Source organism: Deltaproteobacteria bacterium (assembly GCA_016235345.1).
In the GTDB taxonomy this organism is placed as follows: Bacteria; Desulfobacterota; Desulfobacteria; order Desulfobacterales; family Desulfatibacillaceae; genus JACRLG01.
Window position 1 is genome coordinate 7480 of sequence record JACRLG010000026.1, and the last position, 41465, is coordinate 48944.

Genomic DNA, 41465 nt, shown 5'->3' on the forward strand with positions numbered 1-41465 from the left:
CGCTTAAAATCACCATCCCGGTGCACGGCCCCGTCAACGCAACCCATTATCTCGATCCGCAGACCGGCATAATAAACGTCCACCTGCCCGGCATCACCGTCAACCACAGCCCCGCCATCATGGAGCTTGTGGAAGGCAACGTGAAATCCATCCGCACCGAGGTTGATGAGACCTTAAATCTCACCAAGGTGCAGATAATAATGCGGGAGCGCACCACGGGTTACCCGATTCATCAGGTGAAACTCAATCCCACCGGGGCCGTGGTGGACGTGGGCCTTAAAAGAAGCCCGGACGCTGACCCGGAGGAACTGCCCACGCCGCATCCCGCGCCCGACATGCTTAACCTTGCTGAAATTTACAGGCCCGTAAACGGCGAGAGCTACATAAGCCGCTCCGCCATAACCGTTGAGGTTGGTACGGCGCTTTCTGCGCAGTTCGAGCTTCTTATTAATGGCGTTGTGGTGGAAAAAGACAGGATAGGCAAGAAAACCTACGACACCAGAAGCCAGCGTGCCCGTTACGAGTACGTGGGCGTTCCGCTCGAAAAGGGCAAAAACACCTTAAGGTTCGAGACTGTCATACCCGGAAACGGCAAAACGGCATTTTCCGAAATCACGGTTTTCCGTGCAGACGATCCCAAGGAAATGACCGTTTCCATGGACCCGGAAAATCTCATGGCAGACGCCCGCACCGAGCCCACTCTGCGGATTTCCCTTCTTGATGAAAATAAAATCCCCACCGCAGTCGGCGCGGTAATAACTGCGTCCGTTGACCGGGGCGACATCCTTACTCCCGATTTACGGCCCATGGAGCCGGGAGTCCAGGTGACCATTCGGGACGGGGCAGCCCTATTGAGGCTTTCCGCCGCATCCGTCGCGGAAATCCGCACGGTCACCATAAAGGCAGGTGATTTCGAACGTCAGGTGAAGGTCCAGTACAAGCCATTCCTGCGCGACTGGATAGTTACGGGCGTGGCGTCCGGCGTGGTTTCGGGCTCGGAATCCAAGGAGAGCGACGCCGACGGCGGAGCCGAGGACAGCGACACCGAATTTGCAGGGCGCACGGCGGTTTTCGTAAAGGGCAAGCTGCCCGCCGATGTCTCCCTCACGGCGGCCTACGATTCCGAAAAGGACCGCGACACCACGGCGGCCTTCCAGGAAAAGGACCCCATGCGCTACTACCCGGTTTTCGGCGACGAATCCAGGCCCCAGTATGAAGCAAGGAGCCGGGACAAGCTTTTCGTCAAACTGGAGCGCAATACCTCCTACGCCATGTACGGCGACTATCGCACCGAGCTGGACAAGACCGATCTTCTTGCCTACGACCGGGCGCTCACCGGCGCGAAACTCCACGTTGAAAGCTCATATGTTGACATTCACGGATTTTTCGCCAGAAACGATCAGGCCCAGGTAAAGGCCGAAATACCAGGCGATGGCACCAGCGGCTACTATCACCTGCCGAACGCGGGCCTTATCGAAAACACTGAACAGATCGTAATTGAAACCCGTGACCGGGATTTTCCCGACACGATAGTCTCCACCCAAAGCCTTACAAGGTACACCGACTACACCATTGATTACGAGCGAGGCAGGCTTCTTTTCAAAAAGCCTGTGGCGAGCTTCGATGACGATTTCAACCCGGTTTATATAGTCATCCGGTACGAGGTGGATTCGCGGGAGAACAAGGACTTCAACACCTACGGCGGGCGGGCGGCCATTCACACCAGGGGGCGGCGTCTCGAAGCGGGCGCAAGCTTCATAAGGGACGAAGGCTCCCCGGCGGACCACACCATTGAGGGCGTGGACGCCACCATCCAGATTTTTCCCAAGGTGGTTTTAAGGGGTGAATACGCCGAATCGGAAGACCGCGACGGCCTAAAGGACAACGCCCAACTGGTGGAACTGAAAAGCACCCTGGATTGGGCCGAGTTCACCTTATATTATAAATATGTGGGGCTCGATTTCGACAATCCCAACCTTTCGGGCGTAACCGCAGGCCGAACCACAATGGGCTTAAAAGGCACGTTCAAGCTGGGAGAGCGCCTTAAGATCAAGGACGAGTTCTACACCGAAGACGACGACAACGACGACAGCCGCCGGGACGTCTATCTGCACGACTTCATATATCAGTACAGGCAGACGGAGCTTTTGCTGGGCGGCGGCTACGTTACCGAGGAAACCTGGGACACCGCCAACAAGGCCGAGGAGTTCGCCGACTCTGTGGTGGCGCGCGCGGGTGCCGGGTTCGACGTCACCCGCAAGCTCAGGGTAACCCTTTTACACCAGCACGCCTTCGGGGAGTATACATCCATCCAGTCAACCCACAGCCAGTTGAAGGCCACCTATGCGGTTGACGATGCCACCAAATATACGGTTGGGGTTGAAGGGCGGAAGGCCGAGGACGGCGATTATGACGCCAACGTGGTCGCGGGCGTGGAGAGCACCTTCAGCGAAAGCCTTTCGGGTTTCGCCCGCTACACCCTGGAGGATTCAACGGACGGGCCAAGGGGCAGGGCTGGGGTGGGCCTTGACCTTCATCACAAGATAAGCCCCACCACCAGGATTCTGGCCACCGGTGAAATATCCCAGACCGTCCATTCCAGGGGCGAAGAGGAAGAGCCGCATACCTGGGCGGGAACCTGCGGGTTCGAGTACAGGCCCAGGGACGAAAAGTCGGTTTCCTCCGGCAGGTTTGAAGTTAAGGACGACGAGAACTCAACCACCTATCTTGGCGAGCTTTCGGGGGCCGTGAAGGTGAGCCTGGATCACACCCTGTTTGCGCGGAACACCGTGCAGTATTACGACAAGGACGAAGATGCCGACGGCTGGATAGCGGACGTCCTGATGGGGTGGGCGTTTCGCCCGGTGCGCGCCGACCGGCTGAACGTGATAAGCGATATCGAGTTCAAGTACGAGGACAACATAGAGGCCACCGAGGGCACGCGCTTAAACCGCCTCATGTTTTCCATGGAGGCCCATTACCAGCCGGTGCGCAAGGTTATGCTGGAATCCAAGTACGCCTGCCGACAGGTGCTTTCCGGTTACTCGGAAAACACCTTCACCGATGTAAAGGCCGCAAGGTTGCGCTTTAACGCCACGGACAGGCTTTTTTTCACCACCGGCGGGCGCTGGCTCTCCCAGTATGACACCGCTACCCATGACATAGGCTATGGGGTGGGGGTTGGATTCAACATATTCGAGGATATCCAGCTTCAGGCGGGATACAATTTCGCGGGATTTGAGGACGAGGACTTTTCAAGGGCCGAGCACTGGGAAAAGGGCTGGTACACCGGCATTCACTGGAAATTCGACGAGAGCCTGTTCGGCGTTCTGCGCCGCATGGAAAGACCCAAAAAGACCGCTTCCGGGTCGGGCGGATAGGTGGGCATGAGAAAATACGTCATCATAACCCTTGTTGCGTTTCTGCTCCTTTTGGCCGGAGCGGCCCACGCAAGCCCCGTTATAAACGAGGTGGTCTTCGACCCGTCGGGAACCGAGCTTGACGGCGAATGTGTGGAGATTTACAACGACTCCGCCGCAGCCATCGTGATGACCAACTACGCGCTAACCAACCAGGGGGCGCTTTCATACACTTTTCCTGTCTTTACACTTGCTGCCGGGGATTACGTGGTCGTCCACATGGGCGCGGGGGTTAATACCGCCACCAATCTTTATGCAAATCAGGCTTTGGCGCGGCTTGACAACACCGGCGACGACCTCGTTCTTCAAAACGCGGGCGGAACAGCCATTGACTATATCGCTTATGGTTCGGGAGGGGCAATCCAGGCCTGTCCGGGGCCACTTAGTTGGACCGGCGACATTTCCATAGCCGGGTATGCGGAGGGCGACTCCACGGCGCTCTATCCCAACGGGGCGGATGAAAACAGCGGCACATGGTGGATAAGGCGCACCGGCGGCCAAATAAGCCAGGGAGCGGGCAACGGCGTGCAGCCCGATCCCACCGTCGCCTTCACAAATCTCAATCCAACGTCAACAGCCGCATGCCAGGACATAAGGGCGGACGTGCGCATAACCAACAACGACTCTGCGTTTGCCCTATACGACACGGACGTCGTGGTCAGCCTGCCCGCAGATTACTACTACATCTCATCCAGCCCGGCGGGAACCTATAACGCCGGCGCGCATACGGTGACATGGGCCGTTGGAACCCTTGCGGCTTCAGGAATACAGAACTTTGAGCTACATGTGAGGCCCGCGTGCTCAGCAGCTTCCGGCTCCCATCTTTCCGCAAGGGCCGATTACAGGCGTTTTCCAAGCGAGCCCAACCCGAAGCATTCAACCTCTGCAGTCAACTCCGGCAACATCACCCTTTCAAGCCCTACGCTCGATCTGGTCCTTGGCGAATTCACCAGCGGGGCCACGGTGATCTGGGAGGAATCCGGCCAGACCGTCGAATACAAGATGACGGTGCTCAACACCGGAACAAGCGGAACCGTAACCGGCGTTCCCGTAACCTTCGCCTACGGCGCGGGCCTGACCCTGGTGGCCATTAAAAACGACACCTCGGTGGGAACCAGCGTAATATACACCGACGCAGGAAACGTGGCGTCCTGGACAACAGACGTCATCGCGGCGGGCGGCCAAGAGGTCTTCTACATCCGCTGCTCCACCACGGCCTGCGCGGACCTTGCCGCAACCGCCGGGGCAACCTGGGGCTGCGCCGACGACGGCGGGGCCCCCTCGTGCAGCCTTGCGGATTCGGCCCTTGTCACGGTTCGCTGCCCGCTCACCTTCACCATAGTTGAAACCCTGCCCGAAGGCGGCGGAACATACGTCAATTCCTGCCAGGAGTTCACGGAAACCGTCACCCTCACCAATAACGATGAAAACCAGTTGGATTCGGTTCAGGCGGTGGTCACCATTCCGGTGGACTACTACTACGTTTCGAGCGTCCCAGCCGGGACCTACAATTCAGGCGCGCACACCGTAACTTTCAACGTGGGCTCCATCGCCGGTTTCGGAACCCAGGCCCTGGTGATGACCCTGCGCACAAGCTGCAACGCAATATCCATGCAGCAGGTAATGGCCTCCGTCACCTACGAAACCCCGTCCCAAAACGTGATAACCCCTATTGGCGAGCACATCGTGGTCCGCCACCCGGTGGTGAACATCACGATGGAGGATGACGCAAATCCCGGAGCCACAACCATTCTGGCGGCAAGGGGCGACACGGCTGTTTTCAGGCTCAACGTCGTCAACACGGGAGACGGCTCCCTAAAAAACGGCGCGGATGTTTCCTTCACCGCAGGGACCGGTTTTTCCAACATTTTATTTTATGATTCAAGCGACGTGCTTCTTGCTCCCCAGCCCACCCTGTCAGGCGGCGTCTATACCTGGAACTCCGGCGAGGTCGCAGCCGGAACCACGAAATATTTCAAGATACGCCTTCTGATTTCCGACTGCGTCAATCTTACCAATCAGGCTTCCTACACCTGGGGCTGCGCGGACGACGGAGGCGCGCCGTCCTGCACGGAAACCAATCTCTCCAATTCATCCATCACCATATTATTAAAGACGCCGCTTGTTTCAGTGTCGGTCCCGGCCATTTCGGTTGCCTGGTGCACTGGAACCACTGTAACCATACCTGTCACCAACAACGGCACGGGGCCTGCCAGAAACGTACAGGTCAACATCACTGGCCTCGACTACACAAATCTGGATATAGTAACCACCGGGGCCAGCAATTTCTCCTATGTTCAAAATGGTGCTGTAACCGAGTTTCATCTGACTTCGGGAGCCGACACCGACTCGGACGGAACCAGTGACGACATAGCCGCAAGCGGCTCGTACAACATAGTTTTCACCTACTCGGTGAAAACCGGAGGAGCCGGGTGCGCGGCAGGCGGCGCGGGCGGCGGCCTTATAGTGCAGCCGGAATATGTGGACGACTGCGATAATGTTTTCACCGCAGGGACTGCGCTTGGGGCCTTCGCGGTGGCGGCCCGGCCCAGGGTCACCATCGTAAAAAACGGTCCCATCTTCGCAAGCGTGGGTGGAACCCTCGGCTGGAGCTTCACCGTCACCAATTATTATACTTCGCCACTTACGGTGGAAGTCGTTGATGAATACCCGGACGCAGGTGATACGGCCAACGGGTGGGGCAACTTCGTGTGCACCAATCCGGACGGAGGCACCAACAACGGCGATACCGTCACTTTCACAGTGGCCAACGGCAACGCCATAACGATTCCGGCGGGCGGCAGCGTCACCAAGACTCTTGCTTTCAATGCTCCCACCGAAACCTGCGCGGGAGGCCAGACCTACGGCAACACTGCAACCATGACCTTCACGGCCAACGACTGCAACGGCTGCGTGATTCTGGGCAACGGCTCCATTGCGGGTGCTTCGGTCTACATTAACAACACGAGCGAAGAGGTCATAGAGGACCAGACCAGAATAATCACCTATACCAATTATAATAGTAACCACCGGCTGGTGGCCGCCGCTTCGGGAGAAACCTGCGCGGTCACCGAGGACGGCTCAGGTAACGTTTTGATAAACGGCGGCGTGAACGTATCAGCCTCCATAGACTTCAACAACGCGGTCACCGTTCCGAACACCTGGGACAATACCGACGGCAGCGGCAACAACATAAGCTTCACCGAGCACCTGGACGGCGGGTTCCAGATTCCGGCGGCGGTGAACATGGGCGATTCCCTGGCAACAAGGCTCAATCTCGTCATTACTTATAATGGCAACAACATCACAAGCCAGGTCACGGTAACCGACAACGGAGGAAGCTTCACCCTGGATTTCGGCGGGGTCAATGAGGCCACCTACGGAACACCCAGGGACGGCTATGTACTTGCAATCAGCTACACCCTTTATGCCCCTGCCGGTGCTGCGGGCTCCTTCATCAATCATCACACCATAACGGTGCCCAATTCCGGCGGCGGGTGCGTGAGCGCACTGCCCGAAGATTACGACTGGGGCGCGATAGCCGCCATCGTTCCTTCAGGCGCGACTGTTGGTGTTTCAAAGCGCACCGGCAACGCCAGTTTCGTTGATAAATGCGAAACCGCCACCTTCCGCATAACGGTTGGAAACGGCACCCCCTGGACCACCTACGACGCCCGTGTGGAACTCAACCTCAATACGCTTGGGGCGGGAGCACAGTACACTTGGACCAGCGGCAGCACGGTGACTTTTTCCGGGTTCACCGACGAAACCGGGGCCGCAGTGGCGGCCTTTGACCCCACGGTGGTGGGCGACGTTTTGCGCTGGGACTTCGGTGATCTCAATTCGGTTGGCTACATCGAAGTGGAGCTTACCAAGAAGTGCTCCCTGCCCGGAACTTCGCTTGCAGCAACGGTTTACACCAACACCAACTGCACCAATGTAACCGACGGGTCGAGCTACGGGGCGAACGCATCCAGCGGCGCTTACGCTGCTGCGGTGTTCAGGTCCGCAAACATGGAGGTGGTGCTGACGCCTGAGATTTATTTCATCAAAGACGGCTACCCCACAATGAGGTTCTACGTCTTAAACTCCGGCAACGGCACCCTTTACAACGCGGTGGTTCCCCTGGTCTTCGGAACGGACCTTGATTACTACTCCCATACCCAGACGCTTCCCGTTGGAACGAACATGGTGTCGAACGTGATTGACGACCAGCACGTCACGTTCACCTTTGATCAGATAACGCCAGGCCAGCAGGCCTATGTTGATTTCACAATGCGCGCCCAAGGCTGCACCAACAAAAGCGTTGAAATCGTTGACGCCACGTGGGGCTGCGCGGGCCAGACCACCCAGTGCCAGGCGAGCCTGCCCCTGGATGAAGTGGCGGACGTGCGCGTGGCAGACAGCCGCATCATAGTCACCGAACACTCGGCGGTTCCATCCTTTCTGGACTATTGCGGCTCAATCGCAACCTTCACCATAAGAATTTCCGATTCCGGGATTTCCGAGGTTTACGAGGCCATCGCCCGCGAGACCCTTCCCCCCGGTCTCGTGCTGTACGGAACCCCCCAGTACAGGATAGACCAGAACGGTGACGGAACCTGGGACGCGCCCCTGGCCAATTTCCCAAGGCCGGGAGGCTATACATCCTATAATGCAGGAACGCGGGTCATAACCTGGAATTTCATGGACCCCAACAATGACAATTCCGAAGCCGATTCCATAATAACCACCACCGACGGCCACGAGGCCGACGCCGACGGCCTGCGGCACATGGTTTTGAAGCCGGGAGCACAGATAGAGATTCAGTTTGAGGCCAACATCCCCGACTGCGCCGAAGCCACCAATTACTATAACGGCAGCCGGCAGGCCCAGGCCGAGGTCTTTTTCGACAAGCCCTGCGATCACGCCAACATGGGTGATCCGCTTTCGTCTTCATCTTTGAACATGGTGACAGAGCTTCCCTCGGACGCCAACGTGGATGTCCTGGTCCAAAGCAGGAACCCGACCGGAGCGCCATGGAACGGAGCATGGACCAATTCCATCGTACGGGGCGAAAACGGCCAGACCCTTGAATGGAAGGTGACTCTTACCAGCAACGGCGACGGATCGGCCCCGGTTGTGACCCTTAAGGATATTTTGCCCGCAAACGTGACCTATGTCGGTTGGGCCAACGTGGGTGCGGAATCCTCTGCGGGCGTTTCCATGAATTTCGTGTCAGGAAACGGCACTGCGGGAAACCCCCTTACCCTTCTTCTGAATAACACCAACAAAACCGACGACCCCGGAACCACGGTGGATGAAACCACCTACCTGGACGACGGTCAGCAGGTCACCGTGCTTATCACGGCCACGGTCAACTCGTGTTCTCCGGTGCTCACCACCAACGCGGCAACGGCTGAATGGGGCTGCTGCACGGTGGGCGGGCCTCCGGGGTCGAACGGCAACAACTCGGCGGCGGTTGACCTGCGCACCACGCCGGACGGGGTTCCAACCATTTCCGTGGTGGAGCTTCCGGGCGGCGAGTTCACAGGCTGCCTGGGCGCGCTTCGCATGACGGTCACCAACCCCAACCCGGATTACACCCTTTACGGGTTCAACGTGAACCTTCCGGTTCCCGCCGGGTATCTTTACGACAGCAGCACTGCAACCCTGGGTTCGACATTCTCATACGCAGGTAACGCAGGGCGCGCAGCCATCACCCTTACCGAGGCGGAAGAAGAGCCCAATGTGGTGGGGGCTACAGTTTACTGGCGGGGCGTGGCCGATACCGGCAACATCCCGGACGCCAAAGCGGTGATCCTGCCTGGCGAAACGGTCACCATCGTAGCCCGGTACCGCACGGACGGGGCCACCATCTGCGACACCGGCTCCGCCAACGACCCCGTGAACCCTTACGACATGGGGGCGCTTGCCGATTTTTCAGCCGCCGGAAACGGCAGCTTCGACGACTCCTGCGGGACCGTGGTTGTCTCGCCGTCGGCATCGGTGTCCGTGAACCCGGAGCAGGCGGACGTGGACGTCTCCGCGCTTTCGGTGAATTCCACCCTGGCCAAGGGCGGGGACACGATTCAGTGGACCTTCACCCTCACCAACCGGGGCGACGCCACGGCCAGTAACCTTGCCTTCAACCTGAATCTTGGCGACGGTTACAACCTCATGACCAGGGTTTCCGGCACGGCGGAGAACACCCTTGCCGGAAACACCGCCACCTGGAACCGGGGAACCGTCAGCCTGGCCCCCGGCGCGAGCCAGACCTGGGTGTATTCAGCCCAGGTGCTCGCGGCGGGCGGAGACTTGCGCGCAACCGTGACGGTGAACGGCTACTGCGTTGACCTTAACGGAAGCGACGTCTGCCAGTACACCAACGATCAGAGCATCGGCTACCTTGCCGGAGCCGAGGTTTTAAAAACCATAGCGTCTGTGAACACCCCGGCTTCCATAACAAACGCCCCAACCAACACCACGGCCAACGCAACCCACGGAAACGCCATAACCTACACCATAGAGGCAAGGTTCACGGACGACGGGCCGTACACTTCGGTGGCCCTCACCGACACACTTCCAGCCAACATGACCTATGTGTCGGCTGTCCCCGCGCCGGATTCTGTGGTGGGACAGGTGCTCACATGGAACCTGGGCGGCGGGACCATTAACAGCGCGCAGACGATTTCAATTTCAGTAATCGCGCGGGTGGCCAACGCCACCAACCGTGGCGACGTGCTCACAAACACGGCGGCGCTTTCCTTCGTGCATCACGCGACAACTTTCAATTCCACCACCCATCCGGTCAACCTTGCCGAAACCAACTCGGTGACGGTGATTGCATCCCGGTTCCGTACTGTTGACCTGCAGAAAACAGCGGTGCCGGTAGGAACCCCCACGCCGGGTAGCCTCGTCAAGGGTGGTGATACCATAGATTATACGGTGAGCGCGCGCAATTCAGGCAACAGCCCGGCTTACGAATCGGTTTTCGTTGACGTTCTTCCCGTGGGGCTTCGCACGGCAGGCCTCACCAACATCACTGTGGGCGTGGATACATCCGGCGACCGGGTGGCCGAGCGCAATCTTACAAACGGCGTGGATTACAACACGAACTGGGTTGCGGGAACCGGAACCTTTACGGTTACGCTTCTTTCCACGGCCAACGCCACCATAGCGGCAACCGAGGCTTTGATTGTAAGCTACCGGGCAACGGTGGACGGAGCGGTTGGCGTCAATGTAATTCTCACCAACGGTGCAAGAATCAATTCTTACACCAGCCTGCCTTCCGCCGGGGCCGCCAACGAGGTTGACCGCTCCTATGCTGCCACCGGCAATGTTGTAAATTACCATCACACGGCAGGCCCGGTATCAGTTGGCAAAACCGTCGCCAACGCGGTGACTCCCACGGCCAATCAGGCGACAATAGGCGAACTTGTAACCTATACATTAACCTATGTTGTGCCCCAGGATTCGGCGGCCTTTGACCTGACCGTTTCGGATACCTTCCCCGATGGCCTCACGGTCCAATCGGCGGGCTTCAGCTACGAGAACCCGGCTGGCGGGCCTGCAATAACCGGCGCGCTCACCATAACCCCCAACGGCGACGGCACCTACTCGGTTACAGGCACCATCGGCGACGTAGAGGCCAACGCCACAACCGGCGACAACACGGTCACGGTTACGGTCACCGCCACCGTTGACCAGAAGTACAATAGCGGAACAAACGTGGTCAGGGGTGACGTCTTCAACAACACCGGCTCCTTTACCTGGAACGGAATAAACGACACCCCGGCCACCACGCAGACAAACAGCACCGGGGCAGCGCCCACGGTAACCATAATTGAACCGACCCTTGCAAACCTCACCAAGGCGGTTCAGGGAATATCCACGCCGCGCGGCACGGACACATTCTACTGGTATGACGGAATCAACCCGGACCCCATCACCGCCGCAGGCCTTAACGTGGTTCTTCCGGGCGACCTTGTCACTTACAGGGTGACGGTGCAGAACACGGACGCCGCCTGCAGGGCCTACGACGTGGTGATTTCCGACGTTATTCCAAGCGGCATGACCTACAACTCCGTGGTGTCGGTCACAGGCTCCATAAGGGGCGCGCTTGCCCTCACCACCGATTACACAATTGACACCACCGCGCCCAATCTTCAGATAACCGTCAAGCGCCTGGACCCCGGTGAAACCCTCACCATCGATTATCGCTACTCGGTGGATAATGGGCTGGCCATAGGCAGGGTTCTCATAAACTCGGTCACCGAAACGGATTATTCGACCCTGCCCGCCGGAAACCCCTACGAGGCCCTTGAGCGCGACTCCACCTCCGATCCGGCCTACAGCGACCTTGGCCCCGCAACGGCCATGGTGGGCGTACGCAACACAAGCGCCACCTTTTCCGTCTACCGGATTTTCGACGACGCTGGAAGCCCCATCGCGCCCCAGAGCGTTTCAGCCGGAGAGGTGAGGGTAGGGGAGGTGCTTCGCTACGAGGTGGAGATTCCCATCTGGAACAACACCGCCTTCCTGCGCGGAACAGCAGCCTCGTCCCACTTTATTTTCAGGCTAATCTTCCGAACGGAGTCTCCCGCGTGGCGGGCCAGGACATCTACAACACCGGAACGCTCACCACGGCCCTTTCGCTTCTTGGCGTCGCCAACACCGGAACGGCCCAGCACGAGAACTGGCAATGGAGTTTCGACAACATAACGAACTCCGATGGCGCTGACCGCACCGTAAAACTTGTCTTCTTCGCAGTGGCCACCAACGATTATTCCGATTACAACGACAACACCCTTTCATATTCGCTCACCTCCACCAGCCGGGTGGTGTGGGACACCACTTCAACTGCGGTGGAGCGGGGCGACGTGGCAGACCACGACCGGCCTCGTCTCGATCCCGCGAACCTGACCTACACCCTCACCCAACCGAGTATTTTAACTGCCAATCATGTCTGGCAGAGCGTAAACCCGGCCTGCGGAGCCAACGTCATAGGCAACCAGACCATAGACTATACGGTCCGGGCCACCAACACCGGCTCGGCGGGGGCGACGAAAAGCACCGCCTATGACCTGGTTTTCGTGTCCAATATTCCGCTTGAAATGCGCGACGTTGCGGGCCCGCAGATTCAGGCCATAACGGCCAACGGCGCGGCCCTCACCGCCGGGGTGGATTATTCCACAAGCTGGGTGCAGGCCACCGGCGTCTACACCGTTACCCTGCTCCAGACCGCAGCAGCCCAACTCCTGCGCGGCCAGTATTTTGAGATAACCTACCGCACAATAGTTGACGGCCTTGTTGGAACCGACACGTCCTTCACCACCAACGGCTACGTGTCGAGCTACACCTCGTTCCCGGCCACAGTCCCTGCCCCCTGGCCCAACAAGGACAGAGCTTACGGAAACACGGTGGGCGTCGGGAATCCCAGTTATCTTGCGCCCCTAACATGTACCCATCAGACCGCCTCGCCGCTGCCCACAAAAGCGGTCACCATGCGCCAGACCCTTCCGGCCCAGGACCCTGTGGAGGTTTCCGATAATTCAGGCCGGGCCACCATCGGCGAGCGCGTGACCTGGAAGGCGCGGCTGGTCATTCCGCAGAACCTGACGGTTTACGATCTCACATTTACCGATACCGTGCCGGACGGCCTCACCGCCATAAGCGCCGCCTGGGCCTATTCAAACGACGTGGGCGCGAACGTGACCGGCTCCTTTGCAGCTCCTGTCGCCAACGGAAACGGCACATACACGGTTTCCGGCACCATAGGCGACGTCCCGGCTGTCACCATCGCCGCCAACAACACCGTGATAGTGCGGATAATCTGCACCGTGGACAAGACCTTCGTATCGGCCACGGGCTCGGTGGACGCCGACGGCAACAGCCGCGTCAGCCGGGGCGACTCCATGGGGAACGTCGCCTCCTTCACCTGGAACCGCAAGAACGACGACGCCGGAACCAGCGTCACCAGAAGCTCCAATACAGGCACCCCGGTCTACTTCACCATCGTGGAGCCCACCTTGGCGACCCTTGCCAAGCAGTTCGCGTCGGGCAACGTGGCGAACGGCAACGATCTTTACGACAGCGACGGCACAACGGTAAGGAACGCCAGGGGAACGGCGACCTATTACTATTACACCGCAGGACCGACCCTTCAAACGGTAGCAGGCGTTGACACTGTGTGGCCGGACGATTTCATGCGCTTCACCGTTACCTTCGTGAACACGGGAAATTCCAGCGCCCACGAAATCAACATGGTTGACACCCTGCCGCCTGAGATGACCTATGTCAGCGCGGTTCTGGGAGTCACCGGCCCCATAACGGCCACTGCTTCGGACGGCTCCAACCCTGCCATAACCGTCAATGCCACTTCGCCCAACCTGGACGTGACATTCAGCCACTTGAACGCCGGGGCCACAATGACCGTCACCTACTGGTGCCAGGTCACAAGGCTCTCCGGCGCGGGCCGGTACATGAGAAACAGCGCGATTATTAGCGATTATTCCAGTTTGAACGACCTCATGACGGACGCGGGAGTGCCCGCTCCCAACACCCGCGAGCGCAGCTCCACGGCGGAAGCCGCGCCGGGCTTGGCTTACGCCGATCTGGGGCCGGTCACCGAGCAGGCCGGCATAGCACACGCCACCATCGTCAAGAACCAGTACAGACTTTACGACATAGACGGCGACCTGCTGGCCGTTCCTGTCAACATAAACGCTGCGGCCAGCGCAAGGGTGAGGGTGGGGGAAATTTTCAGGTACGACATAGTTGTCACGCTGCCCCGGTACAGCACCCTCTTCGACGGCAACGATGGGGTCAGCCCGCACGTGATCTACGTGGACGCCCTTCCCGCCGGCATCCGGCGCGTGGCCGGGTCCGACGATTACGCATCCGGCAATCTGGCCGTGCCCGTTACCGTGGGGCCGACGGACACCGGTCCGGCAACCACCGAAACCTGGTTCTGGCGGGCAACGGACATCGTCAACAACAACAACGCCCAGCAGACGGCCACAGTACGCTTCAACGCCTACGTTTCACAGACGAACAAGGCGGGGACGCCGGTCTTTACCGACAACTCAACCGATCTCCCGGCCCTTGTCAACACGGCCCGGTGCTTCTGGGACACCCAGGAAACGAGTCCTATTGAGCGGGGAACGGGCGCAGTGGCGGGAGCCATCGACCGGCCCTACATCCAGGCCACCCGCAATATAAATGTCCAGCAGCCGCGCCTGGCCGTGGCCAAGGTTTCGGACCAGCCCAGCGGAACCCCGGTCAACGCGGGCGACGATGTGGTTTACACGGTAACCGTAACCAACCAGAACGCAGCCACCTTCACCTACGGCGTTGCCTACGATCTCTCGTTCCAGGATACGCTTCCAATAGGCATGAGAAACGCCGCGCCGGTGATAATTTCGGTGACGGCGGGCGGGCGGGTGCTTACTGCAAATGATTACACCTCAGGTTACAACGCCGGAACCGGCCTTTTCACGCTGACCACCAATTATGACGCCATTGCCGGTAACTACGACGCCCGTATCGCTGGCGCGGAAAGCCTCGTCATCAATTACCGCGCCTGGGTTGACCTGGGAGTTGGCGCTGGGACCCTCATCAACTCGGCCCAGGTCAACCAGTACTGGAGCCTTCCCACGGCCCAGCCCACCAGCGGCACGGGCAGGAAGTCCTACGGCCCGCACGGCCCGGCCTGGGTGGTTCTGCAGACCGAGGCTTCGCACATCTTAAAGTCAGCCGTGCCTGTTCCCGGCTCCTACGTCGCAATCGGCGACACAATAACCTACACTTTGGTGATACCGAACCCGTCCATCACCGCCAACATGTACGACGTCGAGCTTACCGACGTCTTGCCCGACGGCCTGGAAGTGGTGACTCCCGCCACGGACATCACCGTTGCGGGGGGCGTCGGAACGGCCATCGCATGGGCCGGGGCCAGGAACGAACAGATAACCATAACCGCCACCAGCATTCCATCGTCCACCCAGGTTACCGTCACCATCATTGCAAGGGTGACGGGAACCTTCAACGCGGGCGGGGCCATACCCTTCTACCACGTGTTCGAGAACTTCGGCACCGTTTACTACTACAACGCGGCGGTGGCCCCCAGAACACGCTATTCGGCGGTTTCAAACCGGGTCACCCACGTTTTCCGGCCCACGGGAATACTTCTCGAGCCCGATCACACCGAAAACGGCGCGCCCGGAGCGGTCAAGATTTACCGCCACATTTTGAGGAACATAGCCACTACTCCGGACAATGTCACCATCACCTTCGGCCCCTCAACCCGGGCCTGGGAGTGGATGCTATATCTTGGAGACGGCGGCGGCAACATAACGGGAAGCCCCATCACCAGCGGGAGCACGGTGAATGTGGCCGCCGGGACAACCCAGGAGTTGATTTTAAAGGCCTTCATACCCCAGAACACCCCGGCCTTCACCCAGGACGTGATTGTCATTACGGCAACCGGGGCTACCAACACCGTTTTCAACACCGACACCACAGTTGTCCAGGAGGGCAGGGTCACGATATTCAAGGAAGTGTCCACGGACGGCGTTAACTACGTAACCGAGGCCAACGTGAACGTTGGAACCGAAGTCTACCAGCGTCTCACGGTTTACGTTAACGGGGATGAGGGCGTGATGAGCGTCTTTATCATGGACCCCATTCCCGAAAACACGGTATACGTTCGTAACAGCTCAACCGATGACAACGCTGTCGCTCCGGCTGTGAACGACCCGGAACTCAAGGTTTCCTACAGCACAAACGGCGGAACAGCCTGGACCGACGGCGAACCGGCCTCCGACCCGGTGGCGGCCCAGGTGACGAATCTCGGCTGGGAATACGTGGGTAACGCCCCAACCTTTGTTCTTGAACCGGGCAAAATAAAGCAGGTGGTATTCAAGGTGCGGATAAAGTGAGCTAATGCAAAACGGAAAGCGACATATTGCGTTTTTACCGGGTCTCGCGCTTCTGCTGCTCCTGGCGGTCGGGATTGCACCCGTTTATGCCGCATCCACCCCTGCCGGCACCATCATCCGCAATCAGGGCGTGGTGAGTTTCAAAAGCCTTGCGGGCGAGGATTTCGAGGCAAGCTCCAACGAAATCATAATGATCGTTCTGCCGGTTTTCGGCATAACCATAGTGCCGGACGGCACAGCTGCGGCACCCGGACAGATTCAGTACGGCGTGGCCGGTCTCGACGTGGTGTTCCCATACATCCTGACCTTTACCGGCAACACCCAGGATTCGGCCACAATCGCCCCCACCTTCGATTTTGCTTCAAGCACCTTTTATCCCCAGACCCCCTCCGGCCCCACGGGCTATTATGTCTACAACGACTTGAACTACAACGGCGTGGTGGACGGAACCGACGTCGTGGTCACAAGCTGGGTGGACGCCGACGCGGACAACCAGATCGACGCGGTGGAAATCCAGAGCTTCGGCCTGGGCAAAAGCTACAACCCCGATGAACCGGCAAACCTTCTGGTCATAATAAAGGTTCCGGCGGGCACGCCTTCGGGCCGGATCGCCAATTTCGGCATAGACGGCGCAAGCACGGGAGATGTCACCAAAACAGATACCGGCAACGTGTCCCGCGCTTTAACGGTCAACGACGCGGTGATGGTGGTGCGTAAATCCGCCAATCCCGAACATGAAGTTACGGGCGGCAACACGGTGGCCTATTCCGTTACGGCGGCCAACTCAGGCACCAACACGGCGGTCCGCCGCAACTATACCGTGGACGTGGCCGGTGTTCCAACGCCGTTTTCCGGCGTTCTGCTCTACGACGTCCTGCCCACGAACCAGGACACCGGGCTTCCGCTTGCAATAGCCCTTCCGGCCCCCACGGCAAACGACACATCCACCAACCTTGGAACCATAATCTATTCCGACCGCTCTCCCATAGCGGGCGACCCCACCACCTGGAACTGGTACACCATCCCGCCCGCCGTAACCACGGTCATCGGCTACATCACCAGCAACGGCGGCGGAACCAATTACGATATCCCCGTGGGGGCCACGGTGTCCCTGGCCTTTTCGGTAACCGCGCCGCTCACCCGGCAGACCTTCCAGAATCAGGCGCATTTCAGTTACCTGGACAACACCGGCCCCACTGTCCAGACCTCAAGCTCAAACATTGTCTACACTTTGGTGACTCCGCCGGGCGGCTACGGCGTGGTGATACGGGACACCGATTATCTCGCGTCCCCCCCTCCAAAAACACCCCCGGACGACGGCGGCGGAGTCACCAATGATTTCCAGACCCAGGCCAACGGCCTGGCCGGAACCTTCGTGTACTTCACCAACAGGGTGGAGAACACCGGAGGAACGGACGATACCTTCAACATAACCATCGCCGGGGTTCCCGCCGGGTGGACGGCGGTAATCCTGAAGGCGGACGGCGTATCTCCGTTGAACGACACCGGTTTTGACGGAATTTTCGACACCGGAAGCATGATTGCGGGCGACACCCGCGATCTCGTGATCAGGGTGGCCATCCCTGCCAATCAGCCGACAGCGGCGGTTCCCGCAAACATCGTTGTGACTGCCACATCGGTTGCCGATCCCACCAAGACGGATTCCACAGCGGACACCATTTCCGCCACCACGGCCTCCAGCATGAATCTGGCCAACACCGACGCGGCCAAGGCCGTGATCGAGGCCCTGGTATCCAAAACAACCAACGCGGGCTCCTACGCGGATTTTCCCCTCATCGTGCAGAACACCGCCGCCGCTGGCGGAGCATACGACACTTACACGATGTCAACCCCGGTTCTGCCAGCAGGGTGGGGCGTGGTTTTTTACCTGGATGCAAATGAAAACGCGGTTCTTGATGACTCCGAACTTATTCCGACGCTACAGACCAACCCGGTTGCGGCAGCGGGCTACGCCATGCTGATAGCCCGCGTGCTCGTTCCCACCGATGCGTTCTACGATTCAAACACCGGCACTCCGCTGTTTCAGGACCCTTACGGAATCACCTTTGCCGCCACATCCGCCAACAACGGCGCGAGCGACTCCATTGCCGACGAGGTCTTCGTCAACCCCGGCGACTCATTCGAGATTCATCCGAACTTAAGGGGCACAATCGAGCCGGGAGGGGTCGTAACCTACACCCATGAGGTTGTGAACCGGGGCTCCCGGCCAAACAGGTTCTATATCACCCTTGCGTCCGGTACATCCACCTGGAATTACCTGATTTACGATCAGAACATGACCGCCTTTTTGCCCGTGGAAAACGTCATGGGGGTGGACCTTCCGTACGTTGACCTCACAGAGGCGGGCGGGGCCCTTGACAAGGTGTCCTTCACGATCAAGATTTTCGCGCCAGCAAACACCCCTGTCGGCACTATGGACGTTTCCCGCATCACGGCAACCGCCCGCGATTTCGGAATAGCCCTTGCCCCCGCGGTTATCGACACCACCCAGGTCGTGGCCGGAGACCTGATTCTCACCAAAAGTTCCGTCCCGGCCCCTTCGGTCCACGTCCAGCCCGGGGACAACATCGCCTACACCACAACATATTTCAACAAGGGGGCCATTCCCCTCTACACCTTTGTTCTCTACGATCAAATCTCGCCATTCACTTCCTACGTTCTGCAAAGCGGCTCCACCGTCCTGCCCGCAGGCCTTACCGGGGCCGCGTTCCAGGTGTCCCGTGACGGCGGCATATCCTGGACCAACGACAACGTCGGCGCGGGCCCGGACGCCACAGTCACCAACGTGCGGGTGGTTTTCACGGGAGCCCTCGAATCCGGCCTCACAGGAAGCGCCACGTTTTCCGTAAGAGTGAAATAGCCGACAATTTTACATAAATGAAAACCGCTGCAAACTGGGGTGTGGGAAAATAGGTTCCCATGCCCCTTTTTTGTCCGTATCGGCAACAGAATTTCCGTAGTGAACTCAGGTGAAGCCTTCGGCAGCAGGTACGACGCCATCATCCCCCAACCCGCGCTCAATATTTACGGCTACAACCACAGGAAGGCTTTTTGCCTTAAAAGGCCTTTTCGGGTTTGCCTCTGACTGTCATGCGGAAATTTTCAATTCCTGCCCATCGTTTCATTTGTTTACGATGCGTAAAAAATTCCGACACGTATCCGATTCCTCCAGGCAGGCAGATGATTTTGATAAAATGAAACCCTTACGGGGGGGATTGCCACTGGCCGTCCCAAGTGAGCCGTAAGCCCGGCATGGTGATTTCTGGCACATAAAATGCTGTAGCTTTATGAGGAATAATAAAAGAGTAATTGCCTGCCTCAGCCCCGGGGCCAGTTGAAAAGCCGTGATGGAGGCTGATGTCCATCACGGATGAGCGAACGGGCGCTCAGGCATGTCGGGCGGCATATTCGCGCAAAACGGCTTGATCGTTTTTTTGGGCGGTATTTTCGTAAAAACTGGACAAGGAGGCGTCCCAAATGTGGAAAACGGTGACCAACGGCACGGCTGGCGTGGAGCCTGCGGTAAGGCAATTCCTTCCGCCCTGCCAGGTGCGCTGTCCCATCAACGAGGACATCCAGCGCACCAACATGCTTATCGCCATGCTTCCCGAAAATCCGGACCGGGCCTTTGAAGGCATAATCCAGATAGGGGATTACCTCTACGAGAAAAACCCCCTTTTCACGGTGTGCGGCTACGTGTGCGGCCTTTGCGAGCTGGAATGCAACTACCACGCTAAAGGCGGGGCGATAAAAAGAAGGCTTTTGAAGCGTTTCATCTCGGACACCTATACCGACTACTTGAACCAGAAATCCGAGTTCAACCTTTCAAAGCAGAATGAAAACGTGGCGGTGGTGGGCGGCGGCCCGGCGGGCCTCATGTGCGCCTACGACCTTTCCAAGAGGGGTTTCCGGGTCACCATCTTTGAAGCCTCCGAGCGCCTGGGCGGGGCCCTGTGGCTCATTCCGCGCTACCGGCTTCCCGAAACCGTGCTCACGAGCTGCGTGGAAAACATGGTGCAGCTTGCGGGCATAGACGTAAAGTACAAGGCCCGCGTGGGCGAAGGCCGCCTCACGCTCGAAAAGCTCAAGAACCAGGGGTTCCGGGCCGTGTTCGTGGCCGAGGGCACGCCTCTGCCCCGCACGCTTGCCTTTCAGGGCCGGGAGGTCGAGGGTCAGGACTTTTCCGGCGTCATGTACGGCCACACCCTGCTTTATGAAGTCAGCCACGGCAACATCCAGGCCGAGTACTTCAAGGACAAGGAAGTGGTGGTGATAGGCGGCGGCAACGTGGCCTTCGACGTGGCCCGCACCACCCGCCGCATGGGAGGCCGCACCACCCTGGTCTGCCTGGAGTGCGAGGACAAGTCGAGCCGCGACGGAATCCCGGCAGACAAAGAGGAGATACGGGGAGCCTGGGAGGAGGGGGTCCGCACCCTCTACTCGCGGGGCGTAAGCCGAATCCTCGGCAAGGGCGAGAAGGTGACCGGCCTCGAATGCCCGGCCTGCACCAATGTATTCGACGACAAGGGCTTCAATCCCAATTTCGACATGGAAGACCTTCTCACCATAAACGCCGATGTCCTCATCATCACGGTGGGGCAGGGGCCCGATCTTGCAGGCGTGCGCAAGGACGGACTTCTGGATGAAAGGGGCAGGATGCCCGTGGACCCCCTCACCCTTCAAAGCACACGCATCCCCTACGTGTTCGTGGGCGGGGACCTGAAGCGTCCGGGTTTCATGGTGGACGCCATGCGTGACGGCCTGGTGGCCGCCGAATCCATAGAACGCTACATAAAGGGACTGGACTTGGGCCAGGGCAGGAAGCGCTTTTTCGCCACACAGGACATCCCTCTTAGAAGGTTCTACTCTGACGAACCCGAAGTTCTGTGGATTCCGCCCGAAAAGCGTATGCACTTCCAGGTCTTCGAGCGCGGCTTCACCCTGAAGGAGGCTATAGAGGAGGCCAAGCGGTGTACAGCCTGCGGCCCGTGCATCTCCTGCAAGGCCTGCGTTTCGGTGGGGATTCAGAAATCGCTTCCCACCGTGGAGGTGATGGAGGACAGATGCTGCGGCTGCGGCATCTGCGTGACCGCCTGTTACTACGACGCGTCCCATCTGAAGCCAGCCGGAGGGGACAAAAAGGTGGCTTTCACCGACTCCTTCAAGTGCAAGTCCTGCGGCATGTGCGTTGTGGCCTGCCCGTCCGGAGCCCGCGTGCTTACGGGCGACGAAACGGAATCGAAGATTACGGCGGCCCTTGACCAACTTGCCGTATGAGGCGGTCGAAAAACGCGAAAAGGCAATTTTTTCCGGAGGTTCAACTTGGATACCTATAAGCCCAGGATCGTGTGTTTTGCGTGCAAGTTCGGCTGGGGCTACCTGTTTCCCGAACGCTTCGACGAGGCCAAAACCCCGGAATGGATACCCGTTGCATGCAGCGGAAAGATCGAGGTGAGGCACATCCTTTCCGCCATCAAAAAGGGGGCGGACGGGATTTTGATCCTCGTGTGCCGGGAGGGCAACTGCCATTTCCAGGACGGCAACTTCAAGACCGAGGCCAAGGCGGTTATAACCCAGAGCGTCCTTACGGCGCACGGGATAGACGCCAGCCGCGTGCGCATAGTCTCCGACATCGACCCGGACGGGGCAACCATCCAAAAGCTCGTAACGGATTTAAGGCAGGACATTCAGAAGCTGGGACCCGTAACGGTCCTGTGACCGCCTGCCGAAAAACGCCGTGGTCCGTGTTTCGCAACGTTTTTTGGACTTCGCAAAATGGGACTAAACCCTGCTCCCCGTAATATCGGGGATGGGTAACCGGTCTTTTTCAACAGGCCAACATAATCGGGAGGAACGAAATTGCCGGACAAGCCCAAAATAGCCATTTGCTGGTTGGGGGCCTGCGGAGGCTGCGACGAGGCCGTGGTGGACTTGAACGCAGCCCTCCTGGACGTCGCCGATGCCGTTTCCATAGTGCTCTGGCCGGTGGCTCTCGATTACAAGTACGACTCGGTGGCGGCGCTTCCCGACAAGTCCCTGGCGCTTGCCATCATAAGCGGCCATGTGCGCTTTTCCGAGCACAGGGAAATCGCGCACATGCTGCGGAAAAAGGCGAAACTCGTGCTTGCCTACGGGGCCTGCGCCTGCTTCGGGGGAACTCCGGGGCTAGCCAACATGGTGAGCAAAAAGGCCATCTACGACTGGGTTTTTCACAAGGCCCCCACGGTGGTCAATCCCAAGGGCAACATCCCCCAGGAAAAGACCGAGATCGACGGCGAAACCATAACGCTTCCTGAAATGTACGAGCACGTCTACGCGCTTAACCAGGTGATCGACGTCGACTACTACCTGCCGGGATGCCCGCCCCCGGACAACCTGACGTTAAACGCCGTGAACGCGGTGCTTACCGGGGACCTGCCGCCCAAGGGCTCGACGCTCGCCCCGCGCCGGGCCTTGTGCGACACCTGCCCGCGCGCCAAGAAAAAGCCGGAAAGACTGGAAATAGGCGAGTTCAAGAGGGTCCACGAAAAGGAAACCGATTCGGACTACTGCTTCCTGGAAGAGGGAATCCTCTGCCTGGGCGCGGCCACCCGTGGAGGCTGCGGCGAAAGCTGCATCCGCATAAACATGCCCTGCCGGGGCTGTTTCGGCCCGGTGCCGGGCGTGGACGACGGCGGCACACGCTTTCTTTCGGCCCTGGCCTCCATGCTGAACAGTGCGGATGGGCCGTCCCTGCAAAAACTGGCCGCAAGCGTACCGGACCCGGCTGGAACCATTTACCGTTTTACGCAGCCATCCTCCATTTTGGGGAGAAAGAAGCTGGACTGAGGGCCTGGATCGAAATCGAATAAAACCTTAAGGCTTTTTGGCTTCTGCAACAGGCCCCGGCATCCAAGGGTGCGGGCTTAAATCTCACGGCGGGGGAACATGACGAAAAAGATCACCATAAACCCGATGACGAGGCTTGAAGGCCACGGAAAAATAGAAATCATCCTGGACGACAAGGGTGATGTTAAAGACGCCTTCTGGCAGGTGGAGGAGTTGCGCGGCTTCGAGGTCTTCTGCCTTGGCCGCCCGTCCGAGGAAATGCCCAGGATCGTTCCCAACATCTGCGGCGTGTGCCCCTCGGCCCATCACATGGCCTCCACCAAGGCCCTGGACCGGGTGTGGGGAGTTGAGCCGACGCCCACGGCCAAGCTCTTGCGGCAGCTTGAGTACAACGCCTTTTACATCGAGGATCACTACATCCATTTCTTCTTCCTGGCGGCCCCGGATTTCATCCTGGGGCCGGACGCGCCCGTGGCCGAGCGCAACATTCTTGGCCTTCTCGGAAAGGTGGGGCGGGAAATCGGCGAAAAGGTCATCGATATAAGGAAGAGAAACCGCGACATCATAAGGCTTCTTTTCAGCAAGGCTCCGCATCCCGAAGGCGGGCTTCCCGGCGGAATGCCAAGGGGAATCACCGAGCAGGAGAGGGCGGTCATCCAGGAGACGGCCTCCATGTCGCAGGATTTCGCCCAGTTCGCCATCAAGCTCTTCAAAGACCTTGTTCTTGGCGACAAGTCATGCCTGGCCCTCATCAAAAATCCGGCCTATTCTCTCGAAACCTGTTACATGGCCCTGGTGGGCGAAAACAACAAGGCGTCCTTCTACGAGGGCAAGGTGAGGGTGATCGACACCAGGGGGGAGCAGATCGCCTTTTTCGACCCGGACGATTACGTGAGCCACGTGGGGGAATGGGTGGAGCCCTGGAATTACATAAAGCTCACCCATTTGAGGAATCTTGGCTGGAAGGGCCTGGTGGAGGGGGAGGGCACGTCCCTCTACCGCGTGGGGCCGCTGGCGAGGCTCAACGTGGCGGACGGCATGGCCACCCCCCTGGCCCAGAAGGAATACGAGATATTTTTCGACACCCTGGGCGGAAAGCCCGTGCACAATACGCTGGCCATGCACTGGGCCCGGCTCATCTGCGCCCTCCAGGCGGCGGAGCACAACAAGATCATTGCGGATATGCCGGAACTCACGAGCCGCGACATCCGCAACATGAACTTAAACCTGAAAAGGAAGGGAGTGGGCTGCGTGGAGGCTCCGCGCGGCACGCTTTTCCACCACTACGAAACCGACGACAAGGGATTCCTCACGCTCATCAACCTTGTTGTGGCCACCCAGCACAACGCGGCCCCCATCTGCCTTTCTGTGAAAAAGGCGGCCCAGGAATTCATAAAAGGCGGCGAGGTAAGGGAAGGGCTTCTGAACCGCGTGGAAATGGCCTTCAGGGCCTACGACCCCTGCCTTGCCTGCGCCACCCATTCGGTTCCGGGGCGCATAGGATTAAGGCTCGTGATACGGGATGCAGACGGAAAAGTGCTGCGGGAAGTCTCCTAGCCTGTTGCACGGGAAATCGATGCAAATGGCATTTCAATCTTTGCTCCTGGGTATGGGCAGCCCCATCCTGTCCGACGACGGGGTGGGGCTTTTCGTGGTGAGAAGTCTGGTTGGCCGGATTCCGGGCCTTGACGTGGACGAGGCCCACATCACGGGCCTTGGGCTATTGGACCGGATATGCGGCTATGAAAGGATTTTTCTGGCGGACGCCATGATATCCGAGAAGGCGGAGCCTGGCGAAGTGCTGATTTTTCCGCCCTCCACGGGCACCCTTCATCTGGCCTCGTCCCACGGCCTGGATTTTGCGGACCTGTTGGAAATGGGCAGAAGCGGCGGTCTCGCCATGCCGGAGGACGTGACCATCTACGGCATCCCCATCAAAACCCCCGTGGCCTTTGGCGAGGAACTTACCGGGGACATGGCCGAAAAATTTCCCCGGATCGTGAAAATAATCGAAGCCGACATCCGGCGGAGAATGGCCCTTCCCCTGTGATGCTAAGATGCATTCAGCAACATTAGATGAAAATTGGAACCCGTAGGGGCTACAAGTGGTCGCCCGCCTCTTTCTTTATGGCGAGAAGGACGAGGCAGTTTCATTAATGCCGCTAAAGGGCGACCGCCGGTCGCCCCTACGGATGAGCAGAAGCCCCGCAGATGCTTAACGCTTTAATCGCAACTTTATAAGGATCCTATCACTTAACTCCCCGTCGCCAAAGGAGGAAAAGAAGCCATGAAACCCTCTAAAAACGCTCCGGCGACAGTCTGCGAGCCTATCAAGTTCATTCTATTCGTGGCCGGACAGGAACCCAACTCCGTGATAGCCGCGCGAAACCTGGAGCGCCTGTGCCAGGAGCACCTCCCGGGCTGCCACACCATCGAGGTCATAGACGTGTTCCAGAACATGGACATCGCCTTTAAGAACAATATCATCATTACCCCCACTCTTATAAAGGTCGCGCCGGACCCGAGCGTCACGATATTCGGAAGCCTGAGAGACTCACAGAAACTGATGCACGTGTTGCGGCCATAGCAGCCCGTCTAAAAACGCGATATTTTTGCGTTGCGCTTCAAAGCCAATTCCGTCACGTACCATAAGCACAATTACTCATTGGCTTTTTGCGTGCCTTGCATTTCATCGTTTTTAGACGGGCTTTAAATCCAGCCTTTTTCAACAGGCTGTTAACAGGCTTTCAGCATATTCTCGGAAGCTGCTCCCCCGCCAGCATATCCACCACCCTTGTTCCTCCGGCGATGGTTTTCATGTAAACCATGGGCTCCTGGTTTTCCTCCACGCATCCTATGATAACGGCGTTCTTTCCGTATGGGTGCCCTTTCATGGCCTCCAAAGCCTTTTGGGCGTCGGCCTGGGCCACGAAGCACAGAAGTTTTCCCTCGTTGGCCAGGTAAAGGGGCTCAAGGCCAGTTATGTCGCAGGCCCCGGCCACGCACAGCGTTGTCCCCACCCCGCCCCTGGTTGGGTCGCGCAGGCAGTGAACGTCCGCTCCGGTGGCCATTATGGCTTCCGCGAGGCCGTTTAACGGAGCCGCGTCGCTTTTTATTTCATCCGCGAAATTCAATCCGTTCCTTAAGGCCATGATGGCGGCTCCATGATCGCCCATGTTCCCCGAAAGAATCACGCAGTCTCCGGGTTTTACAAACCGGGCCGAGAGATTCGCCCCCTCCCGCACCGGCCCGACCCCGGCGGTATTTATGAAAAGCCTGTCAGCCGCGCCTCTTGGCACTACCTTGGTGTCGCCCGTAACCACCATCACCCCGGCCTCTTGCGCGGTTTCGGCGATGGAAGCCAGAACCCGGTCCAGATCGGCGAGCGGAAAGCCCTCCTCTATTACCAGCGACAGGCTCAGGTGCCCGGAAACCGCCCCGCACATGGCAAGATCGTTCACCGTGCCGCAGACCGCCAGTTTTCCTATGTCCCCGCCCGGAAAAAAGAGAGGCGAGACCACGTAGGAGTCGGTCGTCATGGCAAGCCTTGGGCCGGGGGAATCGAACACGGCCCCGTCGTCCAGAACCCGGAGCATGGGGTTGTCAAGCCTCGGAAGCAAGCGGGTTTCTATGAGCCTGTGGGACGCCTTGCCCCCGCTTCCGTGATCCAGAAGGATGATGTCTTTCATTTAAATTCCGCCTTGAATGGTGATGATTTGGCAGTCTGTTAAAGATGGCTTGACGTGAAGCCCGTCTAAAAACGATGAAGTGCAAGGAAGGCGAGCGGCGCGGGAGCAAGCGTACCCGCCCAAGAAATCGCAGAGTTCTTGGGCTTAATAAAGATGGTCGTACGTGGCGGACCGCGATCGTTTCGCCTGACACAGCAATTCGCGTTTTTAGACGGGCGAATTAGACGGGCGAAAAATATTTACTGTAAGCCGCACACGCGCCTTCGCTCGACACCATGCACGGCCCCACCGGGTTTTCCGGGGTGCAGGCCTTCTGGTACAGGGGGCATCGGGGCGGGGTGATGCGGGCGGTGAGCACCTGGCCGCAGAGGCATCCGGGCGGATCCGGCGCGGGCTCCGGTGAAATGCCCAGGCGCTTTGAGGCGTCGAAACCGGCGAATTCATCCTTTATTGCCAGTCCGCTTGCCGGTATGGTCCCAAGGCCCCGCCAGGCGGCGTCTGCGGGCTCGAATACCGAGTGCATTATCCTTCGCGCCTTTTCATTACCATCCCAGGAAACGGCGCGCTCGTAGGCGTTTTCCGCCTCGACCCGCTTTTCCCCCATCTGGCGGAAAAGCCGGTACAGCCCAAGGAGGATGTCAGCCGCCTCGAAACCCGCCACCACGCAGGGGAGTTTGAAGTCCCGCGCTATCGGCTCGTAGGCCCTTGCGCCGATGATCACCGAAACGTGGCCGGGGCACAGAAGTCCGTCAATTTCAAGTTTCCCGCCCGCCAAAAGCGCGGTGAGCGCAGGAGGAAGCAGCTTGTGGGCGCAAATCACCGAAAAATTTTTAAGCCCTTGGGCCTGCGCGGCCATTATTGCGGCGGCTGTTGCGGGAGCGGTGGTTTCAAAGCCGATTCCGGCGAAGGCCACCTGCCTTTTCGGGTTTTCCGCAGCCAGTTTCACGGCGTCCAGGGGGGAGAGCACCACCTTCACGTCCGCCCCGCCCGCTTTTTTTTCTCCAAGGCTGGCCTTCGTGCCGGGCACCCGGATGAGATCGCCGAAGGTGGCGAGAATCACGCCTTTAAGTCCGGCAGCCCTTATGAAAAGGTCGATCTCCGACTGGGGCGTGACGCACACCGGGCAGCCCGGCCCGGACAGGAGCCTGACGCCTTCCGGCAACAGGCTTCTTATGCCGTGCCGGAAAACCGCCACCGTGTGGGTGCCGCAGACTTCCATTATGCGGGCTCCGGGCGGCGCAACTTCCTTTATTTTCTCGGCGAGAAGCGAGCAGGAAGCGGCTATTTTGTCATTATTCGACAAGGGCATGGGAAAGTCCTTTTTTCACGCAGGCGGAAGCAACCAAGGCCTGGCCCAGGCAGATTCCGCCGTCGTTGGCCGGAACAAGGCGGTGGACGAAAACCTGGAAACCGGATTTTTTCAAGGATCGCACAAGCCTTGAAAAAAGCAGGCGGTTCTGGAAAACCCCTCCCGAAATTGCGACCCGGCCTATCCCGGTGTCGAGCCTGATTTTGATGCAAAGCTCCGTGAAGGCCCGCACAAGCGTGTTGTGAAAACGCCCGCTCACAGCCGGAACCGGAGCGCCCCGGGATATGTCCCGCGCAACCGCCCTTATGATGGAAAAAACCGAAACCGTAATACCGTCGCCGTCAGTAATAAGGTCTCCCTCGTAAAAGCCCTGTTCCGCAACGTCGGCTGCGGCCTCAATCTCCATCGCTGCCTGTCCCTCGTAGGAGGCCTCGGTGCGGATTCCGGCCATCGCCGCCACTCCGTCAAAAAGCCTTCCCAGGCTTGACGTAAGAGGGCAGTTCACCGATTTTTCGATGATTGAGGAAACGGCCCCGATTTTTCCGGGCGGGACTTTCTCCCAAAGGGGCAGGGGAAGATTTTTGGCATCCTCACCAAGGGCGGATAGAAGATAACCAAGGGCCATGCGCCAGGGCTCGCGGACAGCCGCCTCACCGCCCGGCATGGGCGAGTATGAAAGATGGCCTGCCCGCCGGAAACCTGTGAAATCCGCAATCAATGCCTCGCCCCCCCAGATTTTGCCGTCAGGCCCAAGGCCCGCGCCGTCCGCAGCAAGGCCGATCACCGGCCCGGAGACGCCGTTTTCGGCCATTACCGAGGCTATGTGGGCGTGATGGTGAAAGACCCCGAAGAGCGCCTTCCCCTCCTGTTTCAGGGCGTATCGGGTTGAAAGGTAATCCGGGTGCATGTCGTGGGCGACTATTTCGGGCGCGATTTCCAGAAGGCTTTTCATGCCTTTCAGGGATTCCGAAAAAAAATTCAGGGTTTCAAGATTATCGAGCCCGCCTATGTGCTGGCTTAAAAAGGCCCGGTCGTCGCTTGCGAGGCAGAAGGTATTTTTAAGCTGTGCTCCCACTGCAAGCAGCGGAATAACATCCTGCTTCAAAAACACGGGGGACGGGGCATAGCCCCGGCTCCTTCGCAAAAGCCCTGTTTTGGAGGCGGCAACCCAGGCCACGGAATCGTCGCACCTGTTTATTATGGGCCGGTCGTTGGTGAGGAAAAAATCGGCTATTCCGGCAAGGCGTTCGAGAGCCTCGGAGTCGTTCGCGCAGAGGGGTTCTCCCGCCCGGTTGGCGCTGGTCATGACAAGGGCCGAAAAACCATCGGCCAGCAAAAGATGATGAAGGGGCGTATAGGCCAGCATCACACCGTAATGGGCGAGCCCCGGAGCCACGAAGGGAGAAATTCTGTTCGGCTCTTTTTTGGAAAGGATCACTATGGGCCGCTCCACGGATTCCAGGAGCCGCTTTTCTTTCTGCGTGACCCTGGCAAAGGAGAGGGCCTCATCCACCGAACGGCACATGAGCGCCAATGGTTTTTCAAAGCGGTTTTTCCGCCGCCTTATTTCGTTTACGGCCCGGTCATTTTCTGCGTCAGCTGCCAGGTGAAATCCCCCGAGGCCCTTTACCGCCACTATATAGCCTTCCCCAAGAAGCCTCCCTGCCTCCCCCAAGGGGTCCCCGGCCACCTCCGCGCCATTGGCGTCCAGTAATCCGAGCTTTGGGCCGCAGTCCGCGCAGGCGTTGGGCTGGGCGTGGAAGCGGCGGTGGTTTTGGTCGTCATATTCGGCGCTGCATTTTTCGCACATGGAAAAACCGCTCATGCCGGTATGGCGGCGGTCGTAAGGCATTTTTTCGATTATGGTGAAGCGCGGCCCGCAATGGGTGCAGTTGGTAAATGCGTAACGATGCCTGCGGTCCTTTTCGTCAAAAATCTCGTCAAGGCAGGCCCGGCATACGCAGGCGTCCGGCGGAACGAGGGCGGATGAGGCTGCGTGTTTTTCGCTTTCGCGTATGGAAAAGCCGGTCAGGCCCGAAACGGTTTCCGGCCTGGATGAAACCCTCGTGATGCGGCTCAGGGGCGGGGCCAGCCGCACAAGGTCTTTCAGAAAGGCCGAAAGATTTGACGGCGCGCCCTCCACCCTTATGTTGACGCCGCTTTCGGTGTTCATTACATATCCCGAAACGCCCTTGCTCTGGGCAAGGTTTACCGTAAAGGGACGGAAGCCCACCCCCTGGCAGATTCCCTCTACCAATATGGCGAGGGCTTCCGCAGATGGCGCGTCATCCTCCATGGGAGAGCCCGCCGCCAAGGCCCGACGCCTCGATGATATTGATGGCGCTTTTGGCGTCATCGGGCGCCATGACGCTTATGGCGTAGCCAGCGTGGATGATGAGATAGTCGCCCACCCTGGCGTCCTCCACAAGGGCGAGGCTGGCGGAAAACCTCACTCCCCGCGAGTCCACAAGGGCCGTGTCGCCTTCAATGGAAACGATTTTTGCCGGAACGGCCAGGCACATTGAAAAAGGCCTCCTGCTGCTCTTTTCGGTTCGATCCGCCTTGAAATTTTCCCCAGGGTTTACATATCACCGTTGTCCGGAAAATATGATATAAACCCGTATCGAAAGCAATAAACTTTCCTTTTCCCTGCCGGGTTACTATAAAGGTCTGGCATGAAAACGGGATAAAGTGTTACGTGGAGCAGGGTATAATTCCTCTTTTCGAATTCCTAAAAACCTTGGATGAGAAGGCTTGCTGCATTTCTCCTCCCGACCGGTTTCCCTTAAAAACGGAAAAGAACCATGCTCTGCTTAATAAAGATCAAGCATGAAAACGGTATACAGTAAAATTTTATAATGCGTTCCCGCCGCCCCGGAGCAAAAATCCATGAGTCTTCGCGCCAATCCTCTTTCTCCGGCCCTTGTACGGGAATTTGACAGGACCCGCAGCTTTTTCGCCCGCGCGGCCATCTGCCACGCGCCCTTCAAGAGCCTGTACTTCAAGCCCCGTGGCGAGGTGCTGGCCTGTTGCTTGAGCGACCGGTACGAACTGGGCAGGTATCCCGAACAGAGCGTAATGGACATCTGGCGCGGAGCCAGGGCGAAGGACTTGCGCCGGGCGATTCTCCGCCGCGAACTTCCGCCTGCCTGCGGCGGGTGCCGGAAAGAGATCGAAGACGGGAATTTCACATCGTTCAGCGGAAGATGGTGCGACGGGCTTCCCTATAACCGGAAGCAGCCCACGGCCCTTGAATTCCAGCTCGGAAACACCTGCAACCTGGAATGCATCATGTGTTACGGGGTTTATTCCTCCGCAATCAGAAAGAACAGGGAAAACCAGCCGCCCCTGCAAAGCCCTTACGGCAAGGACTTTCTGGAGGAAATGGGCCGCATCATCCCCGGTATTTCCCTTGCCCGGTTCAGCGGCGGCGAGCCCTTTCTGATGGATATCTACTATGGCCTCTGGGAGAGGATTATCGATAAAAACCCGCGCTGCCGGGTGCGGGTCATCACCAACGGAACGGTGCTCAACCGGCGGGTCAGGAATCTGCTGGATAAGGCCGCCTTCGACATCTGCGTTTCGCTGGATTCCCTGGACCCGAAAACTTACGCGTCAATAAGGGTCAACGCGGAGCTTTCCCAGGTGCTGGAAAACATCGAGTGGTTCCGAAAACGTACAGCCGCAACCAACAGGGCCTTGTCCGTTTCCTTCTGCCTTCTGCGGCAAAACTTTAAGGACCTTGCCCCGGTGGTTGAATATTGCAACCAAATGGGGGCCTATCTATCGGTATCGCCATCCTATTATCCAGCCGAAACATCCCTGCGCACGCTTTCCCCGGAAGCACTGGGAATGGTCTGCGACCATCTTGCCCTGGTCCGCCTGCCGTCGTCAAACGAGCGGGAGAGATATAACCTGGACGTCTTCAATAAAACCGCGAATACCGTCCGGGGCTGGCTTTCGGAAAGCCTTGAGCCTGCGGTGGAGGTTTCATGGGAGGAATTCAGGAAGGTTGCGGAGGAGCGGTTCGTAAAGCAGCTTGCGCTTGAATCCGCCATGCTGCCGCCGGATGAAAAAAACGCCGGGACAAGGCTTGTGATGGAAAAGTTCCATGCCGTTCTCGATTCGGTGTCCGGGAAGTGGCAGCCCGACTCCCGCCACTTGCGGGCCATTTCAGGCACGGACATGACGGGCTCCTATGAAATGTTCCTCAACCTGCCTGTCGAAGACCTCAAGGCCCAGTTGGACGATCTTTTCGAGCGGCCCGAATGGTGGTGGTGAGGGCGGCGCGCCCCGACGTAAAAGAAGCGGAGTGAAGAAAGACCCCTTTCGTACCGGCGGCCCCATAAGCGAAAGCCTTTTTTCCGATGTGGATAATAATAACCCTTGTATGCGCCTTTTTTTTCGCCACCTCGGACGCCCTTTCCAAGGCGGCTCTCAGGGACAGCCCGCCCTTTGGCGTTGCCTGGGTTCGCTACGCCCTGGGCGCGCCGTTTTTGTGGGTATTCCTGCCCTGGTGCCGACTGCCGCCCGAAATCGGCCAGTACGCCTTATATTTCGCCCTGGCCATGCCTCTGGAGATACTGGCCATAGTCTTCTACATGAGGGCACTTTCCCGCTCGCCACTCAGCCTTACGGTCCCCTTTCTGGCCTTCACCCCGGTTGCTGCCATTTTTACGGGCTGGCTCATCCTGGGCGAAAAGCCCAACCTCGCCGGAATCGGAGGCGTCTTCCTGGTGGCCGGGGGAGCCTATGTGCTTTCCCTTAGAAAGGAGGTGCCCGGCCTTCTGTCCCCCTTCCGCCTGCTTCTGGTGGAGCGGGGGTCGCTGATGATGCTGGCGGTGGCCATGATATATTCGGTGACCGCCATTGCGGGAAAAAAGATGGTGCTGCTCTCCTCCCCCTTTTTCATGGCCATATCGTATAACCTCGGAATGAGCATTGCCCTTACCTTTTTTCTCGCCCTAAGGCACGGGCCGCAGATATTTCCCAAGCTGGTCACACGCCCCATTTTGTGGGCGGTAGGTCTTTCCGAATCCCTGCACGCCGCCACCCACGTAATCGCCATAACCATGGCCCCGGCTGCCTACATGATAGCGGTAAAGAGGGTCTCCCTGTTTTTCGGGGTTCTTTACGGGATTTTTCTTTTCAGGGAGGGCTCGGCGGCCTTCAGGCTGGCCGGAAGCCTCATAATGCTTCTGGGTGTATTCACCCTCGCTTTTTTCAGATGAATTTCCGGTTTGGCCTTCTCGAAGTCATTGCACGCAAAGCAAAAATTGGTTTATACTTCGACTCCACTCCACAGTATTGACGATTTCCGGTCGGCGGGAAGAACAAACTTTTACACACTCCACCTCCTGCCTTTCTTGACAAATTATTAAGGATACCATAACTTTTTGCCCCTTGTCGCAACCCTCCCCAAAGGATTAGCGAGGCCGCCATAGAAATCATAGCCAAAAAAGAGGAAATGTACGCCGCCACCGACGCCGTAAGAAGGGCGGGCGGAAGGGTGGTTTTCGTTCCCACCATGGGATTTCTGCACGAAGGCCACTTGGCCCTCATGCACGAGGCCATGCGACATGGTGATTTCCTGGTGGTGTCAATCTTCGTCAACCCCACCCAGTTCGGCCCCAACGAGGATTTGGAAAAATATCCCAAAAATCTCGAAGGCGACCTGAAAATGTGTGAATCGGCAGGCTGCGGCGCGGTTTACACCCCCACGGCCAAGTCCATGTACGGGAAGGGTTTTGAGACCTACGTATCGCTCTCCGACCTTCCCAACCACCTCTGCGGCCTTTCCCGCCCGGGGCATTTCAGGGGCGTGGCCACGGTGGTCACGAAGCTCTTCAACACCGTTCGCCCCCACGCCGCGATTTTCGGCGAAAAGGACTTCCAGCAGCTTGCGGTGATACGGCGCATGGTGAAGGACCTCGACTTTTTCATCGAAATAGTCGGCCTTCCCACGGTGCGGGAACCGGACGGCCTTGCCAAAAGCTCGCGCAATTCATATCTTGGGGCCGATGATCGCAAAAAGTCGCTTATCCTTTACGAAACCCTGTGCGAAACCGCTGACGCAGTGGCCAAAGGCGGGCGCGACGCGGGCCTTCTGATAAGCCGCGCAACGGATAAAATACTCGCCGCAGGCGGAACTGAAATAGACTACGTGGCCATAAGCGACCCCGAAACACTCGAAGACATGTTCACCGTTGACCGGCCCGCAGTGATGGCCCTGGCGGTGAAACTCGGAAATACCAGGCTTATCGACAACATGATGCTTTTGCCATAAACCCCAACCTTTAAACGGAACCCGCCAGGAGAACCATAAATGAGCAACCAGCAATTCCTCTTCACCTCAGAATCCGTCACAGAAGGACATCCGGACAAGGTGGCGGACGCCATTTCCGATTCCGTCCTGGACGCAATCATGACAAGGGACCCCAAGTGCCGGGTGGCCTGCGAAACCCTGGTCACCACCGGCCTTGCCTTCATAGCCGGTGAAATCACCACGTCCTGCTACGTGGACATCCCGGAAATCGTGCGCGGCACAATCAGGGACATCGGCTACAATTCCTCCCAGATGGGTTTTGACTGGCAGACCTGCGCCGTGGTCACATCCATCGACCACCAGAGCGCCGACATAGCCATGGGCGTGGACGAGGACCCGGAAAAGGAAAAGGAGCAGGGCGCGGGCGATCAGGGCCTCATGTTCGGATACGCCACCGACGAGACCCCGGAACTCATGCCCATGCCCGTGGCCTTTGCCCATAAACTGAGCCATCGCCTGGCCACTGTCCGCAAGAACGGCGCAATCGATTTTCTGCGCCCGGACGGCAAGACCCAGGTCACCATAGAATACGCCGACGGAAAGCCCAAAAGGGTGGACACCATCGTCATCGCGGCCCAGCACAAGCCCGACGTTTCCCAGGCCGAGGTGCGCGACGCGGTCATCGATGAGGTCATCAAGAAGGTCATCCCCAAGGAGATGATCGACGGCGACACCCGCTTTTTCATCAACGCCACCGGGCGCTTCGTCATCGGCGGCCCCATGGGCGACTGCGGGCTCACGGGCCGCAAGATCATAGTGGACACCTACGGCGGCCAGGGCTCCCACGGCGGCGGCTGCTTCTCCGGCAAGGACCCCAGCAAGGTTGACCGCTCGGCCTCCTACATGGCCCGCCACATAGCCAAGAATCTCGTGGCATCCGGCATCTGCCACAAGTGCGAGGTCCAGATAGCCTACGCCATCGGCGTCGCACGGCCCGTATCCATAATGGTGGATTTCATGGGCACCGGCGTCATAAGCGAAGCCCGCGCCAGGGAAATAGTGATCGAGGTCTTCGACCTTCGCCCCAAGGCCATCATAAGCTACCTCGACCTTCTAAAGCCCATCTATCGCAAGACCTCGGCTTACGGCCATTTTGGCCGCACCGAGCCGGGCTTCACCTGGGAGATGACCAATCAGGCGGCGAAGATCAGGGAACTGGCGGGGCTCAAAAAATAAAACGCCTGACTAAAAACGCGAACTGCTGTGTCACGCGCGAGCCGGGCAGGGCTGGGCACATCGTCTCTCCCGCCAGGCTCGCGCTTTCCCTTTCATCGTTTTTATCCAGGCTTTGCGAATAGCCTTTGACGACGGCCTTACAAGCCTTTCCACTAACGTTCAACGCGCTCATAATATAACCAAGGAAACCATTACATGAACTACGACGTCAAAGACCTGGGTCTGGCCGAATCCGGCAAGCTCAGAATCGAGTGGGCCAACCAGAGCATGCCGGTTCTGTAAGCACCCAGGACGAGGTTGCCGCAAGCCTTGTGGTCAACGACCAAATCCCCTGTTTCGCCATCAAGGGCGAGGACACCAAAACCTACTACTCCCACATAAACGCCATCCTGGACGCCAAGCCCAACTACACCATGGACGACGGCGCGGACCTCGTGGGAATACTCCACTCCGAACGCACAGATCTCCTTGCAAACGTGGTGGGCGGCACCGAGGAAACCACCACCGGCGTCATCCGCTTACGCTCCATGGCCGCCGACAACGTTCTGCGCTACCCCATTATCGCCGTCAACGACGCGCGCACCAAGCACTTTTTCGACAACCGCTACGGCACCGGCCAAAGCACTCTAGACGGTATAATAAGAGCCACCAACCGCCTTATCTCAGGCTGCCGCTTCGTGGTCTGCGGCTATGGCTGGTGCGGCAAGGGCCTTGCCATGCGCGCGCGCGGCATGGGCGGCAACGTCATAGTCACCGAAATCGACCCCACCGCAGCCCTGGAAGCGGTAATGGACGGCTTCTCGGTCATGCCCATCGCCGAAGCCGCCCCCATCGGCGACATTTTCTGCACGGTCACCGGCAACATCAACGTCATCCGCAAGGAACACTTCGCCGCCATGAAAGACGGCGCAATCGTCTCCAACTCCGGCCACTTCAACGTGGAGCTCGAAATCGGCGGACTGGAGTCCCTGGCCGTTGCCCAGCGCGAAATAAGGCCCTTCGTGGTGGAATACCGCTTTTCCGACGGCAGAAGGATCAATCTTCTGGGCGAAGGACGCCTCATCAACCTGGCCGCAGCCGAGGGGCACCCGTCCTCGGTCATGGACATGAGCTTCGCCAACCAGGCCCTGTGCATCGAATACATGGTTCAGAACTCGGCCAAACTGGAAAAGAGCGTCTACCCCGTGCCCCTTGCCATCGATCAGGCCATCGCAAAGGAAAAACTCACTGCGATGGGGATTGCGATAGACGAGCTCACCGCCGAGCAGTCCCATTACCTCTCATCCTGGAACATGGGCACCTAGCCTGGGCAATCACAAGCGCGAACTGCTGTGTCAGGCGGGTTCGGGCGGGTCGTCATGTACCTTGTGTACTATTCCTCCCCGCCCGAACCCGCCTTCCTTGCATCTCATCGCTTGTGATTGCCCCGGCCCGCGCCAGATGGTAAGGTGTTGAAGACAAAAAGGCACGGCAAGGCTGCTTGCCCCGGCCCGTGACGGAAGGGGAGAAGGCATTTCGTTTGCAATATCAAAGCGATGTTGCAAAATGGCCCGGATAGGGTATATAGACTGGTTGGGTGGTCCTGCGGGCATGGCGGGTTCACCCAGCCTTTTTTTGTGTCAGTCCCGGCGATTTGAAAAAAAGACGTCTTGGGGACGACCTGCGCTTTTTTGCGGAGAATTTGATGGAAAAAACGTTTTCCCTGAATCCGGCCTCACCCGATACCGTCGACCTGGCGGTTCTTTTGGCCGTACCTTACCAGTACGCCGGAAAAAGGGACATCACTGTGGAAATCGTGCAGCCGGAATTCACCTCTGTCTGCCCCATGACCGGCCTTCCTGATTTCGGAATCATAACGGTTGTTTACTGCCCCAACGAACGGATAGTGGAACTCAAGAGCTTCAAGTATTATCTGTTGCAGTACCGGAACGTGGGGATTTTTTACGAGCACGTGATAAACAGAATCCTGGACCATCTGGTTGATGCGGTCGATCCCCAGTGGATGAGCGTCACCGGCGATTTCACCCCCAGGGGCGGCATCAAGACCGTAGTCACCGCCCGGCACGGCATTGTGCCCTGTCATGCTCTCCCATTGCATGAAAAATTCGCCGGGAAACCGGCATAATTGCATTTTCCACCACTCAAACGTCTCAACCGGGACCTTTCAAATGAAAAACCTGCGCGTTCTGACTGCACTGATCCTTGTCATGGCGGTGTTCCCGTTTTTTTCCTGCGCCGGGAAAAAGGCCCAGGTCATACCTGCCGGAACCGATTGCGCCCCCATCGCCCAGGCAGGCTTGAAAATGGGCGTCTTCGTGGCCCCCTTTTCCGGGGCCGTTCCCGACGGCTCGCCTAACGGAGAAGCCTTCTACAAGCTAATGCGGGAAAAAATCGCCAAAAAGGCCGGTGGTATAAGATACACTGCGGATCCCGGCCTTGAAGACGGAGCGCGCAAGCAGGAAATCGGCCCCACCGGCTGCGTCAACCCCCTGGCCCTTCTTGAGGACGCTGCGGCGAAGGGCGTGGCGGCGGTCGTCATAGGATGCTTCGAGGACCCGGAGACTGCAGCGGAAAAGCACGGGCTCTACGGTTTCCGCGAGGAACTGTGCGTAACCAGCCTCCACCTTAGAATCTGGGTCTATGAAACCCGCACCCTCACCAAGATTTTAGACACCAACCTTTCCCAGAAACTCACCGGGGCCGACGCGCCCAAGACCACCGATCAATGCCTCGCCATCGTCTCGGAAAAACTGGCGACAGTGGCGGCTGACGCCGTGGCCTCCGCCCTTCTTGACATACCCTGGACCGCCTTCATCACCGAATCCAGCCCAAAGGGCGTCACCATAGCGGCGGGCTCGGAAAGCGGCCTTGTGGAAGGCGCCTGCCTGGTTGTCTTCGGCCCCGGCAACATGCTGGTTGGCGCGGGCGACAACGCCTACTGTGTGCCCGGCCCCCAGGTGGGAAGGGTGCGGCTCACCAAGGTGAGCGAAGGACAAAGCCAAGCCGAACTGGTTTACGGCCAGGCTCCGGCCATGTCATGGGTGGGGCTCGATTAGCTGGCCGGTCCGCAACAGGCCCGCGCGGCTTGTTGCGGACCGGAAAACTTATCTTGATCTTCCCGCCGGGCGCTTGATTTTCGCGCGGACGGGTATCGAAAATTGCGGCCTTTCCTTCAAATTCGTGCGCACCACAATTGATTCAAAATACTGCATGGGTGTTTCGCTGATGTTGGCCACCCGAACCTCGTAGGCCCTTTTGCCCCCGCGCTTTACCTCCTTATATTCAACCTTTATTCTCTGCCCCGGAGACGCCGACACCCCGGTCACGCGGAAGGGATGGACGGGAGTTATAAACAGGGACTGGGCAAGCCTTGAACCCGCAACGCCCTCCAGCTTCACCATCGACGGCCAGATTTCGGCAAAGACCGTTACGTTTCCTGAAATGAAAAGACTGATTGCCGGATTTTTGGGGTCATTGGTATCCAGCTGCGCAACCTGTGAATATTTCCTGCCGCCGTAACCTGCGGTCAGTGCCTTGATGGTGACCTTTCCCTCGCCCCCGGCGGGGATTTCCCGCGTGTAATAAGCGGCTGCGCACCCTCAGCCCGTATGGACCCTGTTAATGACGAGGCTCGATCCTCCCCTGTTCCTCACGACAAAATCGTGGGTGACCTCAGTTCCGTCCAATACCGGCGCGAACTCGAACCTGGGCTCCGGCACAAGCGCCAAGGGAGAGCCTCCGGCCAGGGCATCCCGGCCAGCCGCGCTCGCCAGGATCAATACCGGCAGCGACAGTGCGGCAACTTTAAAGACGATGCGCCGCAATCCGCGAAAATGATACATGTTCTCGTCCCTCTCAGTTGTTAAGCTGAAGAACCTTGAAAGATCACGCATTATGACCAGCGAGGCAAGACCCCCAAAGGGGGATTCCGGAGCATGGCGGTGTGACGCCCGGCTCAGGCGCTTGCCGTAAAGCCCGGCCCCTTTCATAGTACAGGTGAACCTGCCTTTGAGACGTCCTGGGGCGGCCCCCAAAGAGCCTCGTCGGCATATCCTGGGTCAGGCGCCTGACGCGTCAACCCTCATGCGCTTCCTCCAACCTCGCACCCGGCCCTCATTTAAGCCCTGGTGTTCTTCTCCCTGGCTGGTTTATACCACAGCCGGTCAGGCAGATGAATTATCATTTTGGATGCCGTCAAATCGGCATCTGCATTGCATCAAATTGGCTATTCGGATTATTTGTGCTTGACAAAATCCCGGGCGGATAATAGAAACGGCAAGTTTTTACGCGCCCGTAGCTCAGCTGGATAGTGTGCCGGACTACGAATCCGTAGGTCGCAAGTTCGAATCTTGCCGGGCGTACCATAGAAAACCAAAGGGAATCAGGCTTTTAGCTTGGTTCCCTTTTCATTTTGGCGCTTCTTAAATTTGCCGGAAAATGGTTTTACCCAGCTTTTACCCAGCTTTTTTTGAATCCTATCTTTTGCCCAGCCTTTTACCCAGCTTTTTACCCAGCCTTTCAGAACCACCACCACGGCCAGGGCGAACCCGTCCGGGTGATCCTCATGGGGGCCTCAATTGTGATGGAGTCGCCGGGCAGGGAATAAGGCTTCCCTTCCTGCCAGAAGTCAACGACGTCCGGGTGATCCCTTCCGGGGCCGTGGAAAGGTTCCGGTGATCCGGCCAAGGGAAAGCACTACCGAAAGCCGGGGCATCCTTCCCTGTGCGCCTTCGGGTGTATTGATGCTGGAATGTGGCCGCCTGTGGTCAACGTGGGCAGGCTTTAAGGCTTCGGGAATGGGTCAAGCAGGCTAAAAACGTCAGGGGCTTGCAGGTGATTTGCCCGCCGGGTGATCCGGCATTTCCTTACTTCAAAAATTCCAAGGCCCGCGCCGGGATTTTAGGGTCAGGTCACTCTTTGGAATGTTCGGGCGGTTTCGGCTTCCACTCCCGCGCCTTTTTTTGGGCTTCGGCTATTTGGGCCGGGGTCATAATATCTGCTAAAAGATCGCGTTGCCTAACGGCATCATCATGGTCTTCACCGGCTGGTGATCTGGCCGCCGATAAATTAAACCACTTGTGGGCTGTAACATAGTCTTGAGGAACGCCATGACCTTGAGAGTAGATTACGCCCAGATTGAATTGCGCATCAGTATCTCCTCAAAAACTCATACCTTTAGGTGAGGAGCATCGGCATTCGTCGGGAGCTATTTTTTCGGGCATCGGGTTCCGAAAAGTAGAGTAAACTGAAATCGGATTTGTCCAATTCAGGCTGAACCAAAACAAAATCCGTTTCTTGATTTAACACCACATGGTACCAGGCTCAAAAGACTTGAAGGCAATCAGAAATGATGATTTTTCAAGTCATTCATCGCCTTTACCATCTCCTGGATTGCCTCATGAACGCCTTCGACGCCGGAGTTGACTTTAAACTCCCCCTCCTGCCCGCTTTTAGCCTTAACCTCGGATTTTATCTTTTCCAGGTTTTGAGCATGTTTTTCAAACTGCATACAGCGATCCTCATCCATGTCTTTGAGGAAATCAGAATTAATCTGTCTTATGAGTTCATCAGCTTGCGCCAATGATTGCTCAAGGTCTTTGAATTCAAAATTTTTTGACATGATGTCTCCTTTAGCTGTTTTCTTTCAACGCTCCAATGCCCGTTTCGTTCGCACACAAGGAGAGTGTAAATTTATCTGTGTAACTGGTTGTGGTATGAACCCATCAGGGAGGAGGATACCATGGCCAAAGAGAAGAGTCGAGTTGACGAGATTTTGGA

Annotated in this window: 23 protein-coding genes, 1 tRNA gene and 2 pseudogenes (1 of these 26 running past the window's edge); 18 read left to right on the top strand and 8 right to left on the bottom strand. The window is 58.2% G+C overall.

Going from position 1 to position 41465, the window contains the following annotated elements; all coding sequences use genetic code 11:
• The 10 genes and pseudogenes from HZB23_13275 to HZB23_13320 all read left to right on the top strand — a co-directional run.
• Positions 1-3380 (top strand): annotated as a pseudogene (locus HZB23_13275) (DUF11 domain-containing protein); it begins 2836 nt to the left of the window's first position.
• Positions 3381-3386: 6 nt separating this feature from the next.
• Positions 3387-12122 carry a DUF11 domain-containing protein gene (locus tag HZB23_13280; GenBank protein MBI5845629.1) on the top strand — a complete coding sequence of 2912 codons (8736 nt, stop codon included), beginning with the start codon at positions 3387-3389 and terminating at the stop codon, positions 12120-12122.
• Positions 12005-16339 carry an isopeptide-forming domain-containing fimbrial protein gene (locus tag HZB23_13285; protein ID MBI5845630.1) on the top strand — a complete coding sequence of 1445 codons (4335 nt, stop codon included), beginning with the start codon at positions 12005-12007 and terminating at the stop codon, positions 16337-16339. The genes HZB23_13280 and HZB23_13285 overlap by 118 nt, the downstream gene beginning before the upstream one ends.
• A 4-nt stretch (positions 16340-16343) precedes the next feature.
• Positions 16344-19220, top strand: coding sequence for a hypothetical protein (locus HZB23_13290; GenBank protein ID MBI5845631.1), 2877 nt, complete (start codon positions 16344-16346; stop codon positions 19218-19220).
• 617 nt (positions 19221-19837) lie between these two features.
• Positions 19838-21637 (top strand): FAD-dependent oxidoreductase, encoded by a 1800-nt coding sequence (locus HZB23_13295; GenBank protein MBI5845632.1) that lies wholly within the window; start codon positions 19838-19840, stop codon positions 21635-21637.
• 45 nt (positions 21638-21682) lie between these two features.
• Positions 21683-22078: a hydrogenase iron-sulfur subunit gene (locus HZB23_13300; GenBank protein MBI5845633.1), complete on the top strand. Its 396-nt coding sequence runs from the start codon at positions 21683-21685 to the stop codon at positions 22076-22078.
• A 141-nt stretch (positions 22079-22219) separates the two neighbouring features.
• Positions 22220-23188 (top strand): oxidoreductase, encoded by a 969-nt coding sequence (locus HZB23_13305; GenBank protein MBI5845634.1) that lies wholly within the window; start codon positions 22220-22222, stop codon positions 23186-23188.
• A 99-nt stretch (positions 23189-23287) separates the two neighbouring features.
• Positions 23288-24745 (top strand): Ni/Fe hydrogenase subunit alpha, encoded by a 1458-nt coding sequence (locus HZB23_13310; protein MBI5845635.1) that lies wholly within the window; start codon positions 23288-23290, stop codon positions 24743-24745.
• A 25-nt stretch (positions 24746-24770) separates the two neighbouring features.
• Positions 24771-25238 (top strand): hydrogenase maturation protease, encoded by a 468-nt coding sequence (locus HZB23_13315; protein ID MBI5845636.1) that lies wholly within the window; start codon positions 24771-24773, stop codon positions 25236-25238.
• 237 nt (positions 25239-25475) lie between these two features.
• Entirely contained in the window at positions 25476-25775 is a 300-nt protein-coding gene (locus tag HZB23_13320) for a circadian clock protein KaiB (GenBank protein MBI5845637.1), read from the top strand.
• A gap of 160 nt (positions 25776-25935) precedes the next feature.
• Here the strand turns inward: HZB23_13320 and hypE are convergent, their stop codons facing one another.
• From hypE to HZB23_13340, 4 genes are all read right to left on the bottom strand, one after another.
• Positions 25936-26877 carry a hydrogenase expression/formation protein HypE gene (gene hypE, locus HZB23_13325; GenBank protein MBI5845638.1) on the bottom strand — a complete coding sequence of 314 codons (942 nt, stop codon included), beginning with the start codon at positions 26875-26877 and terminating at the stop codon, positions 25936-25938.
• Positions 26878-27097: 220 nt separating this feature from the next.
• Positions 27098-28186, bottom strand: a complete 1089-nt coding sequence (hypD, locus tag HZB23_13330; GenBank protein MBI5845639.1) for a hydrogenase formation protein HypD — start codon at positions 28184-28186, stop codon at positions 27098-27100.
• Positions 28170-30482, bottom strand: a complete 2313-nt coding sequence (gene hypF / locus HZB23_13335) for a carbamoyltransferase HypF (GenBank protein ID MBI5845640.1) — start codon at positions 30480-30482, stop codon at positions 28170-28172. Before hypF ends, hypD begins: the two co-directional genes overlap by 17 nt.
• Complete coding sequence (locus HZB23_13340) at positions 30472-30708, bottom strand: HypC/HybG/HupF family hydrogenase formation chaperone (GenBank protein MBI5845641.1); 237 nt, start codon at positions 30706-30708, stop codon at positions 30472-30474. The genes hypF and HZB23_13340 overlap by 11 nt, the downstream gene beginning before the upstream one ends.
• Positions 30709-31075: 367 nt before the next feature.
• Here HZB23_13340 and HZB23_13345 point away from each other — a divergent pair, with 367 nt between their 5' ends.
• The 7 genes and pseudogenes from HZB23_13345 to HZB23_13375 all read left to right on the top strand — a co-directional run bounded on the left by HZB23_13345 (position 31076) and on the right by HZB23_13375 (position 38743).
• Positions 31076-32467 carry a radical SAM protein gene (locus HZB23_13345; GenBank protein ID MBI5845642.1) on the top strand — a complete coding sequence of 464 codons (1392 nt, stop codon included), beginning with the start codon at positions 31076-31078 and terminating at the stop codon, positions 32465-32467.
• 86 nt (positions 32468-32553) lie between these two features.
• Positions 32554-33417, top strand: a complete 864-nt coding sequence (locus HZB23_13350) for a DMT family transporter (protein ID MBI5845643.1) — start codon at positions 32554-32556, stop codon at positions 33415-33417.
• Between the two features lie 209 nt (positions 33418-33626).
• A complete protein-coding gene (locus HZB23_13355; protein ID MBI5845644.1) occupies positions 33627-34472 on the top strand; it encodes a pantoate--beta-alanine ligase in 846 nt (281 codons plus the stop codon).
• Positions 34473-34511: 39 nt separating this feature from the next.
• Entirely contained in the window at positions 34512-35687 is a 1176-nt protein-coding gene (locus tag HZB23_13360) for a methionine adenosyltransferase (GenBank protein ID MBI5845645.1), read from the top strand.
• A gap of 195 nt (positions 35688-35882) precedes the next feature.
• Positions 35883-36991, top strand: a pseudogene (locus HZB23_13365) (adenosylhomocysteinase).
• A gap of 380 nt (positions 36992-37371) precedes the next feature.
• Positions 37372-37812, top strand: a complete 441-nt coding sequence (gene queF, locus HZB23_13370) for an NADPH-dependent 7-cyano-7-deazaguanine reductase QueF (GenBank protein ID MBI5845646.1) — start codon at positions 37372-37374, stop codon at positions 37810-37812.
• A 43-nt stretch (positions 37813-37855) separates the two neighbouring features.
• A complete protein-coding gene (locus HZB23_13375) occupies positions 37856-38743 on the top strand; it encodes a hypothetical protein (GenBank protein ID MBI5845647.1) in 888 nt (295 codons plus the stop codon).
• A 543-nt stretch (positions 38744-39286) separates the two neighbouring features.
• Here HZB23_13375 and HZB23_13380 read toward each other — a convergent pair.
• Positions 39287-39529 (bottom strand): hypothetical protein, encoded by a 243-nt coding sequence (locus HZB23_13380; GenBank protein MBI5845648.1) that lies wholly within the window; start codon positions 39527-39529, stop codon positions 39287-39289.
• Positions 39530-39974: 445 nt separating this feature from the next.
• On the opposite strand from HZB23_13380, the gene HZB23_13385 reads away from it, so the two are divergent.
• Positions 39975-40051 (top strand) — tRNA-Arg (locus HZB23_13385).
• Between the two features lie 17 nt (positions 40052-40068).
• Here the strand turns inward: HZB23_13385 and HZB23_13390 are convergent.
• The 3 genes from HZB23_13390 to HZB23_13400 all read right to left on the bottom strand — a co-directional run bounded on the left by HZB23_13390 (position 40069) and on the right by HZB23_13400 (position 41307).
• Positions 40069-40221 (bottom strand): hypothetical protein, encoded by a 153-nt coding sequence (locus HZB23_13390; protein MBI5845649.1) that lies wholly within the window; start codon positions 40219-40221, stop codon positions 40069-40071.
• Positions 40222-40597: 376 nt separating this feature from the next.
• Complete coding sequence (locus tag HZB23_13395) at positions 40598-40822, bottom strand: SEL1-like repeat protein (GenBank protein ID MBI5845650.1); 225 nt, start codon at positions 40820-40822, stop codon at positions 40598-40600.
• Positions 40823-41028: 206 nt separating this feature from the next.
• Positions 41029-41307 (bottom strand): hypothetical protein, encoded by a 279-nt coding sequence (locus tag HZB23_13400; protein ID MBI5845651.1) that lies wholly within the window; start codon positions 41305-41307, stop codon positions 41029-41031.
• Between the last annotated feature and the right edge of the window lie 158 nt (positions 41308-41465).

Bases quoted from the DNA above. Each gene is read 5' to 3' on its own strand.
- HZB23_13280 (MBI5845629.1), top strand. From the start codon at position 3,387: ATGAGAAAATACGTCATCATAACCCTTGTTGCGTTTCTGCTCCTTTTG.
- HZB23_13290 (MBI5845631.1), top strand. From the start codon at position 16,344: ATGCAAAACGGAAAGCGACATATTGCGTTTTTACCGGGTCTCGCGCTT.
- HZB23_13295 (MBI5845632.1), top strand. From the start codon at position 19,838: ATGTGGAAAACGGTGACCAACGGCACGGCTGGCGTGGAGCCTGCGGTA.
- HZB23_13310 (MBI5845635.1), top strand. From the start codon at position 23,288: ATGACGAAAAAGATCACCATAAACCCGATGACGAGGCTTGAAGGCCAC.
- HZB23_13315 (MBI5845636.1), top strand. From the start codon at position 24,771: ATGGCATTTCAATCTTTGCTCCTGGGTATGGGCAGCCCCATCCTGTCC.
- HZB23_13320 (MBI5845637.1), top strand. From the start codon at position 25,476: ATGAAACCCTCTAAAAACGCTCCGGCGACAGTCTGCGAGCCTATCAAG.
- hypE (MBI5845638.1), bottom strand. From the start codon at position 26,877: ATGAAAGACATCATCCTTCTGGATCACGGAAGCGGGGGCAAGGCGTCC.
- hypD (MBI5845639.1), bottom strand. From the start codon at position 28,186: ATGCCCTTGTCGAATAATGACAAAATAGCCGCTTCCTGCTCGCTTCTC.
- hypF (MBI5845640.1), bottom strand. From the start codon at position 30,482: ATGGAGGATGACGCGCCATCTGCGGAAGCCCTCGCCATATTGGTAGAG.
- HZB23_13340 (MBI5845641.1), bottom strand. From the start codon at position 30,708: ATGTGCCTGGCCGTTCCGGCAAAAATCGTTTCCATTGAAGGCGACACG.
- HZB23_13345 (MBI5845642.1), top strand. From the start codon at position 31,076: ATGAGTCTTCGCGCCAATCCTCTTTCTCCGGCCCTTGTACGGGAATTT.
- HZB23_13350 (MBI5845643.1), top strand. From the start codon at position 32,554: ATGTGGATAATAATAACCCTTGTATGCGCCTTTTTTTTCGCCACCTCG.
- HZB23_13360 (MBI5845645.1), top strand. From the start codon at position 34,512: ATGAGCAACCAGCAATTCCTCTTCACCTCAGAATCCGTCACAGAAGGA.
- queF (MBI5845646.1), top strand. From the start codon at position 37,372: ATGGAAAAAACGTTTTCCCTGAATCCGGCCTCACCCGATACCGTCGAC.
- HZB23_13375 (MBI5845647.1), top strand. From the start codon at position 37,856: ATGAAAAACCTGCGCGTTCTGACTGCACTGATCCTTGTCATGGCGGTG.
- HZB23_13380 (MBI5845648.1), bottom strand. From the start codon at position 39,529: ATGTATCATTTTCGCGGATTGCGGCGCATCGTCTTTAAAGTTGCCGCA.
- HZB23_13400 (MBI5845651.1), bottom strand. From the start codon at position 41,307: ATGTCAAAAAATTTTGAATTCAAAGACCTTGAGCAATCATTGGCGCAA.